54 protein-coding genes and 2 pseudogenes (1 of these 56 cut by a window edge) are annotated in these 55,338 nt (G+C 74.6%); 23 read left to right on the top strand and 33 right to left on the bottom strand.

Going from position 1 to position 55,338, the window contains the following annotated elements; all coding sequences use genetic code 11:
* Positions 1-66 precede the first annotated feature (66 nt).
* A complete protein-coding gene (locus ACFY61_RS11275; protein WP_389469972.1) occupies positions 67-1,407 on the top strand; it encodes an LCP family protein in 1,341 nt (446 codons plus the stop codon).
* A gap of 22 nt (positions 1,408-1,429) precedes the next feature.
* Here the strand turns inward: ACFY61_RS11275 and ACFY61_RS11280 are convergent, their stop codons facing one another.
* Positions 1,430-2,290, bottom strand: coding sequence for an SDR family oxidoreductase (locus ACFY61_RS11280; RefSeq protein WP_389469974.1), 861 nt, complete (start codon positions 2,288-2,290; stop codon positions 1,430-1,432).
* Positions 2,291-2,381: 91 nt separating this feature from the next.
* On the opposite strand from ACFY61_RS11280, the gene ACFY61_RS11285 reads away from it, so the two are divergent.
* Positions 2,382-2,858: a MarR family winged helix-turn-helix transcriptional regulator gene (locus ACFY61_RS11285; RefSeq protein WP_389469977.1), complete on the top strand. Its 477-nt coding sequence runs from the start codon at positions 2,382-2,384 to the stop codon at positions 2,856-2,858.
* Here the strand turns inward: ACFY61_RS11285 and ACFY61_RS11290 are convergent.
* Complete coding sequence (locus ACFY61_RS11290; RefSeq protein WP_389469979.1) at positions 2,818-3,462, bottom strand: TetR/AcrR family transcriptional regulator; 645 nt, start codon at positions 3,460-3,462, stop codon at positions 2,818-2,820. The two genes, ACFY61_RS11285 and ACFY61_RS11290, sit on opposite strands and share 41 nt — an antisense overlap.
* A 63-nt stretch (positions 3,463-3,525) precedes the next feature.
* Here ACFY61_RS11290 and ACFY61_RS11295 point away from each other — a divergent pair, with 63 nt between their 5' ends.
* Positions 3,526-5,163: an FAD-binding oxidoreductase gene (locus ACFY61_RS11295; RefSeq protein ID WP_389469982.1), complete on the top strand. Its 1,638-nt coding sequence runs from the start codon at positions 3,526-3,528 to the stop codon at positions 5,161-5,163.
* A gap of 51 nt (positions 5,164-5,214) precedes the next feature.
* Here the strand turns inward: ACFY61_RS11295 and ACFY61_RS11300 are convergent, their stop codons facing one another.
* The 7 genes from ACFY61_RS11300 to ACFY61_RS11330 all read right to left on the bottom strand — a co-directional run bounded on the left by ACFY61_RS11300 (position 5,215) and on the right by ACFY61_RS11330 (position 10,709).
* Positions 5,215-6,624 carry an ATP-binding protein gene (locus ACFY61_RS11300; protein WP_389469984.1) on the bottom strand — a complete coding sequence of 470 codons (1,410 nt, stop codon included), beginning with the start codon at positions 6,622-6,624 and terminating at the stop codon, positions 5,215-5,217.
* Entirely contained in the window at positions 6,621-7,343 is a 723-nt protein-coding gene (locus ACFY61_RS11305) for a response regulator transcription factor (protein ID WP_389469986.1), read from the bottom strand. The genes ACFY61_RS11300 and ACFY61_RS11305 overlap by 4 nt, the downstream gene beginning before the upstream one ends.
* 55 nt (positions 7,344-7,398) lie before the next feature.
* Positions 7,399-8,037 (bottom strand): hypothetical protein, encoded by a 639-nt coding sequence (locus ACFY61_RS11310; RefSeq protein ID WP_389469988.1) that lies wholly within the window; start codon positions 8,035-8,037, stop codon positions 7,399-7,401.
* 33 nt (positions 8,038-8,070) lie between these two features.
* On the bottom strand, positions 8,071-8,853 hold the full coding sequence (locus tag ACFY61_RS11315) for a cytochrome c biogenesis CcdA family protein (protein ID WP_389469990.1): 783 nt from the start codon (positions 8,851-8,853) through the stop codon (positions 8,071-8,073).
* Positions 8,850-9,458 carry a TlpA family protein disulfide reductase gene (locus ACFY61_RS11320; RefSeq protein ID WP_389469992.1) on the bottom strand — a complete coding sequence of 203 codons (609 nt, stop codon included), beginning with the start codon at positions 9,456-9,458 and terminating at the stop codon, positions 8,850-8,852. Before ACFY61_RS11320 ends, ACFY61_RS11315 begins: the two co-directional genes overlap by 4 nt.
* Positions 9,446-10,261 carry a thioredoxin family protein gene (locus ACFY61_RS11325; RefSeq protein ID WP_389469994.1) on the bottom strand — a complete coding sequence of 272 codons (816 nt, stop codon included), beginning with the start codon at positions 10,259-10,261 and terminating at the stop codon, positions 9,446-9,448. Before ACFY61_RS11325 ends, ACFY61_RS11320 begins: the two co-directional genes overlap by 13 nt.
* A 283-nt stretch (positions 10,262-10,544) precedes the next feature.
* Positions 10,545-10,709, bottom strand: coding sequence for a hypothetical protein (locus ACFY61_RS11330; protein ID WP_389469996.1), 165 nt, complete (start codon positions 10,707-10,709; stop codon positions 10,545-10,547).
* A 22-nt stretch (positions 10,710-10,731) separates the two neighbouring features.
* On the opposite strand from ACFY61_RS11330, the gene ACFY61_RS11335 reads away from it, so the two are divergent.
* Complete coding sequence (locus tag ACFY61_RS11335) at positions 10,732-11,085, top strand: hypothetical protein (protein WP_389469999.1); 354 nt, start codon at positions 10,732-10,734, stop codon at positions 11,083-11,085.
* Between the two features lie 101 nt (positions 11,086-11,186).
* Here the strand turns inward: ACFY61_RS11335 and ACFY61_RS11340 are convergent, their stop codons facing one another.
* Together ACFY61_RS11340 and ACFY61_RS11345 are read right to left on the bottom strand one after the other, a co-directional pair.
* Entirely contained in the window at positions 11,187-12,077 is an 891-nt protein-coding gene (locus ACFY61_RS11340) for a CAP domain-containing protein (RefSeq protein WP_389470002.1), read from the bottom strand.
* Positions 12,078-12,360: 283 nt separating this feature from the next.
* Positions 12,361-13,071 carry a TetR/AcrR family transcriptional regulator gene (locus ACFY61_RS11345; RefSeq protein ID WP_389470005.1) on the bottom strand — a complete coding sequence of 237 codons (711 nt, stop codon included), beginning with the start codon at positions 13,069-13,071 and terminating at the stop codon, positions 12,361-12,363.
* A 125-nt stretch (positions 13,072-13,196) separates the two neighbouring features.
* On the opposite strand from ACFY61_RS11345, the gene ACFY61_RS11350 reads away from it, so the two are divergent.
* The 3 genes from ACFY61_RS11350 to ACFY61_RS11360 all read left to right on the top strand — a co-directional run bounded on the left by ACFY61_RS11350 (position 13,197) and on the right by ACFY61_RS11360 (position 16,445).
* Entirely contained in the window at positions 13,197-14,423 is a 1,227-nt protein-coding gene (locus tag ACFY61_RS11350) for a saccharopine dehydrogenase family protein (RefSeq protein WP_389470007.1), read from the top strand.
* Positions 14,424-14,582: 159 nt separating this feature from the next.
* Positions 14,583-14,999 (top strand): CBS domain-containing protein, encoded by a 417-nt coding sequence (locus ACFY61_RS11355; protein ID WP_389470009.1) that lies wholly within the window; start codon positions 14,583-14,585, stop codon positions 14,997-14,999.
* Between the two features lie 180 nt (positions 15,000-15,179).
* Positions 15,180-16,445 carry a PP2C family protein-serine/threonine phosphatase gene (locus ACFY61_RS11360; RefSeq protein WP_389470011.1) on the top strand — a complete coding sequence of 422 codons (1,266 nt, stop codon included), beginning with the start codon at positions 15,180-15,182 and terminating at the stop codon, positions 16,443-16,445.
* Between the two features lie 104 nt (positions 16,446-16,549).
* Here the strand turns inward: ACFY61_RS11360 and ACFY61_RS11365 are convergent, their stop codons facing one another.
* The gene (locus ACFY61_RS11365; protein WP_389470014.1) at positions 16,550-16,906 is read right to left on the bottom strand and encodes a PRC-barrel domain containing protein; all 357 of its coding nucleotides are present in this window, start codon (positions 16,904-16,906) and stop codon (positions 16,550-16,552) included.
* On the bottom strand, positions 16,903-17,049 hold the full coding sequence (locus ACFY61_RS11370; protein ID WP_389470017.1) for a hypothetical protein: 147 nt from the start codon (positions 17,047-17,049) through the stop codon (positions 16,903-16,905). The genes ACFY61_RS11365 and ACFY61_RS11370 overlap by 4 nt, the downstream gene beginning before the upstream one ends.
* Positions 17,050-17,178: 129 nt before the next feature.
* On the opposite strand from ACFY61_RS11370, the gene ACFY61_RS11375 reads away from it, so the two are divergent.
* Positions 17,179-18,309: a glutamate--cysteine ligase gene (locus ACFY61_RS11375; protein ID WP_389470019.1), complete on the top strand. Its 1,131-nt coding sequence runs from the start codon at positions 17,179-17,181 to the stop codon at positions 18,307-18,309.
* 315 nt (positions 18,310-18,624) lie between these two features.
* Here the strand turns inward: ACFY61_RS11375 and ACFY61_RS11380 are convergent, their stop codons facing one another.
* The 3 genes from ACFY61_RS11380 to ACFY61_RS11390 form a co-directional block, all read right to left on the bottom strand.
* Positions 18,625-19,056, bottom strand: coding sequence for a VOC family protein (locus tag ACFY61_RS11380; protein WP_389470022.1), 432 nt, complete (start codon positions 19,054-19,056; stop codon positions 18,625-18,627).
* Between the two features lie 40 nt (positions 19,057-19,096).
* Positions 19,097-19,507, bottom strand: coding sequence for a VOC family protein (locus ACFY61_RS11385; protein WP_389470024.1), 411 nt, complete (start codon positions 19,505-19,507; stop codon positions 19,097-19,099).
* 81 nt (positions 19,508-19,588) lie between these two features.
* Positions 19,589-20,122 (bottom strand): NUDIX domain-containing protein, encoded by a 534-nt coding sequence (locus tag ACFY61_RS11390; protein WP_389470026.1) that lies wholly within the window; start codon positions 20,120-20,122, stop codon positions 19,589-19,591.
* Positions 20,123-20,500: 378 nt separating this feature from the next.
* Between ACFY61_RS11390 and ACFY61_RS11395 the strand changes: the two genes are divergently transcribed.
* From ACFY61_RS11395 to ACFY61_RS11415, 5 genes are all read left to right on the top strand, one after another.
* The gene (locus tag ACFY61_RS11395; RefSeq protein WP_389470027.1) at positions 20,501-21,922 is read left to right on the top strand and encodes an amidase; all 1,422 of its coding nucleotides are present in this window, start codon (positions 20,501-20,503) and stop codon (positions 21,920-21,922) included.
* A 107-nt stretch (positions 21,923-22,029) separates the two neighbouring features.
* A complete protein-coding gene (locus ACFY61_RS11400) occupies positions 22,030-23,826 on the top strand; it encodes an amino acid adenylation domain-containing protein (protein WP_389470028.1) in 1,797 nt (598 codons plus the stop codon).
* Complete coding sequence (locus tag ACFY61_RS11405) at positions 23,823-25,598, top strand: NAD(P)/FAD-dependent oxidoreductase (RefSeq protein WP_389470031.1); 1,776 nt, start codon at positions 23,823-23,825, stop codon at positions 25,596-25,598. Before ACFY61_RS11400 ends, ACFY61_RS11405 begins: the two co-directional genes overlap by 4 nt.
* A gap of 136 nt (positions 25,599-25,734) precedes the next feature.
* Positions 25,735-27,438: an amidohydrolase gene (locus ACFY61_RS11410; RefSeq protein WP_389470034.1), complete on the top strand. Its 1,704-nt coding sequence runs from the start codon at positions 25,735-25,737 to the stop codon at positions 27,436-27,438.
* Positions 27,439-27,469: 31 nt separating this feature from the next.
* A complete protein-coding gene (locus ACFY61_RS11415; RefSeq protein WP_389470036.1) occupies positions 27,470-28,237 on the top strand; it encodes a LuxR C-terminal-related transcriptional regulator in 768 nt (255 codons plus the stop codon).
* 129 nt (positions 28,238-28,366) lie between these two features.
* Here the strand turns inward: ACFY61_RS11415 and ACFY61_RS11420 are convergent, their stop codons facing one another.
* The 6 genes and pseudogenes from ACFY61_RS11420 to ACFY61_RS11445 all read right to left on the bottom strand — a co-directional run.
* Complete coding sequence (locus ACFY61_RS11420) at positions 28,367-28,777, bottom strand: FKBP-type peptidyl-prolyl cis-trans isomerase (RefSeq protein WP_389470039.1); 411 nt, start codon at positions 28,775-28,777, stop codon at positions 28,367-28,369.
* A gap of 298 nt (positions 28,778-29,075) precedes the next feature.
* Positions 29,076-29,570 (bottom strand): GNAT family N-acetyltransferase, encoded by a 495-nt coding sequence (locus ACFY61_RS11425; protein ID WP_389470041.1) that lies wholly within the window; start codon positions 29,568-29,570, stop codon positions 29,076-29,078.
* A gap of 99 nt (positions 29,571-29,669) precedes the next feature.
* Positions 29,670-30,740 (bottom strand): tetratricopeptide repeat protein, encoded by a 1,071-nt coding sequence (locus ACFY61_RS11430; protein WP_389470042.1) that lies wholly within the window; start codon positions 30,738-30,740, stop codon positions 29,670-29,672.
* The gene (locus ACFY61_RS11435) at positions 30,737-31,801 is read right to left on the bottom strand and encodes a hypothetical protein (RefSeq protein ID WP_389470045.1); all 1,065 of its coding nucleotides are present in this window, start codon (positions 31,799-31,801) and stop codon (positions 30,737-30,739) included. Before ACFY61_RS11435 ends, ACFY61_RS11430 begins: the two co-directional genes overlap by 4 nt.
* Positions 31,798-33,081 (bottom strand): tetratricopeptide repeat protein, encoded by a 1,284-nt coding sequence (locus ACFY61_RS11440; RefSeq protein WP_389470048.1) that lies wholly within the window; start codon positions 33,079-33,081, stop codon positions 31,798-31,800. Before ACFY61_RS11440 ends, ACFY61_RS11435 begins: the two co-directional genes overlap by 4 nt.
* A 47-nt stretch (positions 33,082-33,128) precedes the next feature.
* Positions 33,129-33,348: pseudogene (locus ACFY61_RS11445) on the bottom strand (hypothetical protein); the annotation flags it as partial.
* Between the two features lie 2 nt (positions 33,349-33,350).
* Between ACFY61_RS11445 and ACFY61_RS11450 the strand changes: the two are divergent.
* Both ACFY61_RS11450 and ACFY61_RS11455 read left to right on the top strand, forming a co-directional pair.
* Positions 33,351-33,440, top strand: a pseudogene (locus tag ACFY61_RS11450) (aquaporin family protein); the annotation flags it as partial.
* A 52-nt stretch (positions 33,441-33,492) separates the two neighbouring features.
* Positions 33,493-34,044 (top strand): DinB family protein, encoded by a 552-nt coding sequence (locus ACFY61_RS11455; protein ID WP_389470051.1) that lies wholly within the window; start codon positions 33,493-33,495, stop codon positions 34,042-34,044.
* Between the two features lie 42 nt (positions 34,045-34,086).
* On the opposite strand, the gene ACFY61_RS11460 is transcribed toward ACFY61_RS11455, so the two are convergent.
* The 6 genes from ACFY61_RS11460 to ACFY61_RS11485 all read right to left on the bottom strand — a co-directional run bounded on the left by ACFY61_RS11460 (position 34,087) and on the right by ACFY61_RS11485 (position 42,582).
* Positions 34,087-34,575: a GNAT family N-acetyltransferase gene (locus tag ACFY61_RS11460; RefSeq protein ID WP_389470053.1), complete on the bottom strand. Its 489-nt coding sequence runs from the start codon at positions 34,573-34,575 to the stop codon at positions 34,087-34,089.
* 5 nt (positions 34,576-34,580) lie between these two features.
* A complete protein-coding gene (locus tag ACFY61_RS11465; protein WP_389470056.1) occupies positions 34,581-34,949 on the bottom strand; it encodes an ArsR/SmtB family transcription factor in 369 nt (122 codons plus the stop codon).
* A gap of 192 nt (positions 34,950-35,141) precedes the next feature.
* Positions 35,142-36,665 (bottom strand): aldehyde dehydrogenase family protein, encoded by a 1,524-nt coding sequence (locus ACFY61_RS11470; RefSeq protein ID WP_389470059.1) that lies wholly within the window; start codon positions 36,663-36,665, stop codon positions 35,142-35,144.
* Positions 36,666-36,698: 33 nt separating this feature from the next.
* Positions 36,699-38,009, bottom strand: a complete 1,311-nt coding sequence (locus ACFY61_RS11475) for a GAF domain-containing protein (protein ID WP_389470060.1) — start codon at positions 38,007-38,009, stop codon at positions 36,699-36,701.
* Between the two features lie 200 nt (positions 38,010-38,209).
* The gene (locus ACFY61_RS11480; protein ID WP_389470063.1) at positions 38,210-39,604 is read right to left on the bottom strand and encodes an SWF or SNF family helicase; all 1,395 of its coding nucleotides are present in this window, start codon (positions 39,602-39,604) and stop codon (positions 38,210-38,212) included.
* Positions 39,601-42,582 carry an SNF2-related protein gene (locus tag ACFY61_RS11485; RefSeq protein WP_389470066.1) on the bottom strand — a complete coding sequence of 994 codons (2,982 nt, stop codon included), beginning with the start codon at positions 42,580-42,582 and terminating at the stop codon, positions 39,601-39,603. Before ACFY61_RS11485 ends, ACFY61_RS11480 begins: the two co-directional genes overlap by 4 nt.
* Before the next feature lie 288 nt (positions 42,583-42,870).
* Between ACFY61_RS11485 and ACFY61_RS11490 the strand changes: the two genes are divergently transcribed.
* Both ACFY61_RS11490 and ACFY61_RS11495 read left to right on the top strand, forming a co-directional pair.
* Positions 42,871-43,053 (top strand): hypothetical protein, encoded by a 183-nt coding sequence (locus ACFY61_RS11490; protein ID WP_389470067.1) that lies wholly within the window; start codon positions 42,871-42,873, stop codon positions 43,051-43,053.
* 20 nt (positions 43,054-43,073) lie between these two features.
* Entirely contained in the window at positions 43,074-43,619 is a 546-nt protein-coding gene (locus ACFY61_RS11495; protein ID WP_389470069.1) for an MOSC domain-containing protein, read from the top strand.
* Positions 43,620-43,709: 90 nt separating this feature from the next.
* Here ACFY61_RS11495 and ACFY61_RS11500 read toward each other — a convergent pair whose 3' ends face one another.
* Positions 43,710-44,189, bottom strand: coding sequence for an SAM-dependent methyltransferase (locus ACFY61_RS11500; RefSeq protein WP_389470072.1), 480 nt, complete (start codon positions 44,187-44,189; stop codon positions 43,710-43,712).
* A 113-nt stretch (positions 44,190-44,302) separates the two neighbouring features.
* Positions 44,303-45,085: a hypothetical protein gene (locus ACFY61_RS11505; RefSeq protein ID WP_389470074.1), complete on the bottom strand. Its 783-nt coding sequence runs from the start codon at positions 45,083-45,085 to the stop codon at positions 44,303-44,305.
* 136 nt (positions 45,086-45,221) lie between these two features.
* Here ACFY61_RS11505 and ACFY61_RS11510 point away from each other — a divergent pair, with 136 nt between their 5' ends.
* The gene (locus ACFY61_RS11510; protein WP_389470077.1) at positions 45,222-46,136 is read left to right on the top strand and encodes an oxygenase MpaB family protein; all 915 of its coding nucleotides are present in this window, start codon (positions 45,222-45,224) and stop codon (positions 46,134-46,136) included.
* A 28-nt stretch (positions 46,137-46,164) separates the two neighbouring features.
* Here the strand turns inward: ACFY61_RS11510 and ACFY61_RS11515 are convergent, their stop codons facing one another.
* The gene (locus ACFY61_RS11515; RefSeq protein ID WP_389470079.1) at positions 46,165-46,776 is read right to left on the bottom strand and encodes a class I SAM-dependent methyltransferase; all 612 of its coding nucleotides are present in this window, start codon (positions 46,774-46,776) and stop codon (positions 46,165-46,167) included.
* A gap of 179 nt (positions 46,777-46,955) precedes the next feature.
* On the opposite strand from ACFY61_RS11515, the gene ACFY61_RS11520 reads away from it, so the two are divergent.
* Genes ACFY61_RS11520 through ACFY61_RS11540 form a run of 5 tightly spaced genes read left to right on the top strand, consistent with a single transcriptional unit; the run spans position 46,956 to position 52,313 of the window.
* Entirely contained in the window at positions 46,956-47,732 is a 777-nt protein-coding gene (locus tag ACFY61_RS11520; RefSeq protein ID WP_389470081.1) for an MHYT domain-containing protein, read from the top strand.
* Positions 47,733-47,777: 45 nt separating this feature from the next.
* A complete protein-coding gene (locus ACFY61_RS11525) occupies positions 47,778-50,843 on the top strand; it encodes a nitrate- and nitrite sensing domain-containing protein (protein ID WP_389470084.1) in 3,066 nt (1,021 codons plus the stop codon).
* On the top strand, positions 50,843-51,286 hold the full coding sequence (locus ACFY61_RS11530) for a roadblock/LC7 domain-containing protein (protein ID WP_389470085.1): 444 nt from the start codon (positions 50,843-50,845) through the stop codon (positions 51,284-51,286). The genes ACFY61_RS11525 and ACFY61_RS11530 overlap by 1 nt, the downstream gene beginning before the upstream one ends.
* A 14-nt stretch (positions 51,287-51,300) precedes the next feature.
* Entirely contained in the window at positions 51,301-51,684 is a 384-nt protein-coding gene (locus ACFY61_RS11535) for a DUF742 domain-containing protein (RefSeq protein WP_389470088.1), read from the top strand.
* Entirely contained in the window at positions 51,684-52,313 is a 630-nt protein-coding gene (locus tag ACFY61_RS11540; RefSeq protein ID WP_389470426.1) for an ATP/GTP-binding protein, read from the top strand. Before ACFY61_RS11535 ends, ACFY61_RS11540 begins: the two co-directional genes overlap by 1 nt.
* Positions 52,314-52,440: 127 nt before the next feature.
* Here the strand turns inward: ACFY61_RS11540 and ACFY61_RS11545 are convergent, their stop codons facing one another.
* Positions 52,441-54,615: a geranylgeranyl reductase family protein gene (locus ACFY61_RS11545; protein ID WP_389470089.1), complete on the bottom strand. Its 2,175-nt coding sequence runs from the start codon at positions 54,613-54,615 to the stop codon at positions 52,441-52,443.
* Positions 54,612-55,338, bottom strand: partial view of a polyprenyl synthetase family protein gene (locus tag ACFY61_RS11550; RefSeq protein ID WP_389470092.1) — the 3' portion only. Its footprint extends 242 nt past the window's final position; only the last 727 of its 969 coding nucleotides appear in the window; the start codon falls outside the window, past its right edge; the stop codon is at positions 54,612-54,614. Before ACFY61_RS11550 ends, ACFY61_RS11545 begins: the two co-directional genes overlap by 4 nt.

The following is a 55,338-nucleotide window of genomic DNA, read 5'->3' on the forward strand; positions in this document are numbered from 1 at the left end:
CCGGCACCACCAGCCACTACGGTCGGTCGGAAACCGACCGGTTTCGATCATTTTCGGGGGTGTGCCGTGCGCCGGCCGATCATTTCCCTGACCCTGGTAGCCACCCTCGCGTTCGGCCTCCCGACGGCCGCGGACGCCGTTCCGGCGGGAGAGCGGACCACGGGCTCCGGCGCCGGCCGGGGCACGAACATCCTCGTCGTGGGGATCGACAGCCGCGAGGGGCTCTCCGCCGCCGAGAAGCGGCGGCTCAACGTCGGCGGCAAGGGCTGCAACTGCACGGACGTGATGATGCTCGTGCACCTGTCCGCCGACCGGCGCCGCGCCAGCGTCGTCTCCATCCCGCGCGACTCCTACGTCGCCTACGCCCAGACCACCGGACCCGTCCGCAAGGGCAAGATCAACGGTGCCTACGCCCTCGGCCGCGGGCCGCTGGCCGTGCGCACCGTCGAGCAGGTCACCGGACTGCGCGTGGACCACTACCTCGAAACCGGCTTCACCGGCTTCGAGAAGGCCGTCGACGGTCTCGGCGGCGCCGTGGTCTGCACCGACCGGCCCCTCAAGGACGTCAACTCCGGCCTCGACATCGCCGCCGGGGTCCACCGCACCGACGGCCGCGGCACCCTGCAGTACGTCCGGGCCCGGCACGTCAACCGCCCCGGCGACCTCGGCCGGGTCCGCCGGCAGCAGCGCATGGTCTCCGACCTGCTGGCGAAGCTCCGGGCCGACCGCGCCCTCGCCGACCCCGCCGCCGCCTTCCGGACGGCCCGCAGGCTGCTGGCGTCCGTCCGCACCGACGAGCGGACCGGCCTGGACGACCTGGCCCGCATCGGCTGGGCCCTGACGCGCCTGCGCCCCGAGCGGACCGAGTTCGCCACCGTCCCGATCAGCGAGTTCGACCACCGGGTCCCCGGCGTCGGCTCCACCCTGGTCTGGCACCGGGAGCGCTCGCGGGCGCTGTGGGCCGCGCTCGCCGAGGACCGCCCCTTCACCGGCGACCGGCGGGTCCAGCCCGTGCCCGAGAACGCGGCGCCGACCAACCCCGCCGGCGTCCGGGTGCGGGTCGACGACGCCACCGTCGCCGCCGCCCTGCGCGCGGCCCGGTTCGCCGTCACCGACACGTCCGGCACGGCGCCCGCCGTGCGCCACCAGGGGCCGCCGGTCGTCCGGTACGCCCCGGGCCGGGAGGAGGACGCGGCCACCCTCGCGGCCGCCCTGCCGGGCGCCCGGCTCCGGGCCGTGCCGGGCCACGACGCCTCCTTCGAGGTGCTCGTCGGGACCGAGCCGGTGACGGTGAGGCAGGTCGTCTACGACCGCAACGTGGCCGAGGGCGCGCCGGTGACCGGTGACCGCCTCGGCTGCGCCGGGGACGGCCACCGCCCGCGCCCGCTCCCGGCCGCCGTGCGGTGAGGCCGGGGCGGGGCGGACGGTCTCAGCCGACCCAGGACCCGGTGATGCCGAGCACGGCCGAGCCGTCGAGGTCGGCCAGCTTGGCGCCGGTGAAGTCCCGGGCCCACTGCGTGGTCTGGAGGCGGAACGCCGGCCGGTCGGCGGTCAGCGCCTCCATGACCGACTCGGCCGCGCCGGCCGCGGTCTGCGCGGAGCCGTCCAGGAACTGGGTGGTGGTGCGGTCGATGTAGTGGCGCAGCGCCCCCGCGTACGGTCCGGCCGCCGCGACCCGGGCGTCGACGTCGAGCCCGATGTTGCTGACGAACTCGGTGGCCACCGCGCCCGGTTCGACCACGGACACGCTCACGCCGAGCGCGCCGGCGACGGGGGCCAGGCTCTCCATGTACCCCTCCACCGCGAACTTCGCGGCGCAGTAGGCCTCGTTGAAGGGCTGGCCGACGACCCCGCCCACGCTGGTGACGGTGATCAGACGGCCGCCGGTGGCCCGCAGGTGGGGGAGCGCGGCCTTCGAGACGTTGAGCACGCCGAAGAAGTTGACCTCCATGACCCGCCGGACGTCGGCGAGGTCGTCGAGTTCGAGGGTGCCGAGGTGTCCGGCGCCGGCGTTGTTGACGACCGCGTCCAGGCGGCCGTAGTCGGCGATCACCCCCTCCACGGCGGCGGTGACGGAGTCCTCGTCGACGACGTCGAGCCGGCGGACGTCGATGTCCACGCCCGCCTCGGCGGCGGCCTTGCGCAGGGCGTCGGCCCGGCCGGTGTCGCGCATGGTGGCGACGGTGCGCCAGCCGGCGCGGGCGGCGGCGACAGCGGCCGCCAGTCCGATGCCGGAGGAGGTGCCGGTGATCAGGACGGTGCGGGCGGAGTTCTCGGAGGCGGCGGTCATGGGGGGCACCTTTCGGGGCGGGGGGATTTAAGTGCGTGCACACACACTTTAAATTCATGTGCGTGCGCACGCAACCTCTAGACTGGGCGACATGCCGAAGAAGCTGACACAAGCCGAGATGCCCGCGGCCGACTACGCCTTCTACGGGCTCGTCTGGGCCGGTGCGACGATGACGGACCGCGTCGACAAGGCCCTGGTCAAGGCGCACGACCTGCCGGTGTCCTGGTTCGAGGTCATGCTGTGGCTGGCCTCGAGCCCGGACCCGGTGCCCGCCTCGGTCCTCGGCAACAGCACCCTGCTCAGCCGCAGCCAGGTCTCCCGGGTGGTGGACGCCCTCCAGGGTCGCGGCCTGGTGACCCGTACGCCCTCGGCGCGCGACGCGCGGTCGGTGGAGGTCTCGCTCACCCCGGCCGGCCGCGAGGTCTTCGAGGCCGCCGACGCCACCCGCCGCGCCGTCCTCGCCCCCGTCTTCACGGACCTGCTCGACGCCGGCGACATCGAGGCGCTCGGCGCGGTGTGGCGCAAGCTCAAGGCCGCGAAGAGCGCCCACCAGGAGGAGCGGGGATAGCGGCGGCCGCCGCGAACAGCCGGGCGCAGCGCCGGGTCATCTCCTCCGGGGACTGCTCCGGGTGCTTGACCCACCAGCGGACGAGGGTCGCGACCAGGCCCCGCCACGCGTACATGAGCGCGTCGGCGTCCAGCGGGTCGGTGGAGCCGCTCGCCCGCAGCAGCTCGGCGGTGCCCCCGGCGGCGAGCGCGTCGATGGCCGACCGGTACTCGCAGGCGCGCCGGACCGCCTCGCCGCCCGGCGGCAAGGTGGTGTCGTACAGCACGAACCAGGACGTGCGCCGCCCCTCCAGCGCGGCGAAGACCGCCCCGAGCACGCGCAGCGGGGTCTCCGGGGTGGTCCCGTCCGGCCCCATCGCCTCCCTGACGGCGCCCAGCAGGCGGTCTCCCGCGGGCACCAGGCAGGCGACGTACAGGTCCTCCTTGGTGCCGAAGTACTGGTGCAGCAGGGTCTTCGTCACCCCGACCCGGGCCGCGACCGCGGCGAGCGAGGCGCCCGCGTAGCCGTGGGTGCCGAACTCCTCCGTGGCGGCGGCCAGCATCTGCTCCCGGCGCTGCTGGCGGGGGACTCCCTTGGTGCCTGCCTTCGAGCGGGGGGTTGTCATGGGCCGATATTATCAGTAGGTAATTTACCGATGGGTAAATTCCTGCGGCTCCGGAGCGATCAGATGACCGGCACCACCCGCAAGACCCGCACCACCCGCACCACCACGCACTCGCCGTCCCGCACCCGCTCCTGGTGGGGGTGGGGCTGGGCGGACGCCCACCCCGACGACGCCGAGTGCCTCGCCATGGGCGCGCTGCTCCCCGGCACCCTCGCCCGCCCCCTCCCCGTCCCGCGCGTCCGCGACCTGCGGATCGGCCGCCCCGCCGTCGAACCCCCGGCGAGCCTCGCGCACCTGGTGGCCACCGACCCGGGGGACCGCGCCGCCCACGCCATGGGCAAGGCCTACCGCGACGTCGTACGCGCCCTGCACGGCCGCCCCGGCCGCGTCCCGGACCTGGTGGCCCGCCCCACCGACGGAGGGGAGGTCGCGGACCTGCTGGACTGGGCCGGCGACCGGGACGTCGCCGTCGTCCCGTACGGCGGCGGCACCTCCGTCACCGGCGGCGTCGAGTACCGCGGCGGTACCCACCGGGCCGTCCTTTCCCTGGACCTGACCGCGATGGGACGCGTCCTGGAGGTCGACGCCCCGGGCCGGGCCGCCCGCATCCAGGCCGGCGCCCTCGGCCCCGACCTGGAGGACGGGCTCCGCCCCCACGGCCTCACCCTGCGGCACTTCCCGCAGAGCTTCGAGTTCTCCACGCTCGGCGGCTGGCTCGCCACCCGCGCGGGCGGCCACTACGCCACCGGCCGCACCCACATCGACGACTTCGTCCAGTCCCTGACCGTCGTCACCCCGGCCGGCACCGGCACCTCCTGGCGGCTCCCGGCCTCCGGCGCGGGCCCCTCGCCCGACCGGCTCTTCCTCGGCTCCGAGGGAGCCCTCGGCGTCATCACCGAAGCCTGGGTCCGCCTCCAGCCGCGCCCCGTCCACAAGGCGTCCGCCGCGGTGGCCTTCACCGGCTTCGGCGCCGCGCTCGACGCCGTACGGGCCATCGCCCAGTCCGACCTGGCACCCGCCAACTGCCGCCTGCTGGACGCCAGCGAGGCCGCGCTCGCCGGAGCCTCGCACGACGGGTCCGCCGTCCTCGTGCTGGGTTTCGAGTCGGCGGACGCTCCCGTCGCCGACCGGCTCGAACGGGCCGTCGACCTCGCCCGCGCCCACGGCGGCCGCCGCGACCCGGTCGCCGACGGCGCCCCCGGTACGCCCGGCACCTCCGACACCGCCGTGGCCGCCTGGCGTTCGGCCTTCCTGCGGATGCCCTACCTCCGCGACGGACTCGTGCGGATGGGCGCCGTCGCCGAGACCTTCGAGACGGCGGCCACCTGGGACCGCGTCCCCGCCCTCATCGAGGACGTGCGCACCGAGGTCGGCGCGGCGGCGCTCCAGGCGACCGGGTACCCGGCCACCGTCAACTGCCGCCTCACCCACGTCTACCCGGACGGCGCCGCGCCCTACTTCACCGTCCTCGCCGCCGGCCGCCCCGGCGACGGGGCCGCCGTCTGGGACGAGCTGAAGGCCGTCGCCGGCGAGGTCCTCCACCGCCACCGCGCCACCATCACCCACCACCACGCCGTCGGCCGCGACCACCGCCCCGGCTACGACCGCCAGCGGCCCGAACCCTTCGCCCTCGCCCTGCGCGCCGCCAAGCACGCGCTCGACCCGCACGGCGTCCTCAACCCCGGCGTCCTCGTCGGCTGACCGTCCGGCCGCCGCCTCCCCGCCCTCCCCGCCCTCCCGCTTCGCTGTGGGTCAGCCCCTGCGCAGCCGGGCCGGGCGCCGCCGGGAGATCCGGGGCCGGCGGCCGGCGAGCGGGGCTGCGGCCAGGGCGAAGGCCAGGGTGATGCGGGCACCGCCCAGGGGGCCGCGGTCGAGGCGCATCGAGCCGCCCGTGGCGGTCGCGGCCCGGTGCGCGATGTCCAGGCCGAGCCCGGTGGAACCGGTGCTGCTGCCGCGCGAGAGCGCCCGGTCCGGTTCCGGGATGCCCGGCCCGCCGTCCTCCACCACCAGCTCCACCGCCTGGGCCGTGCGTACCACCCGGACTGCGAACGGAGTTCCGGAGGGGGTGTGCCGGAAGACGTTGCCGATCAGCGCGTCCACCACGGCGGCGACGTCGTCGTCCGACAGCCCGACCCCCGTGGGCTCCTGGGTGAGGTCCAGGCAGCAGCGGCGGTCCTGCTGCTCCGCCAGCACCGCCCAGAACGCGGTGCGGCGGCGCACCACCTCGGCCGCCTCGCAGCGCGGGCCGGCCGCCGCCGCACCCGCTCCCGTACCCGCCCGGCCCGCCGCCGGCTCCGTACCGAGCAGGCCCTGGCCCATCGGGCCCACGGCGAGCGGAGTGCGGGCCGCGGCGATGATGGCCCGCAGCTCCGTCTCCAGCTCGCCGACCGCCGCCTCCACCCGGGCCGACTCCGGCGTCCCTGCCATCCGTTCGGACGCCAGGTGCAGGGCGGTCAGCGGGGTCCGCAGCCGGTGGGACAGGTCGGCGACGAGCTCCCGCTCGACGGCCAGCAGCTCCGTCATCCGGTGGGCCATCGCGTTGAACGCCACGCCCGCGTCCCTCAGTTCCCTCGGCCCCATCGGCTCGACACGGGTCTCCAGGTCGCCCGCGCCGAGCGCGCGCGACGCCTGCGCCAGCCGCTTCGAGGACCGGACGACCTTCGCGCCGAGACGGTCCGCGACGAGCACGGAACCACAGATCAGCCCGACGGCGAGCAAGGTCATCACCGCCCACGACTCCGCCACGCCGCGGGTCAGGTCCGCCTCGGGGACGAAGTTCTCGATGACCGCGACCCGGTCTCCCGGCAGCACCACCGGCTGCAGGCAGATCCATCCGCCCGGCACCTCCCGCGAGATGGACTCCCGGCCTCGCTGGGCCCGTTCCAGCAGCTCCGCGGGCGCCTTCGAACTGCCCAGGACACCCGCGTCCGGCAGGTGGACGACCAGGTGCTCGGCCGCGTCCAGGCTGGCCGCGGACTCCCGCAGCGCGGACGGGTCGGTGGTCAGCGTCAGTACGGGGGCCAGCGCCGCGGCGCGCTGCTCGGCAGCCGTGATGCCCTGATCCTTGACCAGCGACATCACCAGCGCGGCCAGCGGTATCAGGAAGGAGAGGGCGACCATCGAGGTCACGGCGAGCGCCACCCCGGCCAGTGAGCGCCTCAACGCGGCGCCACCAGCTTGATGCCGACACCGCGGACGGTCAGCAGGTAACGGGGGGCCGCCGCGCGCTCGCCGAGCTTGCGCCGCAGCGAGGACAGGTGCACGTCGACCGTCTGGTCGTCCACGTACGGCTCGCGCCACACCTCGGTCAGCAGCCGCCGCTTGGAGACCACCTGCCCCGCGTGCAGGGCGAGGAACGCCAGCAGGTCGAACTCCCGCCGGGTCAGCCGCAGCTCACGACCGGCCAGGTGGGCGGTGCGCGCGCCCGGGTCGACCGCCAGCTCGCCCACCGTGGTGACGCGCCCCGCCTCGGCGGCCGGGACCGCAGGCGCGCCCGCCGCGGGGCCGGCGGACGGGACGTGACCGCTGCGCCGCAGGACCGCGGAGAGCCGCGCGACGAGCTGCCCGCCGGAGAACGGCTTCACCAGGTAGTCGTCGGCGCCCGCGTTCAGCAGCTTGATGATCTCCGCCTCGTCGTCGCGGGCGGTGGCCACCAGCACGGGCACCGAGGAGATGCCCCGGATCATCCGCAGGGCGTCCCCGCCGTCCAGGTCGGGCAGCCCCAGGTCCAGGACCACCGCGTCCACGGGCGTCTGCGTGACCTCGCGCAGCCCGCCGAACCCGTCGGCCGCACTGCGCACGGCATACCCGTGCTCCGCCAGGACCTCGATCAGTGACTGGCGGATGCTGGGGTCGTCTTCCACGACGAGCACGCTGGGCATGGGGACACCTTAGGGGTGGGTCGGGGGAGGCCGCGAACAGGTGCCCGAGCCGCCCTCAGGAGGTGGTGAACACCGGCCGGCCGGCGGTGACGCGCAGACGCACGGGACGGTCCGAGACGGGAATCGTGCACCCCTCGCGCTCGCTGCAGCTCGCGTATCCGAGGAGCACCGTCGCGTCCCCGTCGCCGCCGGCGCGGACGGCGAGGGTGGTGGTGACCGGGCCGTCCGGGTAGACGGGCACCGGGGCACCGACGCCGGGCAGGCTGACCGACCGCACCGGTGCGGCGGCCCGGAGCCGGCCCTCGGCCGCGAGGGCCCCGCGGACGGCCACCGTGGTGGGCCGGCCCACGCCCTCGACGCCGCCGGCCGGGAGGTCGGTGCTGTAGAGGTGGAAGCCCTCCTCCTCGGGCGTGAAGACCGCGGTCAGCGTGCCCCTGGAGCCCTGCCAGCCGGAGACCGTGAGCGTGACCGTGACGCCGTTCTCGGTGAACCTCGTCGTGGGCGCGGCCGCCACCGCGTGCGTCGTCGCTGCCGCCGCCGCGGGCGCCGCCGTGGGGGCGGATCCGGCCGCCCCGTCCGCCGGCTGCCCGCCGCACCCGGCCAGCGCGGCCAGGGAGAGCAGGACGGCCGCCGACCGGGCCTTCCGGGGGCTCCGGGAGCTCCGGGAGCTCCGGACGTAGGGGGAGATGCTCATGTGTGCCTCTGCTCGCTTCCGTGAACGTCGGCCCTACAGGGCCGTGGTGAAGTCGGCGCTCCACAACTGCAGCCGGTACACCAGGTCGTTCCAGACCCCGGTGACCAGCAACACGCCGACGAGTACGAGCAGGCCCCCGCCGATCCGCAGGACCCACCCGTAGTGCCGCTTGACCACCCCGAACGCGCCCAGGGCCCGCCGGAAGGCCAGCGCGGCCAGCACGAACGGCAGCCCGAGCCCCAGGCAGTACGCGGCCATCAGCAACGCTCCCCGCCCCGCGCTCGCCTCGGCCCAGGCCAGCGCCTGCACGGTGGCCAGCGTCGGCCCGATGCACGGCGTCCAGCCGACCGCGAACACCGCCCCCAGCAGCGGCGCTCCGGCGAGCCCCAGCGCGGGCCGCCGGTGGCTGCGGAACTCCCGCTGGGCGAAGCCCGGCAGGAACCCCATGAAGGCCAGCCCCATCAGCACGGTCAGGACGCCCAGCACCCGGGTGACGGTGTCCTGGTGGGCCAGCAGGCTGCGGCCGGCGTGACCGAAGAGGGCTCCTCCGGACACCAGGACCGCCGTGAAGCCCAGGACGAACAGCAGCGCACCGGCCGCCATCCGGCCTCGGTGCCTCCCCCGCGGGTCCGCCAGGTCGGCGACCGACAGGCTGGTGACGTAGCTGAGGTAGCCCGGTACGAGCGGCAGGACGCAGGGCGAGAGGAAGGAGACCAGTCCCGCGGCGAACGCCACCGGGGCGGCGATCGCCAGCGTCCCGTTGAGCAGCGCGGAGGTGTCCGCGGCGAGCACCCACGCGCCCGCCGGGGCCGTCACGGGGCCTCCTGCGCCACGCGGGTGACCAGGGGCCGCAGCTGCTCCTCGGTGACGGGACCCCCGATCGCGGCGGCCACGCGCCCGCGGCGGTCGATCACCAGCGTCGACGGGATCGTCTGCGGGTTGAGCTGCCCGGGCGGGAACCGGAGCAGCAGTTCACCGGCCGGGTCGTACAGGCTCGGGAAGTCCAGTCCGTACCCGCTCACGAACGCCCGCGCGGCCGAACGGTCCCGGTCCCGGGTGTTGATCCCGAGGAAGCGGACCCCCTCGGCCCGGGTGGCGCGGCTGAGCCGCGCCAGGTCCCCGGCCTCCGTACGGCACGGGGCGCACCAGGAACCCCACACGTTGAGGACGACGACCTGGCCGCGGAACTCCGCGAGGGCGAGCGGCCGTCCGTCCAGCCGCTCGCCGGACACCTCGGGCGCCTCCGGCCGGGACGCGGGATCGGCGACCCGCGCCGCGGCCGCGGCCTGCACGCTGCCCGCCCGGCCGGCCGGGGGACCGTCCGCGTCGCCGCCGCTCCCGCCCGGGGCGCAGCCGGCGGCCGCCACGAGGGCGGCAGCGGCCAGGACCAGCGCGGGCCCCGGCGGTCTCACGGTGCCCACTTGCGCAGGAAGGAGTTGATGCCGTCGGAGGTCATGGGCGGGTTGCCGGTGACGTGGGTGTCGGTGCGCACCGCGCCGGAGGGGGAGACGACGACCAGCACCGGCATCTTGTACGTGCCGCCCGACGGGCTGTACTGGCGCAGCAGCGCGGAGTTGGCGGAGCTGTCACCGCCGATGTCGATCTTGACGAGGTGGTACGAGGCGCCCAGCAGCTGCGAGGTCTGCGGCTGCGCGAACACCTTGTCTGCGGCCTTGCAGTTGCCGCACCAGTTCGCGCCGAAGTCGAGCAGCACCATCCTGCCGTCGGACCGGGCCGCCCGCAGCGCCGCGTCGACCAGCTTCCGGGCGTCGGCCGAGGCGTCGTAACCGGGTCCGGGGACCTTGGCCGGAGGCTTGGGCGCGGCGGTCGTGCGCGTCGGCTTGGCCGTCGGCCCGGCGGGGGCGGTGGAGCCGGGCCTGGCCCGCGAGGGGCTCGCCGGCGAGCCGGGCAGCCCGGACGCCGACGCGGACGAAGACGCGGAGGCGGAGGCGGAGGCGGAAGCCGATGCCGCGGCGGAGGCGGACGGGGAAGCCGCCGGGGACCCGTCGGCGGACGGCGGCTCCGTCCCGCCGGGCAGGGCCTTGGCCGATCCCGGGGCCGCGGACGCCGCGGCGGCGGACCCGGCGGGCTCGGAGGACGGCCCGCAGGCGGCGGTCAGACCCGCCGCCAGCACGGCGGCGGCGACCAGCGGAAGCCGCCGGCCGAGCGGCACGGCGGAGCGGGGAGACGCCGTACGGCGGTCGGCACGGACGGTTCGGAGCATGCGTGAACTCATGGCGGAGGCACCCCAGGGCACGGTTCGGACTGCGGGAGGGGCGGACCGCCCCCCGGCAGGGTGGGAGCGGCGGCCCGCAGGGTGCGCCGGGACAACCGCGGCCCGGCGCCGAGGGCCGCTCGGCTGACGCGAGCCTAGGGCCGCCGCGGCCCTCCGGAACCACCTCGGCACGATCTTGAGGTTGCCCTAAGGAAGAGCTCAGCTTCCGCTTCGCCGGAACACCCCCAAGGGCGCCGCTACACCGGCGAACGGCGCGAACCGGGCAGGCCGCTCAGAACGAGCTCTCGCGGACGCTCGCCCGCGCCTGCGGCTCGGTGGTGGCCGTGACCACCGACCGGTGGGAGGAACCGGTGAAGGTGACGGTGAGGGTGTGGACCGCGGTCTGGGAGGTGGTGGCCTTGAAGCCGCGGGCCGGGACCGCCGAGATCAGGCACACGCCCCGGCTCCCGTACCGCACCGTGACCCTGCCGCCCTGCGAGGGCACCGTGTGCAGGCCCGCCCCGCCCGGCCCGCAGTCCACGGAGGTACGGGTGGCGGTGGCCCGGGGCGTGCCCGTCCCCGGCGCCTTCACGGGGGTGGGACTGACGGCCGTCGGGAGGGGCCGAGGCGTCACCGGCGGCGAGGTGCTCGGCGACGGGGTCGGCGAGGGCGCGGCCGGGCTGCCCGCCTGCCAGGCCGGCGGGGTGTCGATGACCGTCGGGGCGGAACGGGCGACGGGAGGGGTCTGCCGCGTCGAGCCGACCACGAACTGGACCGTGCCCAGCACGGCGGTCACGCTGGCGGCCGTGCACGACAGCCATATGAACAGGTAACGCGGGATACGAGGCACCGCCCCATAGTGGCCGACACGCGGACGTCCTCCGTACCCGCGTGCGGGTAGGAGGACGTCAGGGTTCCGGTTCGTTCCGGTTCGCTACCTGGGGGTGCCGAAGTTCTGCGTCCACCACGGGCCGCCGTCGCCCTTGTGGACGCCGATGCCGATCTCCCGGAAGGCGCAGTTGAGGATGTTGGCCCGGTGGCCGGGGCTGTTCATCCACGCGTTCATCACCGCGGCCGCGTCGGCCTGGCCGCGGGCTATGTTCTCGCCGAGCCGGGACCACGCGTAACCGGCGGCCTCCACCCGGCTGGTCATCGTGGACCCGTCGGGCCCGGTGTGGGACATCACCCCGCTGCGGGCCATGGTGTCGCTGTACGCCCGTGCGGCGGCGCTCAGCTTGGCGTTCGTGGCGAGCGGGCCGCAACCGGCCGCCGAGCGCTCCTTGTTGACCAGGGCGAGGACCGCGGCTTCGGTGCCGGAGTCGACCGTGCCGCCCGTGCCGCCCGACCCGCCGGAAGTACCCGAACCGCCCGAGGTGCCCGACCCGCCCGAGCCGCCGCCCTTGGTCGGCGTGGCCTTGCGCGTCGGCTTCGCGGCCTGCGTCGTCGCGGTCCTGGACGGCGTACCGCCCTGGGCCGCCGACTGCTTCACCGGGGTGGCGGACCCACCGCCCGTGGCTCCGGGCGAGACAGACGGTGCCGGGCTCGTCGCGGTGGGACCGGCGGCGGTGACCGTGGGGGAGGCGGCGGGGGACTCCGTCCCCGCCGCGCCACCGCCGCCCGTCGCCGTACCGGCCGCCGTACCGGAGGACTTGCCGGCGGCGCCGGTACGGCGCTCCGCTCCGTCACCGTCGGAGTCGGCCACCGCGACCCCGACCGCCACCGCCGCGGCCGCCGCCGTGACGGACAGCACGATGCGCGTGCGCACCGTCTTCTTCCGCCGCGCCTCGACTCGGGACGGCGTTCGGGGGGTTCCGCTGCGGCTCATGCCGGTAACACCTCACAGGAGAGGGGGAGGAGGGGAGTCGGCCCGAGCCTAGGGCGTCGACCAGCCGGAAGGGCCTCCCGGACGGCGTCTTCAACCTCCCTTAAGGAAGCCCGCAGGGTCCACACAGGGACAAGCCGGGCATACCCCGCGACCCGCCTCCCTCGCCCACGCCTCCGGGCGCCCCGCGGCTTCCCATGTTCCCCCGCGCGCCCGGCCGTTCGCGCCGGAAGGAGCCCGGCCCCGCCCGCAACGGCAGCATGCGGCCGCCGTACACCCCGCCCGGTCAGCGGGTCCGCAGCGCCTGCAGCCGGCCCTCCGCGCTCCCGAGCAGCATGTCCAGCGCCACCGGGTACGCGCTGCGGTTCATCCGGGCGGCCAGCAGCCGCGCGGTGGCCGCGATGTGCGGGTACTGCTCGGCCGGCAGCCTGGCGTACGTGGACTCCCACTGCCGCTCGTCCGACGCGCGGGAGGTCTCCGCCAGCGCGAGCGCGCCCGCGTCGAGCGCGGCGAAGGCCAGGCTCTGGTCGATGAACGCGTGGTAGATCGCGACCGCGTCCGGGTCCGGGAAGCCCGCGGTGCGCAGCACGCCCAGCACCGCCTCGTCGGCGGCGATCTCGCGCGGCCGGCCGGTGACACGGCTGGCGGTCAGGACGGCGGCCTGCGGGTGGGCGAGGTAGGCGCCGTGGATGCGCAGACCGAGTTCCCGCAGGTCGCGCCGCCACTCGCCGGTGGCCGCCCAGCCGTCGAGGGCCCGGCCGATCAGCTCCTCGCCGATGGCCAGGGTGAGCCCGTCCATGCCGTCGAAGTACCGGTAGAGGGTGCTCGGGTCGGCGCCGAGGGCGGCGCCGAGCCGGCGGGCCGACAGCCCGGCACCCCCGTGCTCGCGCAGCATCCGCAGGGCCGTCTCGACGATCAGCCGCTCGGACAGGACGGTGCCCTGCCGGGTGGGCCGCCGCCTCCTGCGGGCCTCCTCGGGAACCACCTGCTTCGCCATCGCACACGCTCCGGGCCCTCGCCGATCCTTATGCCAACACCATTGACCTTATCTCGAGCGCCCGGCTTTCATCGCCTGCCATGGGGCACGGACCTCCGCCGGCCCCACCGAGAGAGGGTTTCGTCATGCGTGTTCTGCTCGTGGGCGCCGGCGGCGTCGGTACCGCGATCACCCGGATCGCGGCCCGCCGTGACTTCTTCGACCGCTTCGTGGTCGCCGACTACGACCTCGGCCGCGCCGAGGCCGCCGTGGCCACGCTGGACGACCCGGCCGGCCGGTTCACCGCACGCCGGATCGACGCCTCCGACGGGGCGGCCGTGGCCGCGCTGCTCACCGAGGAGGGGTGCGACGTCCTCCTGAACGCCACCGACCCGCGCTTCGTGATGCCGCTGTTCGAGGCGGCCCTCGCGGCCGGTAGCCACTACGTGGACATGGCGATGTCGCTCTCCCGGCCGCACCCCGCCCAGCCCTACCGGGAATGCGGGGTCAAGCTAGGCGACGAGCAGTTCGCCCGGGCCGCCGCCTGGGAGGAGTCCGGCCGCCTGGCCCTGGTCGGCATGGGCGTGGAACCCGGTCTGTCGGACGTCTTCGCCCGCTACGCGGCCGACGAGCTCTTCGACGAGATCGAGGAGATCGGCATCCGCGACGGCGCCGACCTGACCGTCGAGGGCCACGACTTCGCGCCCTCGTTCAACATCTGGACCACCATCGAGGAATGCCTGAACCCGCCCGTCGTCTACGAGCGCGACCGCGGCTGGTTCACCACCGAGCCGTTCAGCGAGCCGGAGGTCTTCGACTTCCCCGAGGGCATCGGCCCGGTCGAGTGCGTCAACGTGGAGCACGAGGAGGTGCTGCTGGTCCCGCGCTGGGTGGACGCCCGGCGGGTCACCTTCAAGTACGGGCTGGGCGACGACTTCATCGGCAAGCTCAGGACCCTGCACGCCCTCGGCCTGGACTCCACCGAGCCGGTCACGGTCCGCGGCGCGGACGGCGCCCCCGTCCGGGTCTCACCGCGCGACGTGGTCGCCGCCTGCCTGCCCGACCCGGCCGCCCTGGGCGAGCGGATGACCGGCAGGACCTGCGCCGGCACCTGGGTGAAGGGCACCAAGGACGGCCGGCCGCGCGAGGTGTACCTCTACCACGTGGTGGACAACCAGTGGTCGATGCGGGAGTACGGCTCCCAGGCCGTGGTGTGGCAGACCGCCGTCAACCCGGTCGTGGCGCTGGAGCTCATGGCCGGCGGGGCCTGGGCGCGCGCCGGCGTGCTCGGCCCCGAGGCGCTGCCCCCGCGCCCGTTCCTGGACCTGCTGAACGCGTACGACTCCCCGTGGGGCATGCGCGAACAGGGCTGACGGAGTCCGCCCGGGTCGGCCGCACCGGCCACGGCAACCTCCGGCCGCGCCGCCGAATGCCGGTCCCCCCACGGGGCAGGCGCGCGGTACGGCAAGGAGCACCGCTCGGGGCGTGGCACGGCTCCCGGCGGTGCCGCAGCGACAGACCCGGAGGACCCCATGACCACCGCACGCGAGATCATGACGCCGGATGCCACCTGCATCGGTGCCGAGGACACGGTCCTGGAGGCCGCGAAGAAGATGACGGAGCTCGGCGTGGGCGCGCTGCCGATCTGCGGCACCGACGAGAAGCTCAAGGGCATGCTCACCGACCGCGACATCGTGGTGAAGGTGCTCGGCCAGGGCAAGGACCCCGGCCAGGTGCGGGCCGGCGAACTCGCCCAGGGCGAGGCCGTCACCATCGGCGCCGACGACGACGCCGGGGAGATCCTGCGCACCATGAGCGAGCACAAGGTGCGCCGGCTGCCCGTCATCGACGGCCACACCCTGGTCGGCATCGTCGCCCAGGCCGACGTGGCCAAGGCCCTGCCCGACCCCCAGGTCGGCGACCTGCTGCAGGCGCTCTCCAGCGACTGACCGCGGGACACGGGCCGGCCCCCTCCCGCCCGCGCGGCGGGGCGGGGCCGGACGCACGGGCCGGACCACGTCCGGGCGCGCGTGCCGGGCGCGGCACGGCGTACGGAGAGATGATGGCGTCGGTTGCCGTCGAGGATCGAGGTGTGCCGTGACGACCGTGCGCAGGGAAGCGCCCGCTCGGTGAGGACCGACGGGACGGCGGGAGGCGGAGGAGGCCCCGGCGGGCCGGCGCCCGGCCCCGGCTCAGCCGGCGACACCGGCTCCGTCCTCGCCTGGGTGCTGGAGCGTTCGCACGACGCGTCCGCCGAGGACCTCTCGGAGCTGGTCGAGGAGGCCGCACGCCGCCTCGACCTCGGTGCCGCCCGCCTGTACCTCGCCGACGTGCAGCAGGCACACCTGATCGCCCTGCCCCACTCCCCGGCCTCCCGGCCGCAGACCCGGGACGCGGCCGGCGACCGCGTGCTGGACGTCGAAGGCTCCCTGGCCGGCCTCGCCTACCGCACCGAGAGCGTCCAGCGGGCCCGCGACACCGGCACCCTGTGGATTCCGATGATCGACGGCGTCGAGCGCGTCGGGGTCATGCGGGCCTCCCCGGCACCCGGCACCGACCCCCTCGCCGCCGCGGGGGCCCTGGCGAGCCTGGCCACTCTCCTGGTGGTCTCCAAGAGCCCCCACAACGAACTGCTGACCACCGCGCAGCGCACCCGCCCGATGAGCCTGCAGGCCGAACTGCTCTGGGCGTTCCTGCCGCCGCGGACCATCGGCACCCGGCAGGCCACCTCCTCCGCCGTACTGGAGCCCGCCTACGACATCGGCGGCGACGCCTTCGACCACACCTTCACCGACGGCCTCCTCCACCTGACGATGCTCGACGCCATGGGCCACGACCTCGCCTCCGGCGGCGCCAGCGCCACCGCGCTGGCCGGCTGCCGTTCCACCCGCCGTACCGGCGGCAGCCTCTCCGACATCGTCACCACCATCGACCGCACCCTGGAGGAGTGGGTCCCCGGCCGGCTCCTGACCGCGGTCTTCGCCAACCTCGACACCCACGACGGCGAGTTCACCTGGATCAACTGCGGCCACCCGCCGCCCCTGCTGATCCGCGACGGGCACGTCCTGCCCGCCGCCCTGGAACGCTCCGCCCAGCCGCCCCTCGGATTCGGCTTCCACACGCCCCCGCACCCGCCGCCCGCACAGCACCGGGTACGGCTGCAGCCCGGCGACCGCGTCCTCTTCTACAGCGACGGCGTCACCGAGGCCCGCTCAGCCGGGGGCGAGCTGTTCGGCGAGGCACGGCTGGCCGACACCGTCATCCGCTCCATGGCCTCGGGCGTCAACGCCCCGGAGGCCCTCCGCCGGCTGATCCAGAACCTGCTCACCCACCAGGACCAGCGGCTCAACGACGACGCCACCATCCTCCTCGCCGAATGGCACCCCGAACACTGACCGGACGGCGGCCCTCCGGCCCGGGCGGTACGCCGACGGCCACCGCCGCGCGGTCGGTCCGCGCCACGGTGGCCGGTCGGGCGAGCCCGGGGGAGGGGGTGGGCTCAGTAGCGGCCCAGCGGGGCGTCGCCCCAGTAGCCGCCGACCGCCTGACGGTAGGAGGCGTCGTCGAGGTGCGTGTCCCGGACGAACTCGGGGGAGTCCTTGACCTGTTCCTTGGTCCGGTTGACGTAGACCTTCTCCTCGGCGGTGTCGATGCGGGTGATCGTGCCGGCGGGCAGCAGCACCTCCCGGCCGAAGATCCACGGGCCGGTGTCCACCACGATCCACGAGGCGTCGGTCTCGTGGGAGTGCTTGTCGACCTTGCCGATGGTGCCGTCGACCGCCTCCACCTTGTAGCCCGTCAGGTCGACGCCTTCGAGCCGGCCGACGGTGAGGCGGTAGGACCAGATGTCGTTCACGGTTGCTTCCTTTCTCCGTGGTGTCGTCCGGCCAGGCTGTGCAGGAGCACGCCCAGCGCGAACGCGATGATCAGGAGGTGCAGCCAGACCGGACCCGGCGGAGCCGGGCCGCCGGCGAGTGCGGCGAGCTCGTTCGCTGTCATGCGGCTCGCCTGCCCCCGTTCGGCGGATCGACTCGTCCTTCTTTCCGGGTCGCCGGCCGGACCGGTTCGGAACGCGCCGGCCGGGCAGACGGACCGCGACCGGAGTGCACCACGAGACGAAGGAGACGTATGCGCAGCGTGGGTGTGGAAGAGGAACTGCTGCTGGCCGACGCGGAGACCGGGGAGCCACTGGCCCTGTCGGGCGTCGTGCTCGCCGCCGCCGACCGTGCGGCCGAACGGGGGGCCGGACCTGTCGCCGACGACGGCACCCCGGGCCACACCCTTGAAGCGGAGCTCCAGGAGGAGCAGGTCGAGTTCGCCACGAAACCGGTCACGGAGATGGGCGAGCTCCAGCAGGAGATCGTCCGGTGGCGCGCCGAAGCGGCCCGCCACGCGGCGACCGCCGGGGGCCAGATCGCGGCGATCGCCACCTCCCCGCTCCCGGTCCGGCCCTCCCTGTCCCCGGGCCGCCGCTACGAGTGGGTGGCACGCCATTTCGGCCTGACCGCGCAGGAGCAACTGACGTGCGGCTGTCACGTCCACGTGTCGGTCGAGTCGGACGAGGAGGGCGTCGCCGTACTGGACCGGATCCGGCCCTGGCTTCCCGTTCTCACCGCGATGAGCGCCAACTCGCCTTTCTGGCAGGGCGAGGACACCCGGTACGCGAGCTACCGCAGCCGGGTCTGGAACCGGCTTCCCTCGGCCGGGCCCACGGACGTCTTCGGGTCCGCCGACCGCTACCACGCGGAGGTGGCCGCCATGGTCGGATCGGGCGTGCTGCGGGACGAGGGCATGATCTACTTCGACGCCCGCCTGTCCGCCTCCTACCCGACGGTGGAACTCCGGGTCGCGGACGTGTGCCTGGACGCCTCGACCCCCGTCCTGCTGGCGGCCCTCGCCCGCGGACTGGTGGAGACCGCCGCCCGGGCCTGGCGCGCCGGGGAGCCGCCCGCCTCCGTCAGCACCGGCCTGATCAGGCTGGCCAACTGGCAGGCCGGCCGGTCCGGACTGGACGGCCCCCTGCTGCACCCCCGCTCGATGCGGCGGGTCGCTGCCGAGGAAGCCGTGGACGCCCTGTACCGGCACGTCGGCGAGGCCCTGGCCGACTCCGGCGACGAGGAGCTCGTCCGGGCGGGCATCGCCCGGCTCCTGGAACACGGGAACGGGGCCCGCGTCCAGCGGAACCTGCTGGCGTCGGAGGGCGACCTCGCGTCCGTGGTCCGGGAGTGCGCGCGGATCACCACGGCCGGCACCGACTGAGCCGGGTCCGGGCGGCGTGCCGCGGCCGGTCCGGGGCATGCGCGGCAGGAGGCCCGCCGAAGGGACGAAGGGACGACCCCATGGCCGCCGTATCCGCGTTGCTGCTCCTGCCCGCCCTCCTCTGCGCCGTCCTCGCGCTCGGCCGGTACGAGGAACTCCTGCTCGGCCGCCCGGAACCGCCGCCGACCCCGCCGGGGCCGGGGGAACCGGCGGGCGGAGCGGTGACGGAGCCGGGGCCGGGGCGGCACCGGGCACGCCACCGGCGCACCGCGGGCCCGCGCGCGGCCCGCACCCGCCGCACCGCCACGGCCCCGGCTACGCCCCGAAGTCGGGCAGGATCAGCGAGCCGTCCGCGGCGAGGGTGAAGCCCGGGTTGTGGGCGACCTCCCAGGCGTGGCCGTCGGGGTCGGTGAACACCCCCGAGTAGAAGCCGATCGCGTTGACGGCGGCCGGCCGGGTGACGGTCCCGCCGGCCGCGGCCGCGGCGTCGAGCACGGCGTCCACCTCGGCGTCCGTCCGCACGTTGTGGGCCAGCGCGATACCGCCGAACCCGGCCGGCGGGGCGGCGGGAAGGCCGCAGTCCGCGGCGAGCTTCCCGCGGTCCCACAGCACCAGGGCCAGACCGCCCGCCTGGTGGAAGACGGTCTCCTCGACCTCGGTGCCGCGCCAGCCGAGCGCGGCGTAGAACCCCTTGGCCCGGGCGAGGTCGGTGACCCCCAGGGTGATCAGGCTGATGCGCTGTTCCATCCCGCCACCGTAACCGCCGGGCCCGGGCGCCGGCGGGCATTCAGCCCCCGACGGGGCCCGGGCCCACGGCGGGGTCGACCGCGGTCAGCGCGAACGAGTGGCCGGCCGGGTCGCTGAGCAGGCGGACCGGCCGGGGGCCGTCCTCGTCGTCCGTCCCGATGGGCCGGGCGCCCAGCGAGACCGCTTCCCGCTCGGCCTCGTCGAGGTCGGCGGCGGCCACGCGGATCCGCAGGTGCGCCTGGAGCGACCCCTCCGGCCGGGGCCAGCTCGGCGGCGCGAAGCCGGGGTCGCGCCGGAAGGCGAGCCGGACGCCGTCCGCGCCGACCACCTCCACGTCGTCCAGGGTGGGGCCGGGCCTGACCTCGGCGTCGAGGAGGCCGGCGTAGAACCGCGCCAGCGTCTCGGGCTCGGCACAGTCGAGGGAGATCACGGGTGTCTTGGGTACGGTCATGCCCCGCGTCTGCCCGCCCGGAGCCGCCCCCACGCGGCCGGCGGCCCCCGGGTGTCGCCAACTCCCGCACGACGGACGGGACTAGCCCTCCCAGTCCCAGGTGTCGAAGTACGCCGGGGTGCCCGTCCGACGGGCCGTCATGACGGCCTCCAGCCGGGCCCGGTCCCGCTCGGGCATCAGCTCCCCCCACTCGGCCACGCCCAGCGCCCGGACCTCGTCGTGCTCCGCGGGGTCCAGCACGATACCGGCCAGCCGGCCGGGGCTCAGCCGGCCGCCGTCGAAGACGTACCCGACGGTGCTCAGCGGCCAGTCGCGGCCCGGCAGTCCGAACACCGCCGCCAGCAGCCGCGGCGGACCCGGGACGAGGAGCCCGGTCTCCTCGCGGCACTCGCGCACCGCGGTCTGCCAGGGACGCTCACCGGGTTCGGCGATGCCCCCGGGCCACTGCCAGGGGTGCTCGACGGAGTAGGTGGCGTGCAACTGGACGGGACGGTCGTCCTCGTCGGTGAAGAACACGGCGCCGAAGACGGTGGCCTTCGGCAGGGAGGCGGCGAACTCCTCGGGCGGCAGCCACTGCGGGCGGGCGGCCGTCGGCGACGTGGCGGGATCGGGCACGTACGACTCCTCGGGACGAGCGGGTGGGGTGGTCGGGGGCGGCCGAGTCCGGTGCGGGGGCGGCCGGGCCCCCACGCCGCGGTGGGACGCCCGGCCGGCCGGTGGTGCTCCGGGAACGGCATGGAAGCGGCTCCGCCCCCGCCGCTCAAGGAGTAGGCGGTGGACGGACGTTCCCGTCGGCGGCGGGGGCCGCACGGCCCGGGACCGGCGCGGTCTGAAACTCGCCCGAACAGGTGACTGTCACCCGCCCGGGGGCTTGCCCGACCGGCCGGCCACGGGGAAAGCGGCGCAAAAGGACCCGCCGTGGACCCTCGCGTGTTACCCGGCGGTAGGGAATGATGGCCGCCATCCATCCACACGGCCGGGGCTGAGGTAGCGGTGACGACTTTCGACGAACGGGTCCTGGTACACGCCTTCCGCGACGACGCCCTGGGAGAGCACGACGCCGTGGGACTCGCCGCGGCGATCCGCCGGGGCGAGGTCGGCGCCGCCGAGGCGGCCCGGGCCGCCGCCGAGCGGGTACGGGCGGTCGAGACCCGCCTCAACGCAGTCCAGGCGTACGCGGACGACCCGGCGGCGCACGCCACCGGCACGGGCGGCGCCCTCGCCGGGGTGCCGACCTTCGTCAAGGACAACACCGACTACCGCGGACTGCCCACCGGCCACGGCAGCTCGGCATTCCGGCCGCGGAGGGCACGCCGGCACGCCCCGTTCACCCGGCAGTTCCTGAGCAGCGGCGTCACCGTGCTCGGCAAGACCCGGCTGCCCGAGTTCGGCTTCAGCCCGACCACCGAGTACGAGGGGGCCGAGCCGGTCCGCAACCCGTGGAACACGGGCCACTCGGCGGGCGGCTCGTCGGGGGGAAGCGCCGCGCTCGTCGCCGCCGGTGCGGTTCCCCTCGCCCACGCCAACGACGGCGGCGGCTCGATCCGGATCCCGGCCGCCTGCTGCGGACTCGTCGGCCTCAAGCCGACCCGCGGCCGGGTCGTGCCCAACGCGCAGAGCCGGCAGCTGCCGCTGGACATCGTCTGCGACGGGGTCGTGAGCCGATCGGTACGGGACGCCGCGGCGTTCCTCGCCGCCGCCGAGACGTACTGGCGGAACACCAAGCTGCCGCCGGTCGGCCTGGTCGAGGGCCCGTCGGCCCGCCGCCTGCGCATCGGGTTCCTCGTCGACTCGCCGAACGGCGTCCGCTCCGACGCCGACACCCGGGCGGCGGTCACCCGGACCGCGACGGCACTCGAACGGCTCGGCCACCGCGTGGAACCGGTGGAGCCGGCCATCGACCCCCGCTTCACCGAGGACTTCCTCACCTACTGGGGCATGCTGTCCTTCCTCCTCGGCGTCACCGGCCGCACCCTCGGCGCGGACTTCGACCGGCGCCGCATGGACGGCCTCAGCCGGGGGCTGCGCGAGGAGTACCTCGGGAACTGGCGGCGGACCCCCGGTGTGCTGCGGAGGCTCAGGCGGACGGAGGAGGCGTACGCGGCGGCCTTCCGCGGGGTCGACCTCGTGCTGACGCCCGTCCTCGCCCACACCACGCCGCGGCTCGGACACCTCAGCCCGACCGTCCCCTACCGGACGCTCATCGAACGCATCCTCGCGTACGTGGCGTTCACGCCGGTCGACAACGTCGTCGGCACCCCGTCGATCTCGGTGCCCGCCCCGGACACCACGGCGGAGGGGCTGCCGGTCGGCGTCATGTTCTCCGGCCGTCCCGGCGCCGAACGGCAGTTGCTGGAGCTCGCCTTCGAGCTGGAGGCCGACGGCCCGTTCCGGCGCATCCAGGACCCCCGGTGAGCGCCGCCGCCCGCGCCCTCGAGCGTTCGTAAAGGGCCCTTCGAACACCGAAAGCTAGGCTCCCTCGCGTCGAGAACCGGCAACGATCCGGCGGGGGGCGCCAGTTGATGGAGCATCACAAAACGGGGACGCTGACGCTGACTTCCCTCTTCGAGGAACGCGTCAGGCAGCTGCCGGATCACACCGCCCTGGAGTTCGAGGGCGAACTCCTGGGCTACGACGAGCTGAACCGCCGGGCGAACAGGCTGGCCCACCACCTGCGGGACGCCTGCGGAGTCCGCCCCGACGACCGGGTGGCGATCCTGGTCCGGCGGCCCCCGGACGTGATCGTCGCCGTACTGGCCACCCTCAAGGCCGGCGGGGCCTACGTCCCCCTGGACCCCGACAACCCGCCCGGGGTGACCCAGCGGACGGTCGACGCCGTGGCGCCCCGCGCCATGGTGGTCGAGTCGTCCACGGCCACCGGCGCGATGTTCTTCGACGGCGAGCTGTTCGTCCTGGACGTCATGGGCACCACCCTGCGCACCCCGGACACCGACCCCGAGCCGGCCGCCACGCCCTCCGACCTGGCGTACGTGATGTTCACCTCGGGCACCACCGGGACCCCGAAGGGGGTGGCCGTCGAGCACCGGGCGATCGTCAACACGGTGACCTGGCGCAACGCCCACTACGGGTTCGGCCCGCGGGACGTGGTCCTGGCCGTTCCGCGGCCGTCCTTCGACAGCGCCGTGGAGGACACCTTCTGCGCCCTCACCTCCGGTGCGCGTCTGCTCCTGCCGCGCCGGGACCGCATCACCGACCGCCGCTACCTGACCGGCCTGATCGAGGAGCGGGGCGTCACCCACTTCCTGATCACCCCGATGCTCCACAAGCGCCTCCTGGAAGGCATGGAGGCACGGCGGGCGCGCTCCCTGCGGTCCGTCACGATCGCCGGCGAAGGCTTCACGACGAGCCTCACCCGCGAGCACTTCCGGCGGCTCCCCGACGTGGAGCTGTACAACGAGTACGGCCCTTCCGAGAACGCGGTCTGCTCCACCGTCCACCGCCTCCGGCCCACCGACGAACGCGTGCTCATCGGCAGGCCGGTCCCGCACACCGAGGCGTTCGTCCTCGACGAGGACGGCGCGCCCGTGCCACCGGGCGGAACCGGGGAGCTGTACCTCGCCGGGGCCGGCCTGGCCCGCGGCTACCTGGGCGATCCCGGACTGACCGCGCGGCGGTTCGTCACGCCGGCCGCGCCCCCGGCCGCCGGGCGGCGGGTCTACCGCACCGGGGACGTCGTCCGGCTGCACCGGAGCGGCGAGCTGGAGTTCGTCGGGCGCCGCGACGGCCAGGTGAAGATCCGCGGCCACCGGGTCGAGCTGGGCCAGGTGGCCGAAGTCCTCGCGCGGGACCCCGCGGTCGGCCACGTCCACCTGCTGCGCCACACCACCGGCTCCGGCACGCCGCTCCTGATCGCCTTCGTCCAGGGCCCCACCGCCGGGGACGTCGCCCGGCTGCGCGCCCTGGCCCGGGACGGCCTTCCGGAGTACATGGTCCCGTCGGCGATCGTCCCGGTCGACACGGTCCCGCTCACCGGGCACGGCAAGGTCGACGACGCGGCCCTGGTGGCCCTGTACGCCTACGCCGCCGGCCGGGACGCGGCGGGCCCGCAGCCGGCGACGGAGACCGAGGCCGTGCTGCTGGAGATCTGGCGGGAGCTGTTCGCACCCCTGCGCGTCGGCCTGGACGACGACTTCCTGGACCTCGGCGGCGACTCCCTCCGCGTGATGGACCTGCTCTCCCGCGTGGAGACGCGGATCGGTGTCCGGCTCGATGTCTCGGACCTCTACACGGACCGGACCATCCGGAGCCAGGCCCTCGTCATCGAGGACCGGCGGAAAGACAAGGTGGGTACAGAGTGAGCAGACAAAACGGCACCGACTCCATGTCCGGCACGTTCGGCGGCGGCGTCGACTACGACGTGGTCATCGCGGGCGGCGGCCTCGCCGGGCTGTGCCTGGCCAAGCAGCTCAAGGACGCGCGGCCCGGGCTCTCCGTCCTCGTCTGCGAACGGGAGCGCTCCCCGATACCGCTGTCCGCGCACAAGGTGGGCGAGTCCTCGGTCGAGGTGGGCGCGTACTACTTCTCCGACGTCGTCGGCCTGCGCGACTACCTGGAGGAGGAGCACCTGGAGAAACTCGGGCTCCGCTACTTCTACGGCGGCGGGGCCGGTCTCCACGAGGAAGCCGAGTTCGGTGTCGACCGCTTCCTCCCGGCCAAGTCCTACCAGCTCAACCGCGGTTCCCTGGAGGAGCACCTGCGCGAGGTGGTGACGGCGGCCGGGGCCGAGCTGACGCAGGGCGTCCAGGTGGTCGACATCGAGCTCGGCGAGCGCGACGAGCCGCACCGGGTGACGTACCGGACCGCCGGCGAGGACGGCGGTGAGACGACCGGCGTCACCTGCCGGTGGGTCGTCGACGCCACCGGCCGCCGCCGGCTCCTCCAGCGCAAGCTGGGCCTCACCAAGCGGTACCCCAAGCCGCACAACTCGGTGTGGTTCCGCCTCGCGGGCCGGCTCGACACCGACGGGGCGGTCGCCGCCGGCCACTCCGCCTGGCACGACCGGATCACCGAGCCGCGCTGGCACTCCACCAACCACTTCATGTTCGAGGGCGGCTGGGTGTGGGCGATCCCACTGGCCCCCGACCACACCAGCGTCGGCATCGTCGTCTCCGACGACCTCCACCCGGTCACCAGGTTCAACCGCCTGGACAAGGCGATCGACTTCGTGGCGGAGCGGGTTCCGGGCTTCGACCCCGCCATCCGCGAGCTGCCGGTCCTCGACTTCCGCGTACTGAAGAACTACAGCCACTCCTCGCAGCAGGTCTTCTCGCACGACCGCTGGGCGTGCGTCGGCGACGCCGCGGTCTTCGCCGACCCCTACTACTCCGTCGGATCGAACCTGATCGGCTACGCCAACAGCTTCGTGACCGAGATGGTCGGCAGGGACGTGGACGACTCCTTCGACGAGGGCTTCGTGCGGTACGCCAACCGCTGGTTCCTCTCGCTCGCCGAGGGGCTCACCACGAACATCCAGGGCTCCTACGCCTTCCACGACAACGCCGTGATCATGTCGCTGAAGACGATCTGGGACTACTACGTCGGCTGGGCCTTCTCCGACCCGCAGTTCTACGGCAAGACGTTCCTGGACGAGTCGGCGAGCACCACGCTCAGCGCGCTCGGCGCGCACGCGGTGGCGACCCAGGGCACCGTCATGAACCTCTTCCACGCCTGGGCGCGCGACTACCGCGGCGTGTTCGCGTTCGACTACATCGACTACTACGACGACCTGCCCACGCTCGCCCGGCTCTTCGAGCAGAACCTGCCGGGCGAGGGGACACCCGACTTCGGCACGGTGCTCACCAGCGTGCGCGACGGCCTGGAGCGCATCGAGGAGCTGGCCCACGTCATCTTCTACCTCGCCCTCGAAGACGCCCTCCCGGAGCGCCTGGAGGAGATCCGCTCCCGTGGCTGGCTCAACGTCTCGGCCCTGAGCCTGGACCCGGAACGCTGGGAACGCGACGGGCTGTTCGCCCCCCGGAGCCGCCCGAGGCCCGACGAGGTCGAGACGCTGGAGAAGGAACTCCGCGCCCTCTACCGCACCACCCCGCCCACCCCGCCCACCGCACGGTAGCCGCGCCCGCGCCGTGCCCGTCCGCCGCCCCGTATCGGTGGGATGACCGATGTGCGGGTGGCGGGGGCCCGGCCATAGTCCTCAGGAGATCGTTTGCGGGCGGCCGCGGGGCGCCCGGTGTTCGAAAGGACCTTCTGTGGACACGTATGCGGACCTGGTGTTCGTCGGCGGACGGGTGCTCACCGTCGACGCGGAGTTCTCCGTCGCCTCGGCCCTGGCGGTGACCGGCGGGACCATCAGCGCCGTGGGCGGGCGGGACGACGTCGCGCCGCTCGTCGGACCCGCCACCCGCGTCGTCGACCTGCGGGGAGCCACGCTGCTGCCCGGCATCAACGACTCCCACCTGCACGGGTGCGCCTTCGGCATGGCCACGCCGCCGCTCTCCCTCGACCTGGGACATCCCGCCGTGACCTCCCTGGCGGACGTGGCCGGAGCCGTACGGGACGCCGTCGGCCGGGCGCCCGCCGGGCAGTGGATCACCGGGCACGGCTGGGACACGGGCTATCTCGACGAGTGCCTCTCCGATCCGGCGCGCCTGCCCTCGCGGCACGACCTCGACGCCGTCAGCCCGGACCACCCCGTCGTCCTGTACTCCTTCTCCGGGCACGCCACCTGGGTCAACTCCCGGGCGCTGGAACTCATCGGCGTCGACCGGCACACCGTCGCCCCGCCCGGCGGGGCCATCGTCGCGGACGCGGCGGGGGAGCCCACCGGGCTGCTCCACGAGGGGGCACAGGCCCTCGTCCAGAACGCCCTGCCGCCGCTCAGCCGGCAGGAGCGCACCGACGCGATCCGGTCCACCCTCGCCACCCTCGCCCGGCTCGGCGTGACCAGCTACACCGAGCCCGGGCTCGGCCCCGGCGGCGACGGCATCATGCGCGGCGCGCTCGGTGAGGAGACCCTCGACGTCTACCGCGAGCTGCTGGCCGGCGGCGAACTGACCGCCCGCGTCGGCGTGTTGGTCCTGCCCACCGGAATGGCCGGTACTGCCGAGGAGTTCGCCCGCGCCCTCGACGCCCTCGACACTTCGCACGGCACCGACCCCCGCCGCCTCGCCGTCCACGGAGTCAAGATCTTCGGCGACGGGATCGTCCCCAACAAGACGGCCTGGATGCACGAGCCGTACGTGGGCGGCGGTTGCGGCTCCCTCTGCGTCGGGGGCGAGACCGACGCCGAACGGATCGCCGAGATCGGCGCCATGATCCGCCACGCCCACGCCCGCGGGCACCAGTTGGGCGTCCACGTCACCGGCGACCGGGCCATCGACGCCGTGGCCGACGCCTTCGCCGAGGCCGCGGCCGGACACCCGCGCCCCGACGCCCGCCACTACGTCATCCACGGCGACTTCCTCACCGCGCACAGCATGAAGGTGCTGGCCGCCCACGGCTTCGGCGTCAACATGAACCCCACCATCAAATGGACCGTCGCCGACATGGAGGAGGAGTTCGTCGGGGCCGGACGGTCCGCCTACGCGTGGCCCTACCGGGACGCCATCGACGCGGGCGTGCGCGTCGCGAGCGGGTCCGACGCCCCGGTCACGCACCCCGACTGGCGCCAGGGCGTCGCCACCATGGTCCTGCGCGAGTCGAAGGCCACCGGCCGCGTCAGCGGCCCCGAGCAGCGCATCGGCCTGGCCGAGGCCATCCGCACGTACACGATCGACGCCGCCTGGCAGGACTTCGCCGACGACTGGAAGGGGTCGCTGGAACCCGGCAAGGTCGCCGACCTCTGCGTGGTCGACGGCGACCTGCTCGCCGCCGACCCCCACGACATCCCGCGGATGCCCGTCGTGCTCACCGTCGTCGACGGACGCGTCGTGCACGACACCCTCCGCGATTGACGTATTCCGGGCACATGATCATCCTTGGGGGATGACAGCGCAGCGGAGCACGGCGGACCTCCTGGACGCGGCCGTCCGCGTACGCGACGCCGCCAGGAGCGCCGCACGCGGAGCGGCCGGCGCCGACTCGGTCCTGGCGGCCCTGTCGGAGGTGGTGGAGTACGACCACGCCCACCTCGCCCGATGGGATCCGCTGCGCCGGTGCCACACCACCCTGGCCGGGACCTATCCGGACGACGCCACCGCCTACATCGAGAGCCGCCTCCACCACGACCCGGTGTTCCCCGTCCTGCGCGGCCCGGCCCGGGGCGGCCTCTGGCTGGGGGAGGTCCCCCGGCAGCTGCTGGAGGCTTCCCCCGGCTTCCGGGACGTGCTGAGCCCCCTGGGCATCGAGGACGGCGTCGCCCAGTGCCTCTTCGCCGCCGACGGCCGGTACGTCGGCATGCTGAACGTCAGCACCCGCCGACCGCGGCACGCACCCGACCCGGCGCGCGCCGCCGTCACCCTGCTCACCGAGTCCCTCGCCGCGGTCGTCGACCCCCGCGCGGGGCACCCGCCCGAGGAACCCCCGGCGTCACCCCCCGCAGCCCGGCGGCCCGGCGGCCTCTCGCCGCGCGAACTCCAGGTGCTGGCGGAGCTGACGGCCGGCCGCACCAACCGGGAGATCGCCCGGCGGCTCTACGTCACACCACGCACCGTCGGCACCCACGTCGAGCACATCCTCGCCAAACTGGACGTCCCCAACCGCGCGGCCGCCGCCGCCCGAGCCGCCACCTGGGGGATCGAACCCACCCCCTGACCCCGGTCCTCGACCGGCCTGCCTCGCCGCGCTGGACCCGGCTCAGCCGCACGGACCCGGCTCAGCCGGACGGAGCCGCCCGCCGGCCCCGGGATCCGCGCCGGGAGCGAGCGCACCGGCCGGCGGGAGTCACCGCGGGTCGCTCCACCCGGTCGTCCGGTCGTACACGTCGAGCAGGTCCACCACGAAGACCAGCGTCGAGCCCGGCGGGATCAGCGGCGAGGGCGACTGCCTGCCGTACCCGAGACGCGGGGGAACGACGATCTCCCGGCGGCCGCCGACCCTCATCCCCCGCACGCCCCGGTCCCAGCCCTTGATGACCCTGCCGGCGCCCAGGGCGAACTTGAACGGCTCGCCCCGGTCCCAGGAGGCGTCGAACTCCTTGCCGGTCTCGAAGGTCACCCCGACGTAGTGGACCCTGACCACCATCCCGGGCCCCACCTCCGGCCCGTCCCCGACGACGAGGTCCCGGACGGCCAGCTCCGTGGGCGCGTCACCCTCCGGAACGACGACCTCGGGCTTGGTCCGTTCACCTCTCACGGCCCATCACTCTCCTTTACGGCACACGAATGAAAACGACTGCGTGCAGTTTAGACGGCCCGTCTTCCGGCAGGTTCGGCTGTGATGGGAGTCGAGCGCGCACCCCCGGCCGGAAATTCCGGTGGGGGTATCGGAAGGGACGGATTTCCTTGGGATCTCAACTGGCCGAGGAATTCACCGAGCAGCGCCTGAAGGAGCTGCTGCAATCACATTGCGCAGGGCCGGAGCCTCCGGAAAGAGCGCGGGTTGAACCGCCACGCGGTGGCCGTGACCGGCCTGGGACCAACGCGGAGGGGGACTACCGCGCATCGAACGCAACCCATGTGTTCGCCGGCAGCTCGGGCTTCCCGGGCACCGGTCGCCGCTCCTCGGTCCAGGCCTCGCCCGCGACTTCGGAAGCGACGCGACGCCAGAAGCGTGCCGCGCCCGCGTTCTCCTCCTGAAAGGCGATCTCCCACCGGCCGGGGTGCGCGGCCAGGACGGACCGCACCGCTCGCAACCCGAGGCCCGACCGGCGTGTCCCACGCACCACGAAGAAGCTGTTCAGCACGCGCGCATCGCTGTCCAGCGCGCGTACGAACGCGAAACCGACCGGCCGGTCACCAGACCATATGAGATAGGCCAACCAGGTGGGATCGCCGATAGCCGACTCCAGCCACTCCCGCCGGTATGTTCCATCCGGGTTCGGCAGGACACCCCAGAACTCCGACAGGTCGTGCAGGAAGAGCGGCCAGAGTCGTTCCAGGACGTCGCGGTCGTCGGCGCCCGCCCTGCGGACAGCAAGGTCTGCCATCTGATACTCCTCAAGAACGTGAAAAGCCTTCCGGCAGACCGGAAGGCTTCGAACCATCCCGCGGACTTTATCGTGTGTACCGTGCGCGCCGACCGCCGCTCACGGCTTCGGCGCGCGTTGCCGGAGGGCGGTGCGGCCGGCCACGGAGGTGACGAGCGCGAAGAAGAACAGCGGAATCGCGAGCGCGCTGAACAGGGCGCTCCGCCACAGCACCAGCGTCAGAGACGAGTGGACGATCAGCAGTCCGATGGCGAACGCCATACCGACGACCGGCCGGCAGCCGCGCGACACCAGCAGGAGCGGGCGTCGCAGGTGGGGCGGGACCCGCCGGGTCTGCCACAGCAGCCAGCCTCCCCAGCCGCCGACGAGCACGGTCACGCACACCAGGCAGGTGACGAGGGCTTCGGTACCGGCGGCGCCCGCACGCAGGTTCGCGGAGCCGCACGAGACCGCGATGACGCCGGCGAGGGCCACCCAGCGGGAGCCCATGACCGTCCCGAAGGCCATGGTCTCCAGGTTGTGGCGGGCGTGGTGGTCGTCCAGGTCGAGGGCGGCGGACCGGACGAAGCCCTCGGCGGCCCGGGTCCACGAGCCGGGACGGAACCAGCGGCGGCTCAGGTGGAGCAGCGAGAGGTTGTTGAGGGCCTGGCTGCTGCCCGGGTCGAGGCGCAGCGCCGTCTCGTACGCCTGCTGGGCGTCCCGGTACCTGCCGCTGCGGTGGGCGGTCAGGCCGACGAGGAAGTGCGCGTCGCTCTCCTCGGGGGCGAGGGCTGCGGCCGTGCGCGCCGCCTCGTGCGCGGCCCGCCTGTGTTTCCGGCGGCCGGTGCGGTCGAGGACGATGCCCAGGGTGTAGTGGCTCCCCCAGTACTGCGGGGCGAGTTCGACGGCGCGCCGGGCGGAGCCCTCGGCCCGCTCGTACTCCCGCAGGGAGAGTAGGACCTGGGCGTGCGTCAGCCGGGCGCTCACCGAGTCGGGTTCGACGCGCAGGGCGTGTTCGGCGGTGGTGAGCGCCTGCCGGTCGTCGCCGAGGCGGTGCCGGCAACGTGCCAGCAGCACCAGTGCGCCGGCGTCGTCGGGGACGTCGGCGAGGTACCGGGCGGCGAGTGCGCCGGCCTGCTCGTAGCGCCCCAGGTCGAAGAGGGCGTCGGCCTGTTGCAGGGCCCGGCTCATCGGACCTTGTTCCGGTCGTGGGTGATGCTGAGCAGGTTCGGTACGAGTGCCAGCCAGAACAGGACCTGCGGGACGGTGCGTTCGCTCCACGGAACAACCACGAGCAGCAGCGCGCACAGGGTGGCCCAGGCGGCCTGGCCGAGCACCACCCGGGGCCAGAACGAGCGGCGCACGAGCGCGAACACGGTCAGCCGTGCCCCGGTCCGCAGCCGCCGGTAGCGGCGCCAGGCGCCGAAGCCCCACACCGCGGCCATGAGGGTGAGCGCCCACAGCCGGGTGCCGGGATGGACGGGCAGCTCCTTCGCCTCGCCCCCGGTGGGGAAGACGTCGACGGTGACGGCGGCCATGACCAGGCAGAGCAGGGCCAGCCACCGGGTGCCGCGCAGCATCCGGTAGACGGCCCGGTCGAGGTTGCCGCGGAGCGACTCGGACTGGGGGGCGGCGGCGAGCGCACCGGCGTAGAGGTCGGCGGCCCGGGCGGCGGACGTGCCGGGCTTGTGGGCTTCGTGCCCGGCGACATGGGTGACCGCGAGCTGGTCGGTCGGGTCGATGCGCAGGAGCTGCCGCACGGACTCCTGCACCAGGTCCTGACGGCTGTTGAACGCGGCGACCTTGTACATGGTGTGCCACGTGTCGATGACGTCGGGGCCGAGTCGCACGGCCTCCTGGGCTTCCCGGAACGCCTCCTCCTTCGTCCCCACGAAGATCAGCATCTCGGCCAGCTGGGCGCGCGGGCCCCAGCGCTGCGGTGCGAGGCGGATGGCCTCGCGCTGCGACTGCTCGGCCTCGGGCAGCCGGTGCAACCTGCGCAGGGCGAATCCGCGCATGAAGTGCCCGTCGGCGAGATCGGGTCGGAGCTTCAGCGCCTGGTCGGCGGCGTCGAGCCCCTCTTCGTGGCGGCGGAGGCCGGTGAGACAGCGGGCGCGCGTGGTCCACGCCTCGTGGTCCTCGGGTGCCTCGGCGAGGCGCCGGTCGAGGAGGGCGAGGGCCTCCTCGTGCCGCTTCATGTCGTAGAGCTCCAGGGCCTGTTCGACCCGTGGGTGCAGGGAGGTTCCACTCACAGCTTGCGCTTCTTCTTCAGGTAGGTGACCAGGTCGTCGTACATACCGCCGTCGTTGGCGAACATGGCGACGTTGCGGGCGGAGGCGAACCAGGATTCGCTGGACGGCTTGATCTGCCTGGCCGCGTCCAGGAGGTCCTTCGTGCCGATCATGCGGACGGTGCCGGAACGGGCGGAGTCCAGGAGCGCGTACTCGGCCGCGCTCTCGCAGACGTGCGCGAGATCGGCGCCGGAGAAGTCCTCGGTGACCTTGACGAGCTTCCCGAGGTCGACCGACTCGATGGGGCGCTCGCGCAGGTGGTAGCGGAGGATCGCCTCCCGGGCCGGGGCGTCGGGCGGCAGTACGAGCAGGGTGCGGTCCAGGCGGCCGGGGCGGCGCAGGGCGAGGTCCACGTCCCAGGGGACGTTGGTCGCGGCGAGCACGAAGACGCCTTCGTTCTGCGCGGCGTCGATGCCGTCGAGCTCGGTGAGGAGCTGGTTGACGACGTTGCGCAGACCGCTGTGGTGGCTGCGGGAGCGCTTCGCGCCGAGCGCGTCCAGCTCGTCGAGGAAGACCACGCAGGGTGCCCGTCGGCGGGCGGCCTCGAAGATGTCGTGGACGTTCCTCTCCGAGGTGCCGATGTACATGTCGAGGATGTCGGAGAGCGACACCGACATGAAGCCGGCACCGAGTTCGCCGGCGACGGCCCGCGCGATGAACGTCTTGCCGCAGCCGGGCGGGCCGTAGAGCAGCAGCCCGCCGCGGAGCGACTTGCCGTACAGCTTGCGGAGTTCGGGATTGCGCATCGGGGCGAGGAAGGCGGCTTCGAGCCGGTCCTTGACCTGCTGCATGCCGCCGACGTCGGCGAGGCGTACGTCGCCGGGGGCGTCGACGTCCCAGGCCGACGCGTCGCCCGGGTCGCCGCTGCCGTCCACGGTCAGGGGGGCTTCGGTGGCGCCGCCCGCGGCGGCGGGGTCAGCGGGGTCAGCGGGATCGACCGGGTCGGGGTCGGCGGCGAAGCGGGGGCCGACGACGCCGGCGACTTCCTGCTCGGCGGCGGCCCAGTCGAAGGCGGGCGGTCGGGCGCCCGGCGCCGGCAGTTGCATGGCACGGACCATCAGCTCCCGGGCGGCTTCGTCGCCCGGTACCTGCTGCAGCGCGACCGCGGCTTGCGCGACGGCCTCGTCGTGCCTCCCCTCCGCGAGGAGTAGTTCGGCGAAGTGCAGCCGCAGGGGCACGTCTTCGGGAGCGGCGGCGACAGCGGCCCGCAGGCTGCGTATGAGAGGTGAGTCGTCGGACATGGGGTCAGCCTAGGAAGCGGCTCGTGGCTCCCGTTCACCAGGTGGTGTCAAGCGCCGCGTCGCGGCCCAGGGTCATGTCGGCCTCGGGCCTTCTGCTGGGCGTCGGTCTCGGCGATGGGGCCCTCGATGAGCCCCTTGATCTCGTCGCGGACGGGGCGGACGGCCTCGACGCCCTGGCCGGCCGGGTCCTCGGGCTGCCGGTCGAGGTAGGTCTTGGCCGGGCTACGGGCAGGCGTCGCCGCAGCCCATGGCGATGACGTAGTCGGACAGTCACCCCGGGCCGCGCCTTCACCGACACCTTCGCCGGTATCGCCCCCGCCTCGGTGCCGGGCTTCATCGCCATGCGGCTCCCGGTCTGACGGGCCTACGCTGGAGCCGGACGGACCCTGTACGGGGCAGGGAGGAAGCGGCATGGACGGACCGGCGGGCCCGGCCTTCGACGGCCGGGCGGTGCACCTCGAGCTGGAGCGCGTACGGGCGGAGTTCCATCAGCTCCTGGGGGCCGCGACGCGGGCGGAGCTGGCCCGGCCGAGCGCGGGGACGCGGTGGACCAACGAGCAGCTGCTGCTCCACATGCTGTTCGGCTACCTGCTCGTCCGGCCGCTCCTGGTCGTCTTCGCCCTCTTCGGACGACTGCCGTTGGCTGCGAGCGGTGCCTTCGCCCGGCTGCTGGATGCCGTGACCGGTCCGTTCGACCTGGTCAACTACCTCGGCCCGGTGGGCGGGGCCAGGCTGTGCGGACGGCGGCGCATGCCGAGGCTGTTCGACCGCGTCATCGCCGACCTGCACCGTCGCGTCGACACCGAGTCCCCGGCCCACCTGGCCCTGCGCATGCACTACCCCACCCGGTGGGACCCCTTCTTCACGGACGTCATGACCGTCGCCGACCTCTACCGCTACCCGGCCCGGCATTTCGACTTCCACCGGCGGCAGCTCACTCTCCCCCAGCTTGCGCAGGGGTGATCGGTCGTGGCGGCGGCCGGCGGAGAGAGCGCGCCGACCGGCTCAGACGATCAGAGGGCTGCGGCGTTCCAGAAGCACGACATCCCGCCACGCGCCGTGGTGGCGGCCGATCCGCTCACGGGTCCCGATGACCCGGAACCCGGCCCGCTCGTGCAGGGCGAGGCTGGCGGTGTTCTCGGGGAAGATCCCGGACTGGATCGTCCAGATCCCGGCCGCCTCCGTCGAGGCGACCAGTGCCTCCAGCAGCGCACGGGCGACACCGCGGCCACGGACGTCGGGGTGGACGTAGACGGAGTGTTCGACCACACCGGCGTAGGCGCACCGGTCGGAGACCGGGCTGGCGGCAACCCAGCCCAGGACGGTCTCGTCCTCGTCGAGGGCGACGAAGCGGTGCTCGGCGAGCTTCGCGGCGTCGAACACGGCCCACTCGGGTGCCGTCGTCTCGAACGTGGCGTCGCCCTCGTCGATCCCGGCCTGGTAGATCGCGAGGACCTGGTCGGCGTGCTCGGGCAGCAGTGAGGTGATGTGCACTGCGGTCAGGCCCCCTTCGCGGCACCGGCCAGCAGCGCACCCATCGCGGCGAGCACGGCAGGCTCGACCCGGTAGTACACCCACGTGCCGCGCCGCTCGGAGGACAGCAGGCCGGCCTCCTTCAGCTTCTTCAGGTGGTGGGAGACCGTCGGCTGCGACACACCCACGTCGGAGATGTCGCACACGCAGGCCTCACCGCCCTCGTGGGAGGCGACGGCGGAGAACAGGCGCAGACGCACCGGGTCACCGAGCGCCTTGAACATCCTCGCCGCGACCTCGGCCTCGTCCGCGGAGATCGGGCGCTCGGTCAGCGGCGGGCAGCAGGGCACGACGGCCTCGGGCTCCAGCAGCGGCAACACCTTCACGTTCGACATACGTCTATGTTGACACACGTCGAACCAACCGGGTGCTGCGCGGTCCCGACCACCCTCACCATCGGCACCCGCCCCGCCGCCTCCGGCGGCTGCTGAGCCGAGCGACCTCCAGAGCGGCTCGGCCGCGACCGGGACGGGGCTCCGGTCGCGGCCACGCGCCGTGCTGCCCGCCCCCGGTGCGCCACTTGACGCTCAGAAGAACCCGAGCTTCTTCGGGGAGTAGCTCACCAGGAGGTTCTTCGTCTGCTGGTAGTGGTCCAGCATCATCTTGTGGGTCTCGCGGCCGATGCCCGACTGCTTGTAGCCCCCGAAGGCGGCGTGCGCCGGGTAGGCGTGGTAACAGTTCGTCCAGACGCGGCCCGCCTGGATCGCGCGGCCGGCGCGGTAGGCCGTGTTGACGTCCCGGGTCCAGACGCCCGCGCCGAGGCCGTACGCCGTGTCGTTCGCGATCCGGAGGGCGTCCTCGAAGTCGTCGAACGAGGTCACCGACACCACCGGGCCGAAGATCTCCTCCTGGAAGATCCGCATCCTGTTGTCGCCCTCGAAGATGGTCGGCTCGACGTAGAAGCCGCCCGCCAGTTCGCCGTCCAGCTCGCGCCGGCCGCCGCCCGTCAGGACCTTCGCGCCCTCCTGCCGGCCGATCTCCAGGTAGGAGAGGATCTTCTTCAGCTGTTCCTGCGAGGCCTGTGCGCCGATCATCGTGTCCGTGTCCAGCGGGTGCCCGGCCGTGATCAGTTCGGTGCGGGCCACCGCCGCGTCCAGGAAGTCCCCGTAGCGGCCGCGCTCCACCAGGGCGCGGGACGGGCAGGTGCACACCTCGCCCTGGTTGAGCGCGAACATCGTGAAGCCCTCCAGGGCCTTGTCGCGCAGGTCGTCGTCGACCGACCAGATGTCGTCGAAGAACAGGTTGGGGCTCTTGCCGCCCAGCTCCAGGGTCACCGGCTTGAGGTTCTCCGCCGCGTAGCCCATCACCAGCCGGCCCGTGGAGGTCTCACCCGTGAAGGAGATCTTCGCCACCCGCGGGCTGGAGGCGAGCGGTTTGCCCGCCTCCTCGCCGAAACCGTTGACGATGTTCACCACCCCGGGCGGCAGCAGGTCCGCGACCAGACCCAGCCAGTAGTGCACGGACGCGGGTGTCTGCTCCGCCGGCTTGAGGACGACCGTGTTGCCCGCCGCCAGGGCCGGGGCCAGCTTCCACGCGGCCATCAGGATCGGGAAGTTCCACGGGATGATCGCCCCGATCACCCCCAGCGGCTCGTGGAAGTGGTACGCCACGGTGTCCTCGTCGACCTGGCTGAGGGAGCCCTCCTGGGCGCGCAGCGCACCCGCGAAGTAGCGGAACTGGTCGACGGCCAGCGGCAGGTCGGCCGCCAGGGTCTCCCGGACCGGCTTGCCGTTCTCCCAGGTCTCGGCGACGGCGAGCGCCTCCAGGTGCTGCTCCGTCCGGTCCGCGATGCGCAGCAGGACGTTCGAACGCTCGCCCGCCGGCGTACGCCCCCAGGCCGGCGCGGCGGCGTGCGCGGCGTCCAGGGCGCGCTCCACGTCCTCCGCGGTGCCCCGCGCCACCTCCGTGAACACCTCCCCGGTCACCGGCGACGGGTTCCCGAAGTACCCGCCGCGGACGGGCGGTACGTACTCCCCGCCGATGTAGTGGTCGTACCGGGACGCGTACGACATGAGCGAGCCCTCGGTGCCGGGCGCGGCGAAACGGGTCATGGCGGTGTCCTCCCCATTCGGTTGCCGAGGAGGCTAGGGGCGCACAGGTTGCGGGGACGTTGCGCGTACGCGACGCGTCACGGGCCGCCCGGCCCCCAGTTCCGCGTCCAGGGCCCGCGCCCGGGACAGTGCCGCCGCCCGGTCCCCGGCCGGCAGGGCCGCGGCCAGGGCCCGCCACACCTCCGGGTCGTCCTCGCCCCAGGGGGCGCACGCCCACTCCCCGAGCAACCGCGCGTCCGCCCGCGCCAGCAGCGCCGCCCGCGCCTGGTCCGCGATCCGCTCGCGCAGCCGTACGATCCCCGGCGCGGTGGAGGCGGGCAGCAGCGGTCCCGGATAGCCGGTCAGCGCCGCCGAGGTCGCGCCGGCCGCCAGCAGCCGGGTGACGGCGGTGAAGTCGGCGTCCAGCGGCGCCGCCGTACGGTACGGCCGGGAGTCGAGGACGCCCGGCCCCAGCAGGCCGCGCAGCCGGGAGAGTTCGGCGCGCAGGGTCACCGGGGACGCCGCCTCGTCCTCGTACAGCGCGATCAGCAGTTCCTCGCCCGACAGGCCTTCGGGGTGGTGCGCGAGCAGCACCATGATCTCGCTGTGCCGGCGGCCCAGCCGGTACTCCCGGCCGCCGCGGACCAGCAGCACCTCGTCCCGGCCCAGTGCGCTCAACGAGTCCGCGGGGGTGTGCCGGCCCGGCCCCAGCAGCGCCAGCTGGGCCTCCGCCGCCCGGGCCACCGCCTGGACGAAGGCCAGCGAATGGGGGTGGGCCAGGCCGTCGCCCCCCGTGATGTCCACCGCGCCGAGCAGCCGTCCGGTCCGCGGGTCGCGCACCGGCGCGGCCGCACAGGTCCACGGGTGCACCCGGCGGTTGAAGTGCTCCGCGCCGAACACCTGCACCGGCTCGCCCAACGCCACCGCCGTCCCGGGGGCGTTGGTGCCCATCGCCGTCTCCGCCCAGGCCGCGCCCGGTACGAACCCGAGCGACTCCGCCCGGTCCAGGGCCGCGGGATCGCCCTCCACCCACAGCAGACTGCCGGCGGCGTCGCACACCGCCAGCAGGTGCCGCTCGTGCGCGGCGAACGTCCCGACCAGCTCCCGGAACACCGGCAGCACCAGGGCCAGCGGGTGCCGCTCCCGGTACGCCCGGAGCTCGCCCTGGGTCAGCGCCACGCGTGCGGAGCACTCCGGACTGACCCGGGCCCGCGCACAGCGCCGCCACGACCTCGCGATCACCGCGCGCACCGGCGCCTCGACCCGCCCGTCGGCGGTGAACCGGGCGTGCGCCCGGCGCAACAGCCGCGACCGCTCCACCGGATCCGTCCCGTCCGGCAGCGCCACCGACGGACCGTCGCCCATGCACAGCCTCCCCGTCCCCGGTGCCCGGCCCCGTGCCCGGCGCCGGTTCCGGCCCGGGTCTCCTGCCCGGGTTCCCGGCCCCGTGCCCGGACCCGGCCCATCGTGGCCGGGCCCGGGCCGCCCGGCAAGCGGTGCGTCGGCCAGAAGCGGGCCCCGGCCGACGCGAACCGAACGCCGCCGGGTGCGGGAACGCCCGCCGATCAGGCTTCCGGCTCCGACTCCGGTTCCGGTTCCGGGTCCGGCTCCGGTTCCGGCTCCGGCTCCGGTCCCGGGTCCGGCTCCGGCTCCGGTCCCGGGTCCGGTTCCCGCTCCGCGCGCGCTTCCGCGGCCGCCGCCGTCCCCGGTACGGCCCCCAGCCCGGCCAGCACCGAGCCCGGCTCCGGCGCGGCCGGGCCGGCCGGGACCCAGCGCCCCGCCTCCCGGCGGTACGGCCACCAGCGCTCCGCCCGGTCCAGCCGGAGCTGCGCCGAGCCACCGGGCAGGGTCCACCGGGCCCGGACCCGCCGCAGTGCCGGGGCCTCCGCCTCCGCCAGCGCGGCCGCGGCCCGGGCCAGTACCGCCCGGTCCGGGGTCCAGTCCTCCTCCAGCACGGCCAGCGCGGCCGGCCCGCCGAAGTCCCAGGCCCGTACGGCGAGTTCCAGCGCGGCACGGTCGCGGCCCGAAGCCCGGGCCAGGCGGGCCCGCACCCGTACGTCCGAGGTCCCGGCGGCCAGGCGCGCCGCGTCGCGGGCCACCTCCCGGGGCGCGTCCGGCGGCTCCGGCAGCGGCAGCTCCGCGTGGTCCGCGGCCACCGCCCGGGCCAGCAGCCGGTACGCCTCGCCGGCCGCGGCGCGCGCGAGGAACTCCACCGCGTCCACGTCGAGCACCCGGGGGTCCGGCTGCGACTCCGTGTCCAGCAGCGGCGGCTGCCCCGGCTCGGGCGGCAGCTCCGGCACCGCCGGGAGCCCCGGCAGATCCGCCGCGGCCGCGAACGCCCCGTGGGCCGGAACCCCCACCTCCACCGCTTCCGGTACGGGTTCCGCTCCGGCCGCGCTGCGGCCCTCCAGCTCGGCCAGCACCGCCCTCCGCGACCGGCCCCGCAACAGCAGCAGCACGAACGGGTCCTGGTCCAGCAGCCGCGCCACCTGGTAGCAGAGCGCGGCGGAGTGCGCGCAGTGGTCCCACTCCCCGCAGTCGCAGCGCGGCTCCAGGTCCCCGATGCCCGGCAGCAGGTCCACCCCGGCCGCTGCCGCGTCCTCGGCGAGTTCCGGCGGTACGTCCCGGTCCAGCAGCGCCGCGATGTGCCCGGCCCGCCCGGCCGCCACCGTGAGCAGCCGGTCCCACTCGGCCGCACCGAACTCCTGCAGCAGCACGTCCGTCCGGTGCGCCGTGCCGTCCCGCTCGCGGACCACCGCCGTCAGCCGCCCGGGGCGCACCGACACCGCGCCGACCGTACCGCCGCGTGCGTAGCGGCGGCCGTGCCGCAGCTGCGCGCCCTCCAGGACGCTGTCCTCCAGGGCGCGCAGCCAGGCATGGCCCCACCAGGTCCGCGCGAAGCCGCGTCCGGACGCCGCCGGCAGGGCCGGGAAGACCTGCTCGTACTCGCTCTCGTTCATCGCCCGCCGTCCCCCGTGGTCGTGTCGTCGCCGGAGCGCAGGGCCACGAGCTCCGCCAGCTCCTCGTCGGTCAGTTCGGTGAACGCGTTCTCACCGTGGGCCAGGACCGAGTCGGCCAGCGCCCGTTTGCGCTCCAGCATCTCCGCGATGCGGTCCTCCACGGTGCCCTCGGCGATGATCCGGTGGACCTGCACCGGCTGCGTCTGGCCGATCCGGTACGCCCGGTCGGTGGCCTGCTCCTCCACGGCCGGGTTCCACCACCGGTCGTAGTGGACGACATGGCCGGCGCGCGTGAGGTTGAGGCCGGTGCCCGCCGCCTTGAGCGACAGCAGGAAGACCGGCACCTCGCCGGACTGGAACCTGTCCACCAGCTCCTGCCGCCGCGCCACCGGGGTACCGCCGTGCAGCAGTTGCGCGGCGATCCCGCGGCCGGCCAGGTGCCGTTCCAGGATCCGGGCCATCGCCACGTACTGGGTGAAGACCAGCACCGAACCGCCCTCCGCGAGGATGGTGTCCAGCAGCTCGTCGAGCAGGTCCAGCTTCCCGGACCGGCCGCCGCCCTCCCGCCGGTACTGCACGGGGTGGTTGCAGATCTGCTTGAGCGCGGTGAGCAGCTTGACCACCAGGCCGCGCCGCTCGATGCCCTCGGCCTGCGCGATGGCGTCCAGGGACTCGCGGACCACCGCCTCGTACAGCCCCGCCTGCTCGGGGCTGAGCGCCACGGCACGGTCGGTCACGGTCTTCGGCGGCAGCTCCGGCGCGATGCCCGGATCGGCCTTCCGGCGGCGCAGCAGGAACGGCCGGACCAGGGCGGCCAGCCGGGCCGCGGCCTGCGGGTCCCGGCCGCTCTCCACGGCCGCGGCGTACCGCTCCCGGAACGTGCCGAGCCGGCCCAGCAGCCCCGGGGTCGTCCAGTCGAGGATCGCCCACAGTTCGGAGAGGTTGTTCTCCACCGGGGTGCCGGTCAGCGCGATCCGGGCCGGCGCGGGCACGGTGCGCAGCGCCCGCGCGGTCGCCGAGTGCGGGTTCTTGACGTGCTGCGCCTCGTCGGCGACCAGCAGCGCCCAGGGGGCGGCGGCCAGCACCGCGGCGTCGGTGCGAAGCGTCCCGTACGTGGTGAGGACGAAGCCGTCCGCGGAAGCGTCGAGACTGCGGCGGGGGCCGTGGAAGCGGCGCACCGCCACCCCGGGGGCGAACCTGCCGATCTCGCGCTGCCAGTTGCCGAGCAGCGAGGCGGGACAGACGACGAGGGTGGGACCGGCCGTCGCCGGGTCCCGCTGCCGGTGCAGGTGCAGGGCGATGAGCTGGAGCGTCTTTCCCAGGCCCATGTCGTCGGCGAGGCAGCCGCCGAGGCCGAGCGAGGTCATCCGGTCCAGCCAGGCCAGCCCGCGCAGCTGGTAGTCGCGCAGCGTGGCGGCGAGGCCGGGCGGCGGGGTGACGGCGTCCGCCGGGTCGTCCGGGTCGGCGGCGAGCAGGGTCCGCAGCTGCTCCAGGGCGCCGGTGGCGCTGACCTCGACACGGCGGCCGTCGACTTCGGCGGAGCCGGTGAGCACGGCGGCCAGCGCCTCGCCGGCGCCGATCTTGCGGTCCTGGCGCTCCCGGGCCCGGCGGGCCTCGGCGGGGTCGACGAGGACCCACTGGTCGCGCAGCCGGACCAGCGGTCGGTCCGCCTCGGCCAGCCGGTCGAGTTCGTCGCGGGTGAGTTCTCCCTGGTCGCCGAGGGCGTACCGCCAGTCGAAGGACAGCAGGGCGCCGGGGGAGAGCAGGGAGGGCGGCCCGGACCCGTCGTGCCGCGGTCCGTACGGGCGGCCGCCCGGGGCGGCGCCCCGCTGCCCGCCGCCGATCACGGCGCTGGCGGTGAGGTCGCGGGCGATGTCGCGGGGCCAGTGCACGGCGATCCCGTCGGCGGCGAGGGCCTGCCCGGCCGCGCCGAGCAGCTCGGTGATCTCGTCGTCGGCGAGTTCCACGGAGTCGGGGACGGCGGCGGTGAGCAGCGGGGTGAGCGGGGGCCAGGCCCGGGCGGCGCGGCGCAGGGCGAGCAGGGCGTCGCTGCGGGTGCGCGGGCCGAAGGCGCCGGCCGGGCCGGCCGCGTGGGGCTGCGCCGCGCCGGCCGCGCCGCTGGCCTGGCCGGGGGTGACGTGACCGGCCCAGGCCCCGGCCCACACGTCGGCGGCGTCGGCGACCAGGGCGGCGTCGGACAGGCTGTGGAGCTGGAGCACGGCCCGGAAGCCCGGTCCGGACGCGGTGGTCGCGGTGGTCCCGGTGGGCTCCGGGGTCAGTTCGACGCGGAGGGAGATCCGTACGCCGGCGTCGTGGCCGGCGGCGACCTCGTCCGCCCAGCCGCGCAGCTCCGGACGGCGGGCCGGCTCCGGGTCGGCGAACGCGGGACCGCCGGCGGCGGCCGCGGCTGCGGGGGAGCGGGGCAGGGCGTCGGCCACCGCGTCGAGGAAGGCGCGCAGCAGCGGCTCCTGCGCCGGCATCCGGGGCGGGCCGGCGGGGTCCGCGCCGTCGGCCGGTACGCAGTGGGCGGTCGGCGGCATGGCCGCCGCCAGCTCGCGCACCCGGGCCAGGTCGGCGGCGTCCAGCGGCCCGATCCGCCAGGCGTCGTGGTCCGAGGCGGTGAGGCCGGGCAGGAGCAGGCCGCGGGCGGCGAAGTGCAGGGCGAGCAGGGTGGCGGCGCCCCAGAAGGCGGCCGCGGAGGCGGCGCTTCCGGGCCCGGCGTGCGCGGGTCCGGCGTGGGCGGCCCGGGCGCGGGTGAGCAGCGGCAGCGCGGCGGGGACGGGCAGCACGAGGGCGGTGACGCGGGTGGTCGCCGGCTCGGGGGTGACGGCGGTCAGCTCCTCGAAGGCACCGCCGGGCAGGGCCGGGGGAGGGCTCCCGCCGGCGGGGTCCCAGAACGCGATCCGGCCCGTGCGGGCGGGGTCGGCGGGCAGGAAGACGGCGTTGCAGCGGATGAGGCCGGAGATCTCGGGGAGCACGCATTCCTCAAACTTGACTACCGGGTACAGGGCGGACGACGGTACCCCATGCGGCGGGCCGGGCAGGTGGCGGCCCGACGTGAACCGGATCACTTTCCGGCTCCGTCTCCGGCCCGGCCCGGCCCCTCCACGAGGGGTCTTCGAGCCGGACGCGACGCCTGCCCTGGGGCCGTGCCGTGATTGCGGAGGGGCCCTCTCGCGGCCGGGGATCTTCTCGCGGCCGCGGGAACGCTCCGCCGGGCCGGTGCGTTGGGGAGGGTGACGGTCCACTGTGGAGGAGGTGTCCGGATGTCGACGAGCGGAAAGGTCGCCGCTGCCGGGGTGGTGGCAGCCGTCCTGTTGTTCTGGACGGTCGGGTTCTGGCCGGGACTCCTCGTCCTGATCGGGGTCCCGGCGGCCGCGTACCTGCTGCTGGACTCCTCCCAGCGGCGCCGGCTGAAGAGGGTCACGAGGAAACAGATCGGCCGCTGAGGCGGCAGGGGGGACAGCACATGGACACGGCCGTGGTGACTGCGGTCAGCAGCAACTCCGAATACTCCTTCACCAAGCCCAACCGGGAGAGCATCACGCTCCTCGCCGGCCTGGGCGTCGAGGGTGACGTACACGCCGGGGTGACGGTGAAGCACCGGTCGCGGGTGGCCCAGGACCCGACGCAGCCCAACCTGCGCCAGGTTCACCTGATCCACCGTGAGCTCTTCGACCAGGTGGCCCGGGAGGGCTTCGAGGTCTCGCCCGGCCAGCTGGGGGAGAACGTCACCACCGAGGGCATAGACCTGCTCGGCCTGCCCCGCGGTGCCGTCCTGCGCCTCGGCGCGGAGGCGGAGGTCGAGGTCACGGGCCTGCGCAACCCGTGCGTCCAGATAGACCGCTTCCAGGACGGGCTGCTCAAGCAGCTCGTCGGCCGGGACGAGGAGGGCCGCGTCATACGCAAGGGCGGGATCATGGGCGTGGTCCGCCGGGGCGGGGTGATCCGCCCCGGCGACCCCATCACCGTGACCCTGCCCGCGGGGCCGCACGAACCCCTCGACCGGGTCTGACCCCTCGGCCACCCGCCGCGCGGCAGCGGGTGCGGGCGCGGGGCGCCGGGTGCCGGGTGCGGGGTTCGGAGGCGCGGGCGCCGGGAGGGCTCAGTAGTAGTCCCGCATCAGGGAGGTGGCCCACTCGGGCTGCCGCAGCTCGCCGCGGGGCCCGAACTCCGCCATGTACGGCTTGAGGTCGAGCACCGGCGTGCCGTCCACCGCGTCGAGTCCCTCGACGTGCACGTCCAGCCCGTCGACGCGCACGATCCGGCAGCGGGACACCCCCAGCCGGTTCGGCCGGTTCTTGCCGCGCTGGGCGAAGATGCCCACCAGCGGCCAGTCCGGATTGCCCCGGGGACGCCGTGCGCCGGTCTCGACCGCCTCCTCCGGTACCCGGTCGAACCGGAACACGACCTCCAGGTGCGAGAAGCCGTCCAGCCCGAACAGGGCCTCCGGCCCGAACCGGGCGGAGTCCAGACGGATCACGGCCCGCTCCCGCCCCCAGTCGTCGTCCGCGACCTCGGACCGGCCGCCGACCACCCTGCCCACCGGCTCGCATTCCACCGCCACCGGCACTTCCCCCGTCATCGCCGCTCCCCCTGTTCCTCTCGTGCGTTGCCCCTGCTCCGCTGCTCCGCTGCTCCGCTGCTCCGCTGCTCCGCTGCTCCGCTGCTCCCCGCTTCCGCTCGTGGGGCGGGGGATCACGAGGGCCGGACGGCCACCCGGTCCAGGCCGGCCAGCAGCCCGGGCAGCCCGGCGTCCCGCGGGACCGGGATGACCCCGCTCGGCTCCTCGTCGAGCAGGACGAACGCGACGTCGTCGGTACGGGCCACCAGCGACCAGCCAGGCCCGTCCGCCCGCAACGTGCGGCTCTCCTCGCCCGCGAAGGCCGACCGCACCCGGCCGGGCGGCGGCGGGCTGTCGAGGTAGCCGCGCACCTCCGCCAGCACCCGCTCCAGCGACGGGTGTGCCACCGGGGCGTCCCCGCCCGCCCCGAACCGCTCCCGCCATTCGATCCACTGCTGCGCGATCTGGTCCGCGCCCATCCGCCGTTGTGCGGGGCCCCACACCTCCGCCGACGGCGGGGTCAGCGGGACCCGACCGGTGCCGTCCGCCCCCTGCTCGGGGTCGTGCGGATCGGGCAGGTCCGGGGCCGCCACCGCCAGTTCCAGCGGCCAGCCCGCCAGCGAGAGCACGATGCTGCGTTCGTCGGGCGACAGGTCGTACTCCATGCCGCAGTCCCACGAGGCGATCGCCGTGGCCACCAGCGAGACGTCGTCGACGACCACGGTCCAGCGCGCGCCCTCCTCGTCCTGGCCCAGGACCAGCCCGTACCCGACGGCCACCGGCCGGACGCCGAGCAGCGCGCAGGCCTCCGGGTAGTCGTCCCCCAGGACGCTGGGGAACTGCGCGGGGGTGAGCAGCACGGCGGTCAGCACGTACAGCGACCCGCCGTCCCCGGATTCCGCAGACTCCTCGGACACATTCCCTCCCGGTGGCTCTCTCGTCGGCGCACCCTAACCAGCCGGTAACCCGCCCGTCGAGAGCCCACGGGCGTCGATTTCCAAGCCCTCTGCCTGCACGTACAGTTGGACCCCCGCCACAGAAAGGGACACCCCGGTGCAGCGTTACGACCGGCTGAAGGAGATTCTCCGCCTCGACGCCGACCAGGATTTCCTCACGATCTACCGGCTCACGTCCACCTACGAGTTCCCCTGGGACTTCACCCGCGCCCTGGAGTTCGCCCTCTACCGCACCTACGCCGTGCCCGCCATCGGCCGCCTGCTCGCCGAGACCGCCGAGTTCACCGACCGCCCGCAGCGCCGCTACGACGACACCGCGCTGCTCCTCGACGCGGTCCTGGAGCACGGCTTCGAGAGCGACACGGGACGCACCGCGATCCGCCGCATCAACCAGATGCACCGCAGCTACGACATCGCCAACGAGGACATGCGCTACGTCCTGTGCACCTTCGTGGTGATCCCCAAACGCTGGCTGGACGCCTACGGCTGGCGGCCGCTCACCGCGCACGAGCGCCGCGCCTGCGCCCGCTACTACGCCACGCTCGGCAGCCACATGGGCATCAAGGACATTCCCGACTCCTTCGAGGAGTTCGAGGCCACCCTGGACGCCTACGAGAAGGAACACTTCGGCTTCGACGAGGGCGGCCGCAAGGTCGCCGACGCCACCCTGGACCTGATGGCCTCCTGGTACCCGGCCCCGCTCGCCCCCGTGCTGCGCACCGCGAGCCTGGCCCTGCTCGACGACCCGCTGCTGAGCGCGTTCCGCTACACGCCGCCGAGCCCGGCGGTGCGCCGGCTGGTGCGCGGCGCCCTGCGGCTGCGGGGCCGCGCCGTCCGGCTGCTGCCGCCCCGCCGCGCCCCGCACTACGCCCGGCAGAACCCCGAGATCAAGAGCTACCCCGGCGGCTACGACGTGGGGGAGCTCGGTACCCGCCCGGTGCCCGGCAGCGGCGGCTGCCCGGTGCCGCACCAGCGCCGGGCCGAGGGCGCGGGCGCCCAGCCGCCCGCCTGAACCGCCGCGCCGTCCGGCGTCCGGCTGCTCAGGGCCGGCGTACCGCCAGGGCCAGGAAGCGGGCGTCCTCGTCGGCGTACGAGGTCATCTCCCAGCCCGAACCAGCAAGCAGTGGGCGGAGGTTGTGCTCGGCACGCAGGTCCGCGGGCGTCAACTCGCGGCCCTGCCGGGCGGCCAGCGCCGCCCTCCCGATCGGGTGAAAGAGCGCGAGCCGGCCGCCTGGCCGTACCACTCGGGCCAGCTCGCGCAGGTTCTCCGCGGGCTCGGGCAGGTGGGCGATCAGACCCGCGGCGAACACCGCGTCCAGGCAGCCGTCGCGCAGCGGCAGCCGGGCCACGTCGGCCAGCAGCAGCCCGCCGTCCGCGTCGCGTCCGGCGCGCACGGCGGCGGTCAGCATCTCCCGGGTGAGGTCCGCGCCGACGACCGTCCCCCGCGGACCGACGGCGGCCCGCAGCGCCGGCAGCGCCCGCCCGGTGCCGCAGCCGGCGTCCAGCACCCGGTCACCGGGTCGCAGGCCGAACTCGGCCACGGCGGTGGCGAAGGCGGGTCCGTCGTCGGGGAACTTCCGGTCCCAGTCGGCGGCCCGCGCGCCGAAGAACTCCTGCACGTGCGCGTGGTCGTCCCTGTGCTCGTCGCTCATGCGTCCATGATCCCGCACGAGCCGGGGGCGGGGCGCACCGCCCACGCCTGCGTTCCGTGTGCAGGCTGGCACCGGGCGTGATCGAACCTGAACGTAGCTCTGTCATATTCCAGCAGTTCTAGCAGCTTTCGAAATGCGCCCCTTGTTCGTGCCCTCACCCGGACTAGCGTCCGTTGGCCATGGGACACCTGGACCACGCGGCCTATGGCTGGCTGACACCCGTTCTCTCCTACGTGATGGCGTCGATCGGCGCCGCCCTCGGCCTGCGCTGCACCGTCCGCGCGCTCGCCGCCACCGGCCGCTCCCGGCGCAACTGGCTGCTCACCGCGGCCTCCGCCATCGGCACCGGCATCTGGACCATGCACTTCGTCGCCATGCTCGGCTTCAGCGTCACCGGAACCGAGATCCACTACGACGTGCCGCTGACCATCCTCAGCCTGCTCGTCGCCATGGCCGTGGTGGGCGCCGGGGTCTTCGCCGTCGGCTACGGCAGGGACCGGGGCCGGGCCCTGGTGCTCGGCGGCCTCACCACCGGCCTCGGCGTCGCGAGCATGCACTACCTCGGCATGGCGGCCCTCCGCCTCCACGGGCGGGTGCGCTACGACTGGCCCACCGTCGGCCTGTCGGTGGCCATCGCGGTGGTCGCCGCCACCGCCGCCCTCTGGGCCGCCCTCAACATCAGGTCCCCGGCCGCCGTCGCCGTCGCCTCGCTGGTCATGGGCGCCGCCGTCAGCAGCATGCACTACACGGGGATGACGGCCGTGGCCGTCACCGTCACCCCCTCCGACCGGGTCCTTCCCGGCGCCACGGCCATGCAGTTCATCTTCCCCCTCGCCGTCGGCCTGGGCTCCTACCTCTTCCTGACCTCCGCCTTCGTCGCCCTCTCCCCGACGGCCGACGAGCGCGCCGCCTCCGCCAGCGCCCAGCGCCTGGGCCGGCAGGCCGCCGCCCACTGAACGGCACCGGCCGCCCCCCATCCCCGCCCCCGGAACGAGGAGCCCATGCGCACACCCCGCAGGACACCGGACGCCTCCGCGTCCCGGCTGCCCGCGCCCCCGGCACGCGGCCGCAGGGCACACGCCGGCCCACCCGCCGAGGAGGACCGGGCCGCCCTCCGGGCCGGCCGAACGGGCGGCCGCACCGCCGATGACGGCGTACCGCCGCCCCGGGGCGAAGGACCCGGCGCCGAAGCCCGGACGTACGCCGGCGCGCACGACCGGGGCGGCTCCGGCGCGGACCGGGCGGGCCGTGCGGGGACGGCCTCCGCCGAAGGCCCTGGCGACATCCCGGACGGCGGATCCGGCGGCCGTTCCGGCGGCCGTTCCGGCGGCCGTTCCGGCGGCGGCCCCGGCGGCGGCCACGGTGGCGGCCACGGTCAGGGCCCCGGCCCTGGCCCCGGTCAGGGCCGGGGCCGGCGCCCCGGCCGCCCGGGACTGCGCCCCGGCACCGTCCGGGCCAAGATCGTGTCGCTGCTGATGGTGCCGGTGGTCTCCCTCCTCGCCCTCTGGGCCTTCGCCACCGTCAGCACCGCCCAGGACATCGCCCGGCTCAGCCGTGCCCGGCAGGTCGACGACGAGATCCGCACCCCGGTCGCCGCCGCCGTCACCGAGCTCCAGGCCGAACGCCGGGCCGCCGTCCGGCTGCTGGCCGCGCCGGGCGCCGGCTCGGCCTCCGGCTCCGGCTCCGGCTCCGGTTCCGATTCCGGCTCCGGCTCCGGTTCGGGTTCGGGTTCGGGTGCCGGGTCCGCCTCCGCCGGGGAGCAGGCCGCCGCGCTCCACGAGCAGGGACGGCGCAGCGAGACGGCCGTCGACCGCCTCCGCCTGGGCCCCGGCCACACCGTCGCCGACTCCGGGGACTACCCCGCCGACGTCGCCGCCCGCCTCCGTGCCTTCGTCGCCTCCGCCGAAGCCCTCGCCGGCGCGCGCACGGACATCGGCGCCCGCCGGGCCACCCCCGACGCGGCCTACGACACGTACACCGCGGTCATCGACTCCGCCCTCGCCGTCGACGGCGCCCTCGCCGGGATGAAGGACTCCGGCACCGGGGCCGCGGGCCGCGTGCTCCTGGAGTTCACCCGGGCCGGCGAATTCCTCGCCCGCGAGGACGCCCTGCTCTCCACCCCCGGCCCGCGCACCGCCGAAACGGTCCGCCGCCTCACCGGCACCGTGGAGACCCGCCGCGTCCTCACCCAGGTCGCGGCCCGCGACCTCCCCGCCCCACAGGCCGCGGCCTGGCGCGCCGTACTCACCGGCCAGGACCACGCCGACCTCACTGCGGCCGAGGACCGGGTCCTCGCCGCCGGCACCGGCCGCGAGGCCGACGGCGCACCGGCCGGCTGGGAACGTGCGCACGACGCCGTCGCCGGAGCCATGCGCGACATCGGGACCGCCGCCCGCGCGGAGGCAGCCCACCGGGCCGACCCCCTCGCCGAAGGACTGATCGGTCCGGCCGGGGCCGCCGTGCTCCTCGGTCTCGCCGCGGTCGCCGCCTCCCTGGTCATCTCCGTCCGGATCGGCCGCTCCCTGGTCGTCGAGCTCGTCTCCCTCCGCAACGGTGCCCTGGAGATCGCCCACCGCAAACTCCCGCACGCCATGGAACGCCTCCGCGCCGGCCAGGACGTCGACGTCGACGCCGAAGCCCCGCCCGTCGACCCCGCCGACGACGAGATCGCCCAGGTCGGCGCCGCCCTCGACACCGTCCACCGGGCCGCGCTCAGCGCCGCCGTGGAACGCGCCGAACTCGCCAGCGGCATCTCCGGGGTCTTCGTCAACCTGGCCCGCCGCAGCCAGGTCCTGGTACACCGCCAGCTCGCCCTTCTCGACTCCATGGAACGCCGCGCCGACGACCCGAACGAGCTCGGCGACCTCTTCCGGCTGGACCACCTCACCACCCGCATGCGCCGCCACGCCGAGAGCCTGATCATCCTGTCCGGCGCCGCCCCCGGACGTGCCTGGCGGATGCCCGTGCCCCTCACCAACGTGGTCCGCGCCGCCGTCTCCGAGATCGAGGACTACCCCCGGGTCGAGGTCGGCGGACTCGCCGAGGCCTCCGTCATCGGCGGCGCGGTCGCCGACCTCACCCACCTCCTCGCGGAACTCATCGAGAACGCCGCCCAGTTCTCGCCGCCCCACACCAAGGTCCGGGTCAGCGGCGAACCCGTCGGCACCGGCTACGTCCTCGAAGTCGAGGACCGCGGCCTCGGGATGGGCCGCGGCACCCTCGCCGAGGCCAACCGGCGCATCGAACAGTCCGAGGCGCTCGACCTGTTCGACAGCGACCGGCTCGGCCTGTTCGTGGTCAGCAGGCTCTCCGCCCGTCACGGGATCAGGGTCCAGCTCCGCACCTCCCCGTACGGAGGCACCACCGCGGTGGTCCTGCTCCCCAACGCGCTGCTCCAGGACGCGATCGCGCCGGCACCCGAGGCCGACGGCGCAGCGCCCGACCCGGGCCACGCCGACCCGGGCCACGCCGACCCGGGCCACGCCGGACCCGGTCCGGCACCGGCGCCGCGCCCGGCACCGCTGACCGTGCCGCCGGCCGCCTCCTCCCCGCGCGGGCCCGCTGCGCGCGACGTGACGCCGCCGCACGGCCGGGCCGCCGACCGGGAGCCCGCGCAAGCCGACCCGTACGCCAGGCACGTCCACACCCGGCCCGCGCCCACCCGCCCCGGGGACGCCCCGGCGGGGCCGAAGCCCACGCCGGTGGCGACCCTGCGCCTCCGCGGCCAGAACCCGTCACCCGCGCCCGCGCCCACGACCGCGCCCGTACCCGTACCCGCGCCCGGTACCGGCACGCGCGGCACCCCTCGCACCACCCCCGGCCCCCGGCCCGCCGCCGACGGCCGGTCCGTCCTGGCCGAGGTCACCGAACTGCCCCGCCGGGTCCGCCAGGCCAGCCTGGTCCCCCAGCTCCGCGAGGCCCCGGCCGCACCCGCCCCGGTCACCCCGCGCAGCCCGCAGGACCCGCCCGGCCGCAGCCCAGAGGAGGCCCGCGACCGGATGACCGCCTACCGGGCCGGCTGGGTCCGCGGCGCCGAGGACGCCGCACAGAGCAGAGGAGAGCAGTGATGATCGAACACCGCAGGACCGACCTCGACGGAGCCCGCCGCGGCGGTGAACTGGACTGGCTGCTGGACGACCTGGTGCTGCGCGTGCGCGAGGTCCGGCACGCCGTCGTCCTGTCCAACGACGGCCTGGCCGTGGGCTCCTCCAGCGCCCTCAGCCGCGAGGACGCCGAACACCTGGCCGCCGTGGCCTCCGGGTTCCACAGCCTCGCCAAGGGAGCGGGCCGGCACTTCCACGCCGGGGGCGTGCGCCAGACCATGGTGGAGATGGACGAGGGCTTCCTCTTCGTCGCGGCCGCGGGCGACGGCTCCTGCCTGGCCGTCCTCAGCTCCGCCGACGCCGACATCGGCCTCATCGCCTACGAGATGGCACGCCTGGTCAAGCGGGTCGGCGAACACCTCTACACCCCGCCGCGGTTCGCCGCCCACCCGCCGGCCGCGGGCTGAGGGCGGCACGGGACATGAACGGCCAGTGGTACGACGCCGACGCGGGCCCGCTCGTCCGTCCGTACGCCATGACCGGCGGGCGCACCAAGCCCGGGCCGCACGGCGTCCGCTTCGACCTCATCGCGCTGGTCGTGGTCGATCCGGACGGCGGTGGCGACGACACCGCCGAGGCCCTGCTCGGCCCCGAACACCGGGCGCTGCTCGGCCTGTGCCGGGCGGAGACCCAGTCGGTCGCCGAACTCGCCGCCGAGGCGGACCTGCCCGTCGGCGTCGTCCGGGTGCTGCTCGGCGACCTGCTGGAAGGGGGCCACGTCAGGGTCAGCCGGCCCGTGCCGCCGGCCCAGCTGCCGGACGAGCGGATTCTGCGGGAAGTCATCGAGGGATTGCGAGCGCTGTGATGGGACTGGACGGGCACGTGGGGCCGGAAGCGGACACCGAACTGGCGGCGCTCGCACTGAAGATCCTCGTCGCCGGCGGCTTCGGGGTCGGCAAGACCACCATGGTCGGGGCGGTCAGCGAGATCCGCCCGCTGCGCACCGAGGAACTCCTCAGCGAAGCGGGCGAGACGGTCGACGACACGGGCGGGGTGGACCAGAAGACGACCACGACGGTGGCCATGGACTTCGGCCGGATCACCATCCGCGCCGGACTGTCCCTGTACCTCTTCGGCACGCCCGGCCAGGACCGCTTCTGGTTCCTCTGGGACGAGCTGTCGCAGGGCGCGCTGGGAGCGGTGGTGCTCGCCGACACCCGCCGCCTGGAGGACTGCTTCCCGGCCGTCGACTACTTCGAACACCGCCGGATCCCCTTCGTGGTCGCCGTCAACTGCTTCGCCGGTGCCCGCGCGTACGGCGCGCACGACGTGTCGCGCGCCCTCGACCTGGACACGGGGACCCCGGTGGTGCTGTGCGACGCGCGGGACAGGGACTCGGGCAAGGAGGTGCTGATCCGGCTCGTCGAGTACGCCGGGCGGGTGCACACCGCCCGGCTGCTGGACGCGGTGGAACCCCAGGCCGACCCGGCCTGAGGAGGTGCCGCCGGTCGGCTGGATCGTCGCTCGCGGGGGTCCTCGCCGGGGCCGGGCCCGGGATGCCGGGATCGGCATGTGGCGGGAGCCGACCGGCATCGGCGGAAACCACCTCGCTCACCCCCCGTCACTCCCACAGTGACTCCAGGTCGGGTCGTGGCGGGACCCGTCGCGTGACCGCGTAGTCGATCAGCGCGAACAACGATGCGCGTGGCGGGCCTTCCGGCAGTGCCGTGAGCGCGACCGCCGCCCGGACAGCCTGCTCGCGTGCCAGAGCACGGCTGAGGTCGAGCGCTCCGCTCTCGCGGACGAGCGCCACCGCTTCGTCGACCTGGTCCGCCGTCGAGCACCCGTCGCGCACGAGGCTCGTCAGTCTTCCTTGCGTACGCCGCATCGCGACCAGTACGGGATGTGCCAGCGTGCCGTCGCGCAGCACGGCGCCCGCGGTGTCGTCGCCCCGGCCGCCGGCCCCGGTGAGCGCACGGATGTCCTCGGTCAGCCGGAACGCGACGCCGAGGGCACGCCCGTAGCGCGCGAGTGCTCCGGCGTGCTCCGGGTCGACTCCCGCCACCATGGCGCCGAGCCGGCAGGGCAATTCGAACGACGATGCGGTCTGCGACTCGACCAGCGACAGGTGCTCGTCCTCCGTCACCCCCGGATCGAACGCGTGCTGCCGCTCGCGGATCCGTCCGGTGCACACCTTCGTGACGGCCTGGGAGAGGACCGCGAGAGCCTCGGGGCCGCCGTCGGTGGCGAACTGCAAGGACTTTGACATCAGCAGGTCGCTGACCAGGATGGCGAACCTGTTGCCCCAGCTGGAGCGTGGTGTGGGTGTGTTCTCCACGCCGAGTTGCGCGAGGGCGGCCAACGCGCTCAGCTCGATCGCGGCGCCCAGCTTGATCCGGCAGCGTGTGCCGGGGTCACCGAAGTGGGATGCCAGCAGGAGCAACAGCGCCGGCCGGAACGAGACTCCGGGATCGCCCCATCCCGACGTGGCGACGCGGGCCAGGAAGGGCCACTCGTCCCGGACGGAACTCGTCATGAGCTCACCGACGCCGAGGAGATCGGCGCGTACGTCGATCCCCGGGGCCATCAGGGACGCCACGTCGTCGATCGTGCGGTGCGCCCGGAGTTCGCCGGTGCCCTCGGGCAGGAGAACCGCCCGGCGGCAAAGGGCGAACGGCGCGCGCTCGCTGTCGAAGGTGCTCTCCAGGACCCGCCAGACGAATTGATACCGCTGTGCCGACCGGCGGCCCGCTCCCAGCCACCCCGAGTACGAATGCTCCAGCAGCATCGCGTGGTCCAGCAGATCCGGACGCAGGGGATCGCTGGTCAGCCCGCGGTCGATCACCTCGGCCGCGGTCCTTCCGGACTCGAGTGCGTAGCTGACGCCCTCCCCGGTGAACGGGTTCACCAGCCCCGCCGCGTCGCCGACGAGCAGGATGCCGTCGGCCACGCAACGGTCGGGGGAGAAGTCGAGGGGGAACGGTGCCGTCGCCCACTCCCCCCGCGGCGGACCGCCGAACCCCTTCACGCGTGTGCTCAGCCGGGCGAGGAAGTGCTGCAGTACCTGCTGCGCGCTGCCTTCGTATCCGGGACGGAACAGCGCGACGCCGACGTTCGATCCCGATGCGCTCGTCGGGTTGATCCAGCCGAACGACGGCAAGAGGTCCCGGCCCGCGATGTCGTCCAGGGGCAGGAAGGCCTCCTGGAGGTCCCGCGGCCCGTCGAGACCGGTCAGGTAGCCGCGGACACCGATGCCGAGGTCGCCCTCCGGAAGCAGACCGACAGCGCGCGCCAGCGGGGACCGTGCACCATCGGCTGCGACGACCGCAGCCGCCCGGACGTCGACGGTGCGCCCGTCACGGCGCACCCGTACGCCGAGGACCCGTCCGCCCTCGATGATCGGGGCCGTGACAGCGGCGCCCTCCCACAGCTCGGCGCCGACCGCCACGGCGCGGCGGGCCACGGCCTGGTCGAGCACGACACGCGGCACCACGAGGCCGTGACTCTCCGTGCCGGGGTAGGCGTCGTAGACGAAGTCGCGCCGACCACGGCCGCGCATGTGGACCCGCGCGCCCCGCATCCGTTCCGCATGGGGCAGCGAGTCGAGGACGCCCATCGCGGCGAGGATTCGGACGGCCCGCTGGGTCAGCGCATCGCCGCACACTTTGTCCCGCGGGAAGCGCTGCGCCTCGAGCAGCAGGACTCGGCGGCCCCGGACCGCGAGATGGTAGGCGGCGGCGCAGCCTGCGGGACCCGCACCGACCACCACGGCGTCGTAGAGATGTCGCACGGTCACCGGACTCGGCTCGCGATACGTCGGGGCATGTCAGCGAGGGCGTCGCGGCCGGGGAACTCCGGGAGCCCGGCGAGCGCGGCGGCAGCGAGGCCGGTGTGCGTACGCACGAGTTCGCGCGTCAGGTCCACGGTGCCGCTGAGACGCACCAGCCCCGCCGCTTCGGCTGCCTCCCGCTCGGTGAGGTCCTCGTGGCGCAGCAGTGCCGCCAGCCGCCCCCGAGGGTTCTGACGCAGTGCGAGGAGGACCGAGTACGAGAACACGCCGGCACGGAGATCGGTACCCGTCGGCTTGCCCAGACTGGCCGGGTCGCCGACGAGGTCGAGCAGGTCGTCGGTGAGCTGGAACGCGATCCCCAAGTGCTGGCCGAAGCGGAAGAGAGCGTCTGAATGGTGGGGATCGCACGCGGCCAGTAGCGCGCCCAGCCGGCAGGGCAATCCGAACAGCGTGGCCGTCTTCATGCGGATGATCTCGAGGTGCTCGTCGGCGGTCAACTCCGTGTCGTACGCGTGTTCGGTCTCGCGGAGTTGGCCACTGCACAACGTGAACGCCGCTTCCGTCACCGCCGACACCGCCTCGTGCGGCAGGTGGGCCAGCTCGGCCATCGCGCACGCGAGCACGTGCGTACCCGTCGTGGCGGCATGGGTGTTGCCCCACCGGGAGTTCGCGGTGGGCGCTCCGCGTCTCGTCGCCGCACCGTCCATCACGTCGTCGTGCAGCAGTGAC

The organism is Streptomyces sp. NPDC012888 (genome assembly GCF_042900645.1).
Lineage (GTDB): Bacteria > Actinomycetota > Actinomycetes > Streptomycetales > Streptomycetaceae > Streptomyces.

What these genes read in the sequence shown, in the direction of transcription:
- ACFY61_RS11280 (WP_389469974.1), bottom strand. Translation starts at nt 2,290, where the DNA reads ATGACCGCCGCCTCCGAGAACTCCGCCCGCACCGTCCTGATCACCGGC.
- ACFY61_RS11285 (WP_389469977.1), top strand. Translation starts at nt 2,382, where the DNA reads ATGCCGAAGAAGCTGACACAAGCCGAGATGCCCGCGGCCGACTACGCC.
- ACFY61_RS11290 (WP_389469979.1), bottom strand. Translation starts at nt 3,462, where the DNA reads ATGACAACCCCCCGCTCGAAGGCAGGCACCAAGGGAGTCCCCCGCCAG.
- ACFY61_RS11295 (WP_389469982.1), top strand. Translation starts at nt 3,526, where the DNA reads ATGACCGGCACCACCCGCAAGACCCGCACCACCCGCACCACCACGCAC.
- ACFY61_RS11305 (WP_389469986.1), bottom strand. Translation starts at nt 7,343, where the DNA reads ATGCCCAGCGTGCTCGTCGTGGAAGACGACCCCAGCATCCGCCAGTCA.
- ACFY61_RS11310 (WP_389469988.1), bottom strand. Translation starts at nt 8,037, where the DNA reads ATGAGCATCTCCCCCTACGTCCGGAGCTCCCGGAGCTCCCGGAGCCCC.
- ACFY61_RS11325 (WP_389469994.1), bottom strand. Translation starts at nt 10,261, where the DNA reads ATGCTCCGAACCGTCCGTGCCGACCGCCGTACGGCGTCTCCCCGCTCC.
- ACFY61_RS11340 (WP_389470002.1), bottom strand. Translation starts at nt 12,077, where the DNA reads ATGAGCCGCAGCGGAACCCCCCGAACGCCGTCCCGAGTCGAGGCGCGG.
- ACFY61_RS11345 (WP_389470005.1), bottom strand. Translation starts at nt 13,071, where the DNA reads ATGGCGAAGCAGGTGGTTCCCGAGGAGGCCCGCAGGAGGCGGCGGCCC.
- ACFY61_RS11350 (WP_389470007.1), top strand. Translation starts at nt 13,197, where the DNA reads ATGCGTGTTCTGCTCGTGGGCGCCGGCGGCGTCGGTACCGCGATCACC.
- ACFY61_RS11355 (WP_389470009.1), top strand. Translation starts at nt 14,583, where the DNA reads ATGACCACCGCACGCGAGATCATGACGCCGGATGCCACCTGCATCGGT.
- ACFY61_RS11370 (WP_389470017.1), bottom strand. Translation starts at nt 17,049, where the DNA reads ATGACAGCGAACGAGCTCGCCGCACTCGCCGGCGGCCCGGCTCCGCCG.
- ACFY61_RS11375 (WP_389470019.1), top strand. Translation starts at nt 17,179, where the DNA reads ATGCGCAGCGTGGGTGTGGAAGAGGAACTGCTGCTGGCCGACGCGGAG.
- ACFY61_RS11380 (WP_389470022.1), bottom strand. Translation starts at nt 19,056, where the DNA reads ATGGAACAGCGCATCAGCCTGATCACCCTGGGGGTCACCGACCTCGCC.
- ACFY61_RS11385 (WP_389470024.1), bottom strand. Translation starts at nt 19,507, where the DNA reads ATGACCGTACCCAAGACACCCGTGATCTCCCTCGACTGTGCCGAGCCC.
- ACFY61_RS11400 (WP_389470028.1), top strand. Translation starts at nt 22,030, where the DNA reads ATGGAGCATCACAAAACGGGGACGCTGACGCTGACTTCCCTCTTCGAG.
- ACFY61_RS11415 (WP_389470036.1), top strand. Translation starts at nt 27,470, where the DNA reads ATGACAGCGCAGCGGAGCACGGCGGACCTCCTGGACGCGGCCGTCCGC.
- ACFY61_RS11425 (WP_389470041.1), bottom strand. Translation starts at nt 29,570, where the DNA reads ATGGCAGACCTTGCTGTCCGCAGGGCGGGCGCCGACGACCGCGACGTC.
- ACFY61_RS11430 (WP_389470042.1), bottom strand. Translation starts at nt 30,740, where the DNA reads ATGAGCCGGGCCCTGCAACAGGCCGACGCCCTCTTCGACCTGGGGCGC.
- ACFY61_RS11440 (WP_389470048.1), bottom strand. Translation starts at nt 33,081, where the DNA reads ATGTCCGACGACTCACCTCTCATACGCAGCCTGCGGGCCGCTGTCGCC.
- ACFY61_RS11455 (WP_389470051.1), top strand. Translation starts at nt 33,493, where the DNA reads ATGGACGGACCGGCGGGCCCGGCCTTCGACGGCCGGGCGGTGCACCTC.
- ACFY61_RS11465 (WP_389470056.1), bottom strand. Translation starts at nt 34,949, where the DNA reads ATGTCGAACGTGAAGGTGTTGCCGCTGCTGGAGCCCGAGGCCGTCGTG.
- ACFY61_RS11470 (WP_389470059.1), bottom strand. Translation starts at nt 36,665, where the DNA reads ATGACCCGTTTCGCCGCGCCCGGCACCGAGGGCTCGCTCATGTCGTAC.
- ACFY61_RS11475 (WP_389470060.1), bottom strand. Translation starts at nt 38,009, where the DNA reads ATGGGCGACGGTCCGTCGGTGGCGCTGCCGGACGGGACGGATCCGGTG.
- ACFY61_RS11480 (WP_389470063.1), bottom strand. Translation starts at nt 39,604, where the DNA reads ATGAACGAGAGCGAGTACGAGCAGGTCTTCCCGGCCCTGCCGGCGGCG.
- ACFY61_RS11490 (WP_389470067.1), top strand. Translation starts at nt 42,871, where the DNA reads ATGTCGACGAGCGGAAAGGTCGCCGCTGCCGGGGTGGTGGCAGCCGTC.
- ACFY61_RS11495 (WP_389470069.1), top strand. Translation starts at nt 43,074, where the DNA reads ATGGACACGGCCGTGGTGACTGCGGTCAGCAGCAACTCCGAATACTCC.
- ACFY61_RS11500 (WP_389470072.1), bottom strand. Translation starts at nt 44,189, where the DNA reads ATGACGGGGGAAGTGCCGGTGGCGGTGGAATGCGAGCCGGTGGGCAGG.
- ACFY61_RS11515 (WP_389470079.1), bottom strand. Translation starts at nt 46,776, where the DNA reads ATGAGCGACGAGCACAGGGACGACCACGCGCACGTGCAGGAGTTCTTC.
- ACFY61_RS11520 (WP_389470081.1), top strand. Translation starts at nt 46,956, where the DNA reads ATGGGACACCTGGACCACGCGGCCTATGGCTGGCTGACACCCGTTCTC.
- ACFY61_RS11525 (WP_389470084.1), top strand. Translation starts at nt 47,778, where the DNA reads ATGCGCACACCCCGCAGGACACCGGACGCCTCCGCGTCCCGGCTGCCC.
- ACFY61_RS11530 (WP_389470085.1), top strand. Translation starts at nt 50,843, where the DNA reads ATGATCGAACACCGCAGGACCGACCTCGACGGAGCCCGCCGCGGCGGT.
- ACFY61_RS11535 (WP_389470088.1), top strand. Translation starts at nt 51,301, where the DNA reads ATGAACGGCCAGTGGTACGACGCCGACGCGGGCCCGCTCGTCCGTCCG.
- ACFY61_RS11540 (WP_389470426.1), top strand. Translation starts at nt 51,684, where the DNA reads ATGGGACTGGACGGGCACGTGGGGCCGGAAGCGGACACCGAACTGGCG.